This window comes from Microbacterium sp. NPDC003461 (genome assembly GCF_053588335.1).
Genome location: NZ_JBSFPT010000018.1, coordinates 1 through 54,908 on the forward strand (window position 1 = coordinate 1; position 54,908 = coordinate 54,908).

Below are 54,908 nucleotides of genomic sequence, written 5' to 3' on the forward strand. Positions count from 1 at the left end.
GAGAGCGTCTTGCCGAACGCGGTCGTGAACCGGAAGTCGCCGATGGCCTCGGCGATCGCGTCGCGCTGCTCGCGAGAGCGCGAGCACGCGAGGGTACCCGCGAAGCGGGTGCCCGAGCGGCGCAGTCTCAAAAAAGAGAGCTCAATCCTCGATCTTGCGCTTGCGCCAGCGGATGCCGGCGTTGATGAGGCCGTCGAGGTCGCCATCGAAGACGCTGGCGGGGTTGCCCACCTCGTAGCCGGTGCGCAGGTCCTTCACGAGCTGCTGGCCGTAGAGGAAGTACGAGCGCATCTGGTCGCCCCAGCTCGCCGTGATCGTGCCGGCCAGCTCCTTCTTCTTCGCGGCCTCCTCCTCCTTCTGCAGCAGCAGCAGGCGGGTCTGCAGCACGCGCATGGCGGCGGCGCGGTTCTGGATCTGCGACTTCTCGTTCTGCATCGACACGACGATCCCGGTGGGAAGGTGCGTGATGCGCACGGCGGAGTCGGTCGTGTTGACCGACTGGCCGCCGGGTCCGGACGAGCGGAACACGTCGACGCGGATGTCGCCCTCGGGGATGTCGACCTCCTTGGCCTCCTCCATGACGGGGATGACCTCGACGGCGGCGAACGACGTCTGGCGCTTGTCGGCGGATCCGAACGGGCTGATACGGGCGAGACGGTGGGTGCCGGCCTCGACGGAGAGCGTGCCGTAGGCGTAGGGGGCGTCGACCTCGAAGGTGGTCGACTTGATGCCCGCGCCCTCCGCGTAGGAGGTGTCCATGACCTTCACGGGGTAGCCGCGGCGCTCGGCCCAGCGCAGGTACATGCGCATGAGCATCTCGGCGAAGTCGGTGGCGTCGTCGCCGCCGGCGCCGGAGCGGATGGTCACGACAGCCGCGCGGTCGTCGTACTCGCCGTCGAGCAGGGTCTGCACCTCGAGGTCGCCGATGGCCTTCTCGAGCGCGGCGAGCTCGGCGCGCGCCTCCTGGGCGGCGTCGTCGTCCTCCATCTCGTTGGCGAGCTCGACCATCACCTCGAGGTCGTCGAGGCGGCTCTCGAACTTCGAGACCTTCGACAGCTGCGCCTTGGCGTGACTGAGGGCGCTCGTCACCTTCTGCGCGTTGGCCTGGTCGTTCCAGAGTTCCGGATCGGCGGCCTCCTGCTCGAGGCGATCCACGTCCGCGCGCAGCGCGTCGACGTCGACCACCTCTCGGATGTTCGCGAACGTGGTGCGCAGCGCCTGGATGTCGGCGGAGAGATCGAGCTCAATCATGTCCTCACCAGCCTATCGCGCGGCCGCTGTGAGCCCGGCGGCGCGCGTGCGGCCGCGCGCCGGGGCGGGAGTAACGTGGAGCGGGTGACCTCCTCCGCCTTCGACGACGGCGAGAGCGTCCGGCGCACCCTGCTGCGGTTCGCGCCGATGATCTACGGCCCCACCGCCCTGTACTCGGTCGGCCAGGGCGCCATCGTGCCGCTGCTGCCCGTCATCGCCGCGGAGGCCGGCGCGTCCCTCGCGCTGGCGGCGCTCGTCCCCGCGGCGCTCGTGGTGGGTCAGCTGTGCGGCAACATCCCGGCCGGCTGGCTCGTGGATCGGATCGGCGAGCGGCTCACGATGACGGCGGCGGCGATCGGCTCGATCGGCGGGGCGGCCGTCATGCTCTTCGCCGACTCGGTGCCGCTGCTGGCACTCGCGGCGCTGGTCGTCGGCTTCTTCGCCGCCGCGTTCGCCGTGGCCCGGCACACGTTCATGACCACCCGCGTGCCGTACGCGTACCGCGCGCGCTCGCTGTCGCTGCTCGGCGGATCCTTCCGACTCGGCGCGTTCACGGGGCCGTTCGTGGCCGCGGCGCTGCTGGCGGTGTTCGGATCGGAGCGCGCCAGCATCTGGTTCTTCGGCGTCGTGCTCGTCGGCGTCGCCCTGCTCGTGGGCCTCGGGCCCGATCCCGAGTCGCGTCTGACGCGGCCCGCTCCCCCGCGGGCCGACGCAGGGATGGCGGAGGACACGGGCGAGCCCGTGACGGGATCGATCCCCACGTCCGAGCGCGCGGGCGTGTTCCGCACCATGTGGCAGAACCGGGCGGTGCTCTCGCGGCTCGGCGCGGCGGCGGCGTCGCTCGCGGCCGTGCGCGGCGCGCGCCAGACGGTGCTGCCGCTGTGGGGCGTCTCGCTCGGGCTCGACTCGTCGACGATCGCGCTCGTCGTGGGCGTGGCCGGCGCCCTGGACTTCGCGCTGTTCTACGTGAGCGGCCAGGTGATGGACCGCTTCGGCCGGATCTGGGCGGCCGTGCCGTCGACGCTGCTCATGGGCGGCGCGCTCGTGGCGCTCGCCTTCACGCACGACGTGTCGCAGGCCAGCCTGTGGTTCGGCGTGTTCGCCATCGTGATCGGCGTGGGCAACGGGCTCTCGAGCGGCATCCTGCTCACCGTCGGCGCCGACGTGGCACCCAAGGAGGAGCCGGCGTCGTTCCTCGGCTCGTGGCGCACGCTCACCGACGCGGGCGGCGCCGCCACTCCCCTGGTGTTCTCGGGCCTCACGGCGGCGTTCTCGCTCTCGGTCGCGACGGGAGCGGTCGGGCTCATCGGGCTGCTCGGCGCGCTCGCGTTCCTGCGCTGGCTGCCGCGGTACGCCCCGGATCGCTGAGCCAGCGCCGGCCAGCCTCAGGTCAGCGCCGGTCAGTTCAGCGCCGTGCGGCTCGTCGCCGTCGCCTCGAGCGGCACCCCGCCGGGGACGAACGGGGAGGTCAGCGGCGGATGCCACGTGTCGGCGACGGTGACGCGCGCCGAGAGGCCGTCGGGCGTGCCGGCCGAGACGAGCATCGCTCCCCCGCCGGTCAGCTCGATGACGGCCGCGGCCTGCTCGCGCACGTCCTCACCCGTCAGCACCGCCTCCGGCTCGCCCTCGGCCGCGACGATCGCGAAGCCGTCGGCGCCCGCGAGCGCCGCCGCATCGGCGAGGGCGTCGAGGCGCTTCTGCGCCAGGTACAGCGCGGTCGCGTCGACGCACACGACGATCACGGCGAGCCCGAGCAGGGCGTAGCCGAGCGTGAGCAGGAGGGTGCTGCCCTCCTCGTCCCTCGCGAGGCGGCGGCCGCGGAGCAGTGGGGTCAGAGCGCGGATCATCCGGCGCTCCAGAACCGCGAGACCTTCTGCCCGGAGGTGGCCTCGACCGGCACCGTCGCGATGCGATCGAGACCGAGGATCGGCGGGACGAGCGGCAGCGACACCTCGGATCGGACGGTGACGAGCACCGTGGATCCCGCGGCCGGGCAGCCGTCGCTGGCGGGCACGCACTCGATCCGCACGTCCGTGCGTCCGCGGTCCATGCCGTACTCCGCCGAGATCGCCGCGAGCGTGGCGTCCGCGGCGCCCGCCGCGGCACCGTCCCCCTCGGACTGCGCGATGGCCCTGGCCGTGAAGCGCGCCGCGGCCTCCGCGCCGAGCGCGTGGTTCTGCACCGCGCCCGCCGCCACGACGAGGTAGACCAGCGGCACGAGCATGAGCAGGCCGACCGTGATGAACTCGAGCGCCGCCGATCCTCGCTCGTCGCCCGCCAGCCCGCCGCCAGCGCCAGAACTGGCGTCCGCCTCAGTCCAGCGACTCGAGCGGCGCATGCGCGCTCACCTCCAGGGCGCGCGGCAGGCCGAGCAGACCCGCCAGCGGCAGCGTGGCGCGCACCGTGACGACGGCCGATTCCGTGCCTCCGACCACCGCGGTCGTCACTCTCGCCTCGTGGCCGTACGCGTCCCCCACGGCCCGGGCGATCAGCTCGCCGGCGCGGGCGGCGCCCTCGGCCTCAGGCACGTCGGCGAGGGCCGCGTGGTAGGCGCCCTCCACGGCGGCGTCATGCACGACGTTGCGCACGTAGATGGCGAAGCCCAGCTGCAGCACGCCGAGGGTGAGCATCGTGAGCAGCGCGCCGACGAGCACGAACTCGACGACGGCGGACCCCCGCTCGTCGCCGGTCAGCTCGCGCGCGCCGTTCACAGCCCGGAGACGCGCGAGATCGCCTGCTCGAACAGCCCCGACAGGGCCGGACCCGCGAGGGCCCAGATCGCGACGACCAATCCGGCGGTCATCAAGGTGACAAGCACCCAGCCGGGCACGTCCCCCGTCTCGTCCTCGGCGAGCGATCGCCCCGGCGGCGGCATGATGTCGCTCGCCCCGGTCCGGATCCGCTCCTTCCAGACGATCCAATCCATCCGGCCCTCCCACATGACGTCTCTCCTCTCCCCGCGCGTGGCGGGTCTCACAGTCCGATCCGCAGCATGACGATCCCCGGGAACACGGCGAAGATGACCGAGAGCGGCAGAAGCCCGAACACGAGCGGCACGAGCATGCCGATCTCGCGCCGCCCCGCCTGCTCGATGAGCTGGCGCTTGGCCTCCTCGCGTGCGTCCACCGCCTGCGCCTCCAGCGTCTGCGCCAGCGGCGCCCCGCGGTCGATCGCGGCCACGAGGTGGTCGATCGCCCGGCTCACGGCGGGCACGTCCATGCGCCGCGCCGCCGCCGTGAGCGCGTCGGCCAGGCTCGATCCGGTTCCCGCCTCGACGACGACCCGGCGCAGCTCGGCCGTGAGCTCCCCGGCGCCGACCGACGAGACGCGCCGCACGCTGTCGAGGATCCCCTCACCGGCCGCCAGGCACAGGGCGAGGAACTCCAGCACCGTCGGCAGCTCCTCCGCGATGCGGGCGCCCCGCGCCCTGGCCCGGGCGGTGAGCAGCGCGTCGCAGCCCACGGCGCCCGCGACGCCCGCGAGGAGCGGCAGCAGTGCCGCAGCGGCCGAGAACCGCCCGGCCAGGGCGAGCGCGACCGCGAGCACCCCGCCGCCGGCCGCCCCGCCCAGCGCCCACGCGAGCTGCCGGCCGCGAAAGGCGGTCACATCCGGCGCGAGGCCCGCGCGCACAAGCCGCCGGGCCACGCTCTCGCCGCCGCCCAGCGCGCGGGCGACCGCGGTCCGCAGCCGGTCCCACACCGCCGCCGCTCCCCCGGCGAGCGCGGCGCCGGGATCGACGGACCCGTCGTGCAGCGACGTGCCGCCGGGATCGGTCACGTCGCGGATGTACGGGGCGATGCGCCGCGCGAGCGGCACCGCGCCCCACCGCGGCACGAGCGCGAGCAGCGTCCACACCCCGGCGCCGAAGGCCCCGCCGAGGAGCAGGGCGAGGGCCGCGTCCGTCAGCACGGTCACGCGAACCACCTCCTCGGCTCGGGAAGGCGCCCGATCCGCAGCATGAGCCGGTACGCCACCGCCGACACGATCGCACCGGCGAGGATGAGCGCCACGCCCTCGGGGCTCGAGTACGCCGTCGCCCCTTCGGGCCGCATCGCCAGCAGCGCGACGATGACCCACGGCGCCACGACGCCGAGCACGGCCGCGCCCCGCGTCCACGACTGCCGCGATTCGACCTCGCCGCGCAGCGCCGCCTCGGCCCGCACCGATGCCGACAGCGCACGCAGCACGGGGACGAGCTCGGTGCCGCCCACCTGGCGCGCCATCCGCAGGGTCTCGACGATCCGGTCGGCCAGCGGATCCGCCAGGGCCTGCTTCAACCGGTCGGCGCTGGAGTCGAAGTGGCCGGACGCCGCCATGTCGCGGCCGAACGCGGCGAACGCGGCGCGCAGCGGTGACGGCGCGGAGTCGGCCAGCGCCGCGACGGCGTCCGGGAGCGACATGCCTGCGCGCACCGACGCGATGAGCAGGTCGCACACGTCGGGCCACAGTCCGCGGCGCTCGCGCGCGAGCCGGAGGCGACGGGAGCGCAGCCACGCGATGGGCGCGAACGCCCCCGCGGCGAGTGCGGCGGCCGCCAGCGCGGGCACGCCCGTCACGAGCCAGGCCACGGCTCCGGCCAGCAGCCCCGCGCACGCGCACCCGGCCACGAGCACGCGCGGCGGCACGTGGGCGAACCCGCCGGCCTCCAGCAGGCGCGTCGCCATCCCCGCCGTCGGCACCCGCTCGGCGCGCTCGCCCGCGGGCCAGAGCCACGGCGAGACGACGAGCAGGATGCCGGCCGCCAGCACGAGCCCGAGCAGCACGATCATCGCGCCACCGCCGTCTCCGCCGCGGGCCATGCCGGCTCGCGGACGCGCTCGGGCACGCGCCGCGCTCGGTAGACCGGCTCGGTGGCGATCGTCCCGTCCTGGACCTCTCCCGTCACCCGCGCGATCTCACCGATCCGCCGCGATCCGTCGGGCAGCCGCTCGCAGTGGACGACGAGGTCGACGCCGCCGGCGATGGCGGGCAGCAGGAAGTCGCGGTCGATGTTGCGCCCGGCCAGCAGCGGCAGCATCGCGAGCTTCGCGAGGGCCTCGGCGGCCGAGTTCGCGTGGATCGTCGCGGCGCACGGCACGCCGGTGTTCAAGGCGAGCACGAGGTCGAGGGCCTCGGCGTCGCGCACCTCGCCGATCACGAGGCGGTCGGGGCGCATGCGCAGCGCCTCCTTCACGAGCCGCCGCAGCGTGATCTCACCGGTGCCCTCCAGGCTCGGCTGCCGCCCCTGCAGCGCTACGAGGTCGGCGGCTTCCACGCCGAGCTCGAACGTCTCCTCCACCGTCACGATCCGCTGCCCGCGGGCGGCCTCACCCAGCAGGGCCGCGAGCAGCGTCGTCTTGCCCGTGTGCGTGGCGCCCGAGACGAGCACGCTGCGCCCCTCCCGCATGGCCTGCCGCAGCAGCGCGGCGCCGCGCCCGTCGATCGATCCGAGCGCCGCGAGGTCGTCGAGCGTGCGGTGCCCGCCCAGGAAGCGGCGGATGTTCACGGCCCAGTGCCGCCGCGTCACATCCGGGATGACGACGTGCAACCGGGAGCCGTCTGGCAGCGACGCGTCGACGAACGGCTGGCTCAGGTCCACGCGGCGGCCCGCGGCGTGCAGCATGCGCTCGACGAGATCGCGCACCTGTCCATCCGTGAGGCGCAGCGGCACGCGCTCCGCGATCCCCGCCCTGGCGATGAAGATCCGGTCCGGGGCGTTGATCCAGAGCTCCTCCACCCGCGGATCCCGCAGGTACGGATCCAGCGGCCCCCACCCGCTCATCGACGCCAGCACCGCGCGTGTCGCGGCCGCCTCATCGTCGACGGCCGGAAGGCCCCGCGCGATCGCGAGGTCGCTGTGCCGCCGCACCTCGGCGCGCACGGCCCGCTCGGCGGCGACGGCGTCGCGCGACGGATCGATCCCCTCCTCGCGCAGCCGCCGCCGCACGCGATCCATCAGCTCGACGTGCACGGCTTCCACGCCGGCATCCTCGCAAGGACCGGCCAGCGGCGTCGGAAGTTATCCACAACGGCGGGAAGGACCCCGGATCCGCGGGAGAAGCCCCGGAGAGATGTCGCCGCCGCTCAGTAGACTGGGCGGACGGCACGCGGGAGTGGTGAAACCGGTAGACACGCAGGATTTAGGTTCCTGTGCCTTCGGGCGTGTGGGTTCAAGTCCCACCTTCCGCACGGGCGGTCGGGGCAGTCGCCCCGCCGTCGAGATTCCTTCGGACAGGAACGCCTTGCACCCGACAGCACTCATCCCCTGGCTCGACCCCGAGACCATCATCGCCGCGGCGGGACCGTGGGCGCTGCTCGTCGTGTGCCTCATCGTGTTCGCCGAGACGGGCCTGCTGTTCGGGTTCATCCTGCCCGGCGACACCCTGCTCATCATCTCGGGCCTGCTCACGCACACGAATCAGGTGTTCGGCGCGAACATCTGGGTCGTGTCTCTGCTCATCGGCCTGGCCGCGTTCGTCGGCGGCGAGGTCGGGTACGTCATCGGACACAAGGGCGGGCCTGCGCTGTTCGAGCGGCGCGACTCCGGCCTGTTCAGCCGCAAGAACGTGGCCCGCACCAACGCGTTCTTCCAGCGCTTCGGCGGGCTCACGATCATCGTGGCACGCTTCGTTCCGATCGTGCGCACGTTCGCGCCCGTCGCCGCCGGCATCGGGCACATGCCGTGGCGGTTGTACACGCTGTACAACTTCATCGGCGCCGTCATCTGGGGCGTGGGCCTCACGCTGCTCGGCTACGTGATCGCCTACATCCCGTGGGTGCGCGACTTCGTCACCGACTACATCGACCTCATCCTGCTCGCCGCCGTCGCCGGCACGGGCCTGTTCGTGCTGTGGCACTACCTCAAGGAGCGCCGCACCGCCAAGCGCGAGGCCGCGCTGGCCGAGACCGGGCCCGAGCCCGAGCTGCTCACCGACTGATCAGCCGGCCTCGCGCTTCTGGCGCGACTTCTCCACGCTCGCGCGCAGCGCCTCCATGAGGTCGATGACCTCGCCGCCCTCCTCCTCGGACGATTCGCCGAACGTCGCCTCCGTGTCGATCGCGTCGCCCTTCTCGAGCTTGGCGTCGATGAGCGTGCGCAGCTCCTTCTGGTACTCGTCGACGAACTCGTCCGGATCGAAGTCGCCCGAGTAGCTCTCGACGAGGGTGGCCGACATGTCCAGCTCCTTCTTGCTCACCTTGGGCGCGTCCTCGAGCGACGGGAACGACACATCCCGCACCTCGTCGGCCCACAGCAGCGTCTGCACCATCAGCACGTCGCCGCGCACCCGCAGCGCCGCCAGCCGCGTCTTCTGCCGCAGCGAGAACCGCACGATCGCCGTGCGGTCGGTGCGCTGCAGCGTCTCGCGCAGCAGCACGTACGCCTTGGGCGACTTCGAGTCGGGCTCGAGGAAGTACGCCTTGTCGAAGGTGATCGGATCGACCTGCTCGGTCGGCACGAACTCCACCACGTCGATCTCGCGGCTGCGCTCCGAGGGCAGCGACTTGAGGTCCTCGTCCGTGAGCACCACCGTGCGATCGCCGTCGTCGTACGCCCGGTCGATGTCGGCGTAGGCCACAACCTCGCCGCACACCTCGCACTTGCGCTGGTAGCGGATGCGCCCGCCGTCCTTGTTGTGCACCTGGTGCAGGGGCACGTCGTGATCCTCGGTCGCGGCATATACCTTGACCGGCACATTGACGAGCCCGAAGGTGAGCGCGCCCTTCCAGATGGATCGCATGACCCCAGTGAACACCCCGCGCCGCGGGCGCACCAGATCTTGACACCCGCCCGTACGCTGGTCGCATGGCGGCGAGCGACGGTGCGGCGCAGACGGTGCGCGTGGGCTCGCGCCGCGTGCGGCTGACCAACTTCGGCAAGGTCATCTACCCCGAGACGGGCACGACCAAGGGCGACGTCATCGGCTACTACTCGCGCATCGCGCCGCTGCTGCTGCCGCACGTCGCCGGCCGCCCCGTCACGCGCAAGCGGTGGGTGGACGGCGTCGGCACGGCGGACGATCCGCTGCCGTCGTTCTTTGCGAAGGACCTCGAGGCGGGCGCGCCCGACTGGATGCCGCGCCAGGCGATCGCGCACTCCAGCGGCGCGAAGGAGTACCCGCTCGTCGAGGAGACGGCCGCGCTCGTCTACCTCGCGCAGGTGGCGAGCCTCGAGCTGCACGTGCCGCAGTGGCGGTTCGACGACCGCGGCGAGCGCCGGCACCCCGACCGGCTCGTGCTCGACCTCGACCCCGGCCCCGGCGTGGGGCTGGCCGAGTGCGCCGAGGTCGCCCGCCACGCGCGGGCGATCCTGTCGGGCATGGGGCTCGATCCCCTCCCCGTCACGAGCGGCAGCAAGGGCATCCACCTCTACGCCGCCCTGCCGGGCGAGCAGTCCAGCGACGCGATCTCGGCCGTGGCCCGCGAGCTCGCACGGGCGCTGGAGGCGGATCATCCGGATCTCGTCGTCAGCACCATGAGCAAGGCGGCCCGCCCCGGCAAGGTGTTCGTCGACTGGAGTCAGAACAACGGCAAGAAGACGACGATCGCGCCCTACTCGCTGCGCGGCCGGGAGCGGCCCTGGGTGGCCGCGCCGCGCACGTGGGAGGAGCTGGACGACCCCGACCTGCGTCACCTGCTGCTCGACGAGGTGCTCGAGCGCGCGGAGCGGATCGGCGATCCCCTCGCCGCGCTCGCGCCGCGCGACGGGGGGCCGCTCGCCTCGTACATCGCCAAGCGCCGTGCCGAGCACACGCCCGAGCCCGTGCCGGGCTCGCCGCACCCGGACGAGCCCGGTGGCGGCAACCGCTTCGTCATCCAGGAGCACCACGCCGCCCGCCTGCACTGGGACGTGCGCCTGGAGCACGACGGCGTGCTCGTGAACTGGGCCGTGCCCAAGGGCATCCCGGCCACCACGTCGAAGAACAACCTCGCCGTGCAGACCGAGAACCACCCGATCGAGTACCTCGACTTCCACGGCGTGATCCCGAAGGGCCAGTACGGCGCGGGCATCATGACGATCTGGGATGCCGGCACCTACGAGACCCACAAGTGGCGCGACGACGAGATCATCGTCACGCTCACGGGTCGCGAGGGCGGCCCGCTCGGCGGCCCCGTGCGCGTCGCCCTCATCCGCACCGACGGCGAGGGCGAGAAGTCCACGTGGCTCATGCACCGCACCAAGACCGATGCGCAGGGCGCGCCCCAGCCCGACGGCGTCGCGGCCGAGCCGTGGACCGATCCGCCGCTCGACGAGCCGGCCGATCCGCCGCCCGACGACCGCTTCGCGCCCATGCTCGCCGTCTCGGGCACGACCGCCGCCGCGCGCGACCTGATCCGGCGCCGCGAGCCGTGGATCGAGTTCAAGTGGGACGGCGTGCGCGCGGTGGCGCACTGGTCGGGCGGCGTGCTGCGGCTGCGGGCGCGGTCGGGCACCGACATCACGCTGCGGTACCCCGAGCTGTCCAACCCGGGGGCGGCGCACATCGAGGCGGACGAGGCGGTGCTCGACGGCGAGATCGTGGCGCTCGACGCCGCCGGCCGCCCGAGCTTCTCGCGCCTGCAGGAGCGCATGCACCTCACCCGCGCCATGGACATCCAGCGGATCGCGCCGCGCGTGCCCGTGCGGCTGTACCTCTTCGACGCGCTCGAGGCGGACGGCCGCGACCTCGCGGGCCGGCCCCTCGCGGAGCGACGCGAGGCGCTCGAGCGGATCGCGGGCGACGCGGGCGCGGCGATCGACCTGCCGCCGGTGGCCGATGACCTCGACGCGGCGCTGGAGACGGCCAAGCGGCTCGACCTGGAGGGCGTCGTCGTGAAGGACCCGCGCTCCCCCTACCGCCGCGGCGTGCGCAGCGAGGAGTGGCTCAAGCTCAAGCTCACCCGCACCCAGTCGGTCGTGATCGGCGGCATCAATCCTGGGCAGGGGAACCGGGAGGGGACGATCGGATCGCTGCTGCTGGGCATTCCCGACGGCGACCGGCTGCGCTATGTGGGCAAGGTCGGCACGGGCTTCGGCGACCGCGAGCTGCGCCGGCTGCAGGAGCTGCTGCGGCCGGCCGACGAGAGCCCCTTCGCCGAGGTGCCGGGTCCGCAGGCGCGCGCGGCGCGGTGGGTGGAGCCCGCGCACGTGGCCGAGGTGGAGTTCTCGGAGTGGACGCCCGGCGGCAGCCTGCGCCACCCCCGCTGGCGGGGGCTGCGGCCCGACCTCACGCCGGGGGATGTCGTCGTGGAGTGACGGGCCCTACAGGGCGGCGAGGAGGGGGCCGAGCTCGCGGAAGGCGCGGGCGCGGTGCGAGACAGCGTTCTTCTCGTCCGCCGTCCACTGGCCCACCGAGCGCTCCTGGCCGTCCTGTCCGTCCGGGATGAAGATGGGGTCGTAGCCGAAGCCGCCCTCGCCGCGCGGCGCCTCCGCGAGGCGACCGGGCCAGATCCCCTCCACCGTGTGCTCGATCCCGTTCGGCGTGACGAGCGCGATCGTGGAGTTGTAGTGGGCCGTGCGGTGCGGATCGCGGATGTCGGCGAGCTGGTCGAGCAGCAGCGCGAGGTTGGCGCGGTCGTCCTTCGCGTGGCCGGCCCAGTACGCGCTGAACACGCCGGGCGATCCGCCGAGCACGTGCACGCAGATGCCCGAGTCGTCGGCCAGCGCCGGCAGGCCGGTGTGCGCCGAGGCGGTGCGGGCCTTGATGAGGGCGTTCTCGGCGAACGACGTGCCGTCCTCCACGGGCTCGGGCCCGTCGTAGGCGACGACCACGAGGTCGGGGCGGATCGTCGCGACGATCGACTGGAACTCCGCGACCTTGTGCGCGTTGTGCGTGGCGAGGACGACGCGGCTCACGAGCGCTCCTCCGCCAGCACCGCCTTCTGGATCGCGGTGAGGTCGGCGCAGCCCTTCGCCCCGAGCTCGAGCAGCGCGTCGAGCTCCGCCTTGTCGAAGGGCGCGCCCTCGGCCGTGCCCTGCACCTCGATGAACTTCCCCGTGCCCGTCATGACGATGTTCATGTCGGTCTCGGCGCGCGAGTCCTCGACGTACGGCAGGTCGAGCATCGGCCGGCCGCCGACGATCCCGACCGAGATGGCCGCGACCGAGTCGCGCAGCGGCGTGGCCTTCTTGCCGATGAAGCCCTTCTCGCGGCCCCACTCGATCGCGTCGACGAGGGCGACGTATGCGCCCGTGATCGAGGCCGTGCGCGTGCCGCCATCGGCCTGCAGCACGTCGCAGTCGATCACGATCGTGTTCTCGCCCAGCGCCTTCGTGTCGACGACGGCGCGCAGGGCGCGGCCGATCAGGCGCGAGATCTCGTGCGTGCGGCCGCCGATGCGGCCCTTCACGCTCTCGCGGTCGCTGCGGTCGTTCGTGGCGCGCGGCAGCATGGCGTACTCGGCCGTGACCCAGCCGCGGCCCTTGCCGGTGAGCCAGCGCGGCACGCCGTTCGTGAACGAGGCGGTCACGAGCACCTTCGTCTGCCCGAAGGAGATGAGCGCCGACCCCTCGGCCTGCGTGCTCCAGCCGCGCTCGATGGTCACGGGGCGGAGCTGGTCGAGGGCGCGGCCGTCCGCGCGCGGTGAGTCGGTCATGTCTTCCTAACGGATCGGGGGCAGGTCGATGGCGCCGGTGCGCACGAGGCGCACGTCGCGCACCTCGCGGCCCAGCAGGCGGTTGGCGAGCGTCGTGAACGTCTCGGTGTCGGCGCCGGTCGCCTCGTACACGTGGTGCGGGCGGGCCTCGGGCCCCGCGAGCAGATCGCGGCCGACGAGCTCGCGGTAGACGTCCTTCGCCGTCTCGCTGTCGCTGGAGACGAGCGACACCTCGGGACCCATCACGTAGCTGATGGCGCCCTCGAGGAACGGGTAGTGGGTGCAGCCGAGCACGAGCGTGTCCACGCGCGCCTCGCGCAGGGGCCGCAGGTACTCCTCGGCCACGGCGAGCAGCTCGGGGCTGTCGGTGACGCCGGCCTCGACGAACTCGACGAAGCGCGGGCAGGCCGCGGTGAACACCTCCACGCCCGGCGCGATGCCGAGCATGTCCTGGTACGCGCCCGATCCGATCGTGCCCTCCGTGCCGATCACGCCGATCCGGCCGCTGCGGCTCGTCGCGATCGCGGTGCGCACGGCCGGCCCGATCACCTCGATCACGGGCACGTCGTAGCGCTCGCGCGCGTCGCGCAGCATCGCCGCCGACGCCGTGTTGCAGGCGATGACGAGCATCTTGACGCCCTGCTCGACGAGCGTGTCGAGCACCTCGAGCGAATAGCGGCGCACGTCGGCGATCGGCTTGGGCCCGTAGGGCGAGTGCAGCGTGTCGCCGATGTAGAGCAGCGACTCGCGCGGCAGCTGGTCGCCGATCGCCCTGGCGACCGTGAGACCGCCCACCCCGGAGTCGAAGATCCCGATCGGCGCGTCATCCATCGCATCCAGCGTACGCGAGGCCGGGCGCCCGCCCGCCGATAGAGTGACCCTATGAGCGCCTCCACGGCCCTGCTGACCGACCGCTACGAGCTCACGATGATCGATGCGGCCCTGCGCGACGGCACCGCCTCGCGCCGCTGCATGTTCGAGCTGTTCGCCCGGCGCCTCTCCGGCGGCCGCCGCTTCGGCGTCGTCGCCGGCACGGGCCGCCTGCTCGGCCTGCTGCGCGACTTCCGCTTCGGCGACGACGAGCTTCGCTACCTGCGGGACGAGAGGGTCGTCAGCGCCGAGACGCTCGCGTACCTCGAGAGCTACCGGTTCACGGGATCGATCACCGGCTACCGCGAGGGCGAGCTGTACTTCCCCGGATCGCCCATCCTCACGGTGGAGGGCACATTCGCCGACGCGGTGGTCCTCGAGACCCTCGCGCTCAGCGTGCTCAACCACGACTCCGCCGTCGCCACCGCGGCCGCCCGCATGAGCATCGCCGCCGGCGAGCGCCCGCTCGCCGAGATGGGCGCCAGGCGCGCGGCCGAGGAGTCGGCCGTCGCCGCCGCGCGCGCGGCCTACATCGCCGGATTCCGCGCCACGAGCAACCTCGAGGCGGGCCGCCGCTGGGGCATCCCCACCATGGGCACCGCCGCGCACTCGTGGACGCTGCTGCACGACAGCGAGGAGGACGCCTTCCGCGCGCAGATCGCGGCGCTCGGATCGGGCACCGCCCTGCTCGTCGACACCTACGACATCGAGAAGGGCGTCGAGACGGCCGTCCGCATCGCCGGCACCGGGCTCGGCGGGGTGCGCATCGACTCCGGCGACCTGCCGATCGTCGCCGCCGAGGTCCGCGCGCAGCTCGACCGGCTCGGCGCCACCGAGACCCGCATCACGGTCACGAGCGACCTCGACGAGTACGCGATCGCGGCGCTCGCGGCCTCCCCCGTCGACGCGTACGGCGTGGGGACGTCGGTGGTGACGGGATCCGGATACCCCACGGCGGGCATGGTCTACAAGCTCGTGGCGCGCCAGGGCACCGACGGCGGCTGGGTCGCCGTGGCGAAGAAGGCGCAGGACAAGGGATCGCAGGGCGGACTGAAGACCGCTTTCCGGCGCCTGGAGCGCGGCGTCGCGTTCGAGGAGCGCGTGGAGATCGCCGACGGCTTCGAGCAGGCGCCCACGCCCGCCGACTACCCCGACGCGCGCCCGCTGCAGGTGCCGCTCGTCGTCGACGGCGAGATCGACGCGGCGCACGAGGGCCCGGCCGGCGTCGAGGCCGCCCGCGCCCACCACCTGCGGGTGCGCGAGGAGATGCCGATCCGCGCGCTCGCGCTGAGCAAGTCGGACCCCGCCATCCCCACCGTCTTCGTCGACGCGGGCGCGTGATCCGGATCGCCCCGCCCGAGGGCGGAGCGGCTCGCGGTCAGCTGTTCAGCGACTCGTAGATCTCCTTGCACTGCGGGCAGACGGGGAACTTCTCCGGGTCGCGACCCGGCGTCCACTTCTTGCCGCACAGCGCGCGCACGGGCTTGCCGGTGATCGCCGACTCGAGGATCTTGTCCTTCTTGACGTAGTGCGAGAAGCGCTCGTGGTCGCCGGGCTCGACGTGCTCCTCCTCGAGGAGTCGCTCGAGCTCGCGGTCGAGGAGCCCGGTGCCACCCTGCCCGGGGCTGTCCAGAGGTGTGCTCATGCCCCGATTCTAGTTGCCGGGCGTCAGGTCGTCGCGGCGAACTCCATGATCTGGTACGAGCGCCGGCTCCACAGCAGCGAGCCCGCGGCGACGCCGAGCACGAGCACGCCGACGCCCGTGCCGACGCCCGCCCACTGCGCGTTGGCGGCGAGCGCGATGTCGTCGGTCAGCGCGCGCCACGCGAGCCACAGCGTCGGCGCCGAGAGCACGAGCGCGCCGAGCATCACGAGCGCCTGCGCGACCACGCCGCTCGAGCCGGTCCGCTGCGGCTGGCGGAACGGGCTGTCGCCCGGGCGCGGCACGGGGTAGGGCGCGAGCACCGACGAGACGCTCGACAGCCCCAGGCCCGTGAGGAAGAGGCTCGTGGCGACGCCCGCGAGCGCCGGCAGCAGCGCCCACCGCCCGTAGAACGCCGTGGCGAGCGGGATGGCGACGGCCAGCAGCGCGATGCCGGCCATGAGCACGGGAACGAGGCGGCCGACGCGATCGGCGAGCCCGCTGACGCCCGCCGTGATGTGCATCCAGATGGCCGAGGAGTCGTAGGCGACGTCGTTGTGCGACACCCACCCCAGGAACAGCGCCATGATCGGCACGGGGATGAGGGCCGCGTAGTTCGCCGGCACCCCCGCCACCAGCAGGGGCACGATCGGCAGCAGCCCGACGACGGGGATGATCCCGAGGTTGACGAGGTGGCGGCTGTCACCGAACCAGTACATGATGCTGCGCGCCGCGATCGCGCCGCCCGGCGTCGCCGGCATGACGGCGAACCAGCCGAGGCCGCTGCGCTCGCGGTCGTCGAGCGGCGGATCGACGGTGACGAGCATGCGGTGCACCGACCACACCCACACCGCGGCCGCGGCCGCGAGGGTCAGCAGCGCCACGCCCGCGGCCAGCCCCGCCGTCGGCTCCTGCCCGAGCGCCACGGCCCCCGGCAGGCCGGAGGCGGCGCCCACCGGCGTGAGGGCCAGCACCTCGACCACGGCCTGCAGCTGGCTGGGCACGCGCCCGCGCCACTCCAGCGACGCGAAGAAGACGGCGACGGGCAGCACGACCACGATGATGCCGAGCACGAACAGGCTCGACAGCTCGCGCGTGCGGCGGCCGCGCAGCACGAGGGCGCCGAACGCCATGCTCAGCCGCGCGAGCACGATGCACGTCGCCGCGTGCACGAGCGCCGCGAGGATCGCGACGACGGCCGGCACCCCGAGGCGCGTCCAGGTGATCGCGGTGCAGACCTCGACGGCCAGGAGCGCGAGCGTGGGCAGGCTCACGAGCGACGCGAGCGCGAGGGGGCCCGTCAGCTGCCGCGCGTCGAGACCGAGCACGGCGAAGCGACGCGGATCGAGCGGGTCGTCCGCGGCGCTCATGACGGGCGCCAGCGCGAAGCCCACGAGCACACCCGTGCCGGCGAGGGTGAGCACGGCGTCCGCCACGGCGGGGCCGTCCTCGGCGAGGCTCAGGATGCCGGCGCACGCGAGCACGACGGCGGCGAGCAGCACGAGGACGCCCGCGATCCGCGAGGCGACGGCGCCCGGGGCGCGCAGGCCCCCGAGGAGCAGGGCGAGTCTCAGTCGGAGGATGCGTGCAGCCATTCGAGCCCCTCCATGCTCGCGCCACCGGCCGAGAGCTCCACGAAGCGCTGCTCCAGCGAGATCTCGCCCTTGACCTCGTCGACGGTTCCCTCCGCCAGCACATTGCCCGACACCACCACGGCCACGCGGCTGCAGACGCTCTCGACGAGGTCCATGCCGTGGCTCGACAGCACCACCGTGCCGCCGTGCTCCACGTACGCCGAGAGGATCTCGAGGATGCTGGCCGACGAGACGGGGTCCACCGCCTCGAACGGCTCGTCGAGCACGAGCATGCGCGGCGAGTGGATCATGGCGCCCGCCAGCATCAGCTTCTTCGTCATGCCCGCCGAGTAGTCGGCCACGACGCGGCCCAGCGCGTCGGCGAAGTCGAAGGCGCGCGCCAGGTCGGCGGTGCGCTTGGCGACGACCGACGGCTTGAGGCCCCGCAGCACGCCGAAGTAGTACAGCAGCTGGCGCCCGGTGAGCCGGTCGAACGTGCGCACGCGGTCGGGCAGCACGCCGATCAGCGCCTTCGCCTGGCGCGGACGACGCACCATGTCGACGCCGAACACCTCGATGCTGCCCTCGTCCGGCTTGAGCAGCCCGGAGATCATCGACAGGGTGGTCGTCTTGCCCGCGCCGTTCGGCCCGACGATCCCGTAGAACGATCCGGCCGGCACGGTCATGTCGACGCCGTAGACGGCATCGGATCCGCCGTACGCCTTCACGAGCCCTCGCACGCGCAGCGCGTCGGCGGGCGACGTCGGCGCGTCGGCGGGGCCGCCCGTCTCGACGGGCGCCGACGTCGCGGCGGCGACGGCGGCCGGGATCGGCGGCAGCGGCGGCGTGGCCGGCTCGGGGGCGCGCTCCTCCGCCTGAGGCTCGGGCTCGGCCGGCGTCGCCTCGGCGGGCGCGGCCTCGGCCGGCTCCGACTCGGCGGCCTCCGACTCGGATGTCGGCACGGGCTGCGCCTCTGGCGCCGGCTCGGCCGTGGGTTCGGGCCTCGGCTCAGCCGTGGGTTCGGGTTCGGGCGTCGTCGCCGTGGCGGGCTCGGCGTCGGCCGGCGCGGCCGCGGGCACATCAGCCGCCGGCGCGGCGCGCTTGAAGATCGCGGGCGCCTCGTCGGTGCTCGCCACGACGGCGCGCACCTGCGGCCCCGCCGTGGGCACGGGCTGCGTGGCGATGTCCTTGTACTCCGCGTCGCGGGCAGCCGACTTCCTCGCCATCGGCTCGCTCTCCGCCGCGGCAGGCTTCGGCGCCGCGGCGGGCTTCGCGGGGCCGGCGGGCTTCGCCGTACGGGGCTTCGCCGCACCGGCGGGCTTCGCGGAGTCCGTGCCCTTGGCAGCTCCCGCGGTCTTCCGCGCGGCCGTGCTGCCGGCGCGCGCGGAGGTACTCCCGCTCCCCGCGGCCTTCGTGCGGGAGGCGGCGGACCCCGCGGCCCTCGGGGCGCGCGGCTTCCGCGCCGCCGTGCCGGAGCCCGGTGCCGATGCGTCCTTCGCGCCCCCCGCGTCCTTCGCGGCGCCCGCGTCCTCCGCCAGCTCCGCCGTCGATGCCGCGCGACCCTTCGCCGGGGTGCGCGCCTTCGAGGCGGCCGTCGATCCCGTGCGGGCGGACGCGGTTCGGGAAGCGGACGTTGACGAGCGTGCGCCCGTCTTGCGCGCGGTGGTGCCGGTCTTCCGCGCGGCCGGCTTCTTCGCGGCGCCGGCCGCCGTCTCGGACGGCGACTCGCCCGCCTCGGTCGCGCCGGATGCGCGCGCGGACGACGACGCGGCGGGCCGCTTCCGCGGCGCCGCAGGTCGCTTGCGGGCCGCGCTCGGCGCGGTCTCTTCGGCGGCCGGCGCCTCCTGGGGCGCTCCACCGTCCGGCGTCTCTGCTGATTCGTCGCGTGGGGAGGGCGTCACCCTCTCAACGTACCCAGCACCGCCTGAATGCGCGCGGCGGGCGCGCCCGCTGTGCGGAATGGGCGATCGCGCAACGATCCGGTCGCGGACGGCGCGCTATTGTGCCCCTTCCCAGTGATTCTCGCTACCATCTGGTTCATTCGTCACGGTGAACTCATCATGAATACGTCGTGAACGGCGAATGAGAGCATGAGGATATGAGCATTCAGACCGTCATCCTGGCCGCCGGCATGGGCACGCGCCTCGGCCGTGCGCTGCCCAAGTCGCTGACCGAGCTGAGCGACGGTCGTTCCATCATGCAGCAGCAGCACGAGAACATCCGCGCCGCCTTCGGCGACGACGCCCGCATCACCACCGTCGTCGGCTACCGCGCCGAGGACATCGTCGAGCGCTTCCCGCAGGCCAACTACGTCTACAACGAGCGCTACGACCAGACCAACACCTCGAAGAGCCTGCTGCGCGCGCTGCAGGCCACCGGCAAGAGCGGCGTGCTCTGGATGAACGGCGATGTCGTCTTCGATCCGCGCGTGCTCGGCCGCGCCGCCGCCCTCATCGAGGCCGACACGTCGTTCGTCGCGGTGAACACCGCGAAGGTGAGCGACGAGGAGGTCAAGTACACCGTCTCCGCCACGGGCCACATCGACGAGCTCTCGAAGACCGTCGTCGGCGGCATCGGCGAGGCCGTGGGCATCAACTACATCTCGCGCGCCGACAAGCGCTCGCTCATCCGCCACCTGCAGCGCGTCGACGACCAGGACTACTTCGAGCGCGGCATCGAGCTCGCCATCGCCGAGGACGGCATCCGGGTGCTCCCCATGGACATCTCGGACTTCTACGCCGTCGAGGTCGACTTCGCCGAGGACCTGGCGCGAGCCAACCAGTTCGTCTGATCGACGACGTAGGATCTCCCCGTGCCCGACAAGGTCGCGAAGATCCACTCCCTGCCGGACGACGCTCCGTGGCAGGGTGAGACGCCCGCGGCCGATCATCCGGCGCACGTCCGCGCGCTCGACCGGGTCATGTCCATCCACCGCCCGGTGGTGCTCGCGCACCTGCGATCCATCCGCCTGCGCCACCCCGACGCCACGCCCGAGCAGATCGTGCGCGTGCTGGAGCGCCGGTATCTCGCGGCCGTGACGACCGGGGGCGCCGCCGTCGGCGCCACGGCCGTCGTCCCCGGCGTGGGAACGGGCATCACGCTCGCGCTGTCGGGCGCCGAGACGGCCGGGTTCCTCGAGGCCACCACGCTGTTCGCGCAATCGCTCGCCGAGGTGCACGGCATCGCCGTGGAGGATCGCGACCGCGCCCGCGCGCTCGTGATGACGCTGATGATGGGCAAGGAGGGCGTCGACCTGCTGCGCCAGCTGGCGGCGCAGGCCTCGGGCAAGGGCATCGGGCGGGGCGCCTACTGGGGAGACCTCGTCACGAAGTCGCTGCCCAAGACCGTCACGCGGCAGGTCGCCGACCGCCTGAAGACGGCGTTCCTGCGGCACTTCGCGCGCGTGGGCGCGGGCTCGTTCATCGGCAAGGCGCTGCCCTTCGGCGTCGGCGCGGCCGTGGGCGGCGCGGGCAACCACGTGCTGGGCCGCCGGGTCGTGGCGGCCTCGCGCCGCGCGTTCGGCCCCGCACCCGCCACCCTGCCCGACGCCCTCGAGCCGCGTGAGGGCGCCGAGCGGATCGAGCACCGCGTGGGCGGCGCGGTCGGCCGCATCGGATCGGCCGTGGCCGGCGCCGCGGGCACCGCCTCGCGCGGTGTCGCGGTGGCGGGGCGCGGGCTCGGCGCCCTCGGCCGCGGTGCCGGCGGCGTCGCGCGCCGCATCGTGCCGGGCGGCCGAGGCCCGCGCGACGAGGCGGGCGCGGCGGCGGCGGATGCCGCCGACGACGCAGGCCCCGCGGGCGGCGATCCCGGCGCTTCCTCCACAGCACGCTGAGCGGCGCGCCTCGTCCACAGCTCGGCCGCTGAGCCCCTCGTGGGGGTCCCGCGCGTCGGAGGACCTGCCTAGCGTCGCCCTCATGTTCCCGCTCCCCCGGCGCCGCCGGCCTCCCGGCCGAGGCGCGTACCCCGTGCCGTGGCACATCGACCGTGCCGATCCGGCGCACCCGATCGTGCGCCACCGCGGCCGCGATCCCGCCGATGCCGTCCGCGTCTTCCTGTGCGACGAGCACGGGCGCGCGCGCACCGAGCGCTGGGGCCGCGTGCGGCCCGGCGAGGCACTGCAGCTGTGCCTGTGCGATGTGGATCGCGCCAGCGCCGTCACCACCCTCGCGTGGTTCGACGCCGACGCCGAGTACCTGTGGCGCTTCACCGTGTGAACCGTCCGGCGCTCCCCTCGCGTCGGGCCGTCCCTGTGCGACAGGCCGGGGCGCCGACGCTCAGAGCTCCGAGACGAAGCTGCGGCGCCGCCGCGTCGCGCGCTGCGTGTGGCCGTACGGCAGACGCCCCTCCTGCAGCTCCTCCGCCGCGATCCCCTGCACGAGGAGGCCAGGATCGACCTCGAGCGCGACGGCGATCTGCACGAGCGTCATGAGCGTCGGGTTCGCCTGGCCGCGCTCCACGCGCTGCAGGTGGGTGAGGTCGAGGTCCGCGCACTCGGCGAGCGCCTTCGCGCTCAGGCCGGCGCGGTGGCGCAGCTCCGCCACGCGCGCGCCCACCTTCTTCGCCGCGAGGGAGTGCGGTTCGCCCATGCCACCAGCATTCAGACCGCGACGCGCGGCACGGGTGCTCATATGCCCCAGATTATACGCCACCCCTTCGCTCCATCCCTGTATCCGCGGCGATGTCAAGCCCGATGACGCCGCCGGGGAGCACCCGTATCGTTCGGGGCATGAGTATCGGAACCGGAGTAGTGCTGTTCATCCTCGGCGCCATCCTGGCGTTCGGGCTGGAGCTGGACGTGCCGTGGCTGAACGACGACTTCGTCGGGTACCTGCTGATGGGTGCCGGTGTCGTCGTGTTCGTCGTGGGTCTCGTCCTGCTGCTGCGCCGCCGCTCCTCGATCGAGCGGACCCGCACCGTCGGCGACACGGGCGGCGCCTCGCGCGTGACCGAGCGACGCACCGACGCCGACCCGCTGTGAGCGACGGTCCCCGTCGTCCGGGTGGAGCGCCCCCTCCCCGGATGGCGGGGTCCACCTCGCCACGTGCGGAAGGCGCGAGGCACCCGGATCGATTGGCGAACCCACCGGGAAGCTGATAGAGTCGATCCTCGGTTCGGAAAGCCGAAAGGCCCCGGATCCGGAACGCACCTCTAGCTCAATCGGCAGAGCAACTGACTCTTAATCAGTGGGTTCAGGGTTCAAGTCCCTGGGGGTGCACCACACGGAAATCCCCGGTCAGACCCGAAAGGGTCGCCGGGGATTCGCGTTTCCACGGCGGGGTGACGCGATCCGCGCCCCCTCTCTCCGGCAGAGGGCTGCGCAGTGGAGCCGTCTCGCGGCGGAACGTTCCCGGACCGTGATATCGCGCCGGGTAGCCTTGAGCGGTGGACTCCCCCGATCCCGACTCCCCCGCCGCGTTCGATCCGAGCGACGACCTCGCGCTCGCCCTGCGCCTGGCGGACGCCGCCGATGCGCAGACGCTCGCGCGCTTCGACGCGGTCGACCTGGATGTGCGGCGCAAGGCGGATCGCACCCACGTGACCGAGGCCGATCTCGCCGCCGAGCGGGCGATCCGCGAGCTGCTGGCGGCCGAGCGGCCCGGCGACGGCATCTTCGGCGAGGAGTACGGCGAGGGCGACGCCGCCGCTCGCCGCTGGATCGTCGATCCCATCGACGGCACGGCCAACTACCTGCGCGGCGTCCCCGCCTGGGGCACCATGATCGCGCTCGAGGTCGACGGCGCCGTGCGCCTGGGCGTCGTGAGCATGCCCGCCATGGGGCGCCGCTGGTGGGCCGCCGAGGGAGCGGGCGCCTGGACGAGCGCGCCCGACGGCGCCCGCCGCATCGGCGTCTCGCGGGTCGACGCGCTCGAGGACGCCTCCATCAGCTTCCAGAGCCTCGCTCAGTGGCGCGACGCGGGCCGACTCGACGCGCTGCTCGCGCTGCAGTCGCGCGTCTGGCGCGATCGCGCCTACGGCGACGTCTGGTCGTACATGCTGCTGGCCGAGGGCCGGATCGAGTTCGTCGGCGAGTTCGACGTCAAGGAGTACGACATCGCCGCCGCCGCCGCGATCGTGCGCGAGGCGGGCGGCCGGTTCACCTCCTTCGAGGGCGACGAGACGATCGCCTCCGGGTCGGCGCTCGCCAGCAACGGCCTGCTGCACGACGCGATCCTGGGCGTGCTGCGGGGAGCGAGCACATGAGCCGCCGCCGAGCCGCGGCCGCACGCCGCGCCCTGCCCGTGCTCGTCGGCGTCGCGGCCGTCGCGATCGCGCTCGCGGGCTGCGCGCAGGACGCCCCGACCGCCCCCGCGCCGTCGACGCCGCCGCCGGCCACCGAGCAGCCGCAGGGCGCGGATCCGCAGGGCGACGAGCAGGGCGGGCAGCAGACGCCCGAGCCCGCTGCCGATCCGACGTGCGAGACGATCATCCCCGCCGAAGTCGTGGATCAGTTCGAGAGCGTGGGGTGGAGCGCCGAGCCGGAGGAGTTCCGGATCGGCGCGACCGTGGTGCCGGAGGGGATCCAGTGCGTGTGGGGCGACTACAGCGTCGCCACCGATCACGTGCAGATCTTCGGCTGGGCGCCCCTCGACGCCGAGACCGCGGCCACCCTGCAGGCCGAGCTGGAGACGCAGGGCTGGATCCGCGAGGAGCAGGACGGGGCCGTGTTCCTCACCGAGGACCCGGCCTACGCCATCGCCACGGACGACCAGGGCTACGGCATGACCTACGGCTTCGGCGACGGCTGGGTCACGCTCGCCGACACCAAGCAGAGCCTCGTGCTCGTCTCGTGGCCGCCCGCCTGACCGCCAGGCGGCTGCCCAGGCACCCCCATCACGTCATGGGGACGGCGTAAGATGCAGCCCGATCGCACCGACGTCGTCCCGAAAGGCGCACCGTGGCCGGGCTCATCCACATCCTCGTCCGTCAGGGGGCGCTGCCCCGCGAGCGCGCGCTGGAGCTCGCCGGCTCCGATCAGGAGGAGATGGCGCGCCTGCGCGCGCTGATCGAGACGGGCGAGCTCTCCGAGGAGGCCTTCGCCCAGGCCCGAGCGACGCAGTTCGGCGCCCCGTTCGTGCGGCTGGACGACGAGGCCACCCAGCCCGATCTGCTGCAGCGACTCTCGGCGTCGTTCGCGCACTCCAACGAGGTCGCGCCGCTCGCGGTGCGCGACGACGCGGGCGGCGAGCAGCGCCTCGTGCTCGCGATGGCCGACCCCGAGAACGTCATCGCCCTCGACGATGTGCGGGTGGCCTTCCGCATCCCCGTGGCGATCGTCGTGGCCACCGCGACCGACATCCACGCCTACATCGACAGGCACCGTCGCGCGGACGAGGAGCTCACCCAGCTGTCCACGAGCCTCGAGACGAGCGCGGAGGAGCCCGTCGACGACGGCTCGTTCGCCGTGTCGGGCGGGGTGGGCGAGGACGAGGACGCGCCCGTCGTGCGCTTCGTCAACCTCGTGCTCAGCCAGGCCATCCGCGACCGCGCGAGCGACATCCACATCGAGCCGGGCGCCGACCGCGTGCGGGTGCGCTGCCGCATCGACGGCGTGCTGCACGAGATGCCGAGCGCCCCGAAGGCGATCCAGAACGGCGTGATCTCGCGGCTGAAGGTCATGAGCGACATCGACATCTCGGAGCGGCGGATCCCCCAGGACGGCCGCATCTCGGTCACGCACGAGGGGCGGAAGGTCGACCTGCGCGTGGCGACCCTGCCCACGGTCTGGGGCGAGAAGATCGTCATGCGCATCCTCGATCAGGCCGGCGGCGTCGTCTCGCTCGAGAACCTCAACCTCTCGCCGCGCAACCTCGAGGTCTACCGCGCGTCGTACACGAAGCCCTACGGCATGATCCTCGTCACCGGGCCCACCGGATCGGGCAAGTCCACGACGCTGTACTCCACGGTGACGGAGCTCGCGCGGCCGGAGGTGAACGTCATCACGATCGAGGACCCCGTCGAGTACCGGATGTCGGGCATCAACCAGGTGCAGATCAACAACCAGGCGGGTCTGACCTTCGCGAACGCGCTTCGCGCCATCCTGCGCTCCGACCCCGACGTGATGCTCGTCGGCGAGATCCGCGACGCCGAGACGGCCAACATCGCGATCGAGTCGGCCCTCACCGGTCACCTCGTGCTCTCCACCCTGCACACCAACGACGCGCCGAGCGCCGTGACCCGCCTCATCGAGATGGGCGTGGAGCCGTTCCTCGTCGGCTCCGCCCTCGACGTCGTCGTCGCCCAGCGCCTCATCCGCAAGCTCTGCGAGCGTTGCAAGGAGCCCGTGGAGCTCGGCACGGCGGAGCTCGCCGCCAGCGGGTTCGCCCGGCCGGACGGCGACGACCGCCCGCTGTTCCGCCCCGTCGGCTGCCCGCACTGCGCCGACACGGGCTACCGCGGCCGCACGGCCGTGCACGAGGTGATGGCCGTGAGCGAGGAGATCGAGCGCCTCGCCGTGCAGCGGGCCTCGGGGACGGAGATCTCCCAGCTCGCCCGGAAGCAGGGCATGCGCACGCTGCGCGAGGACGGCTGGGAGAAGGCGCTCTCGGGCATCACGTCGGTGGAGGAGATCCTTCGAGTCGTCGCCTGAGCGGGCCGGTCCTTGCACCCGGTATACCGATTCATCCGGGTTTGTCGATATGTCCCCGGAGATTTCTCCCCGGGGACTGCTACCCATTCTGCTCGGGTAGCGGCAAGATTATGTGAGTGCATGAAGCTGCCGCCCCGACGGCGCTCGGCCCCGGACCCGAATCCGATGGTGCCGCGCGCGCCTTCACGATCCACGACGCCCTGAGGCGCCTGGTCGCCGACGGCGGGTCCGACCTGCACATCACGGTCGGGATCCCGCCGATGATGCGCCTGCACGGCGAGCTGCGCCCCATCCCCGGCGCGCCCGTGTGGATGCCGGAGGACACGCATCGCGAGATCCTCGGCCTGCTCACCCGCGATCAGCTCAACGCGTTCGAGAAGGAGCAGGAGCTCGACTTCGCGTACGCGGCGGGCGCCCGGTTCCGCGTGAACGTGTTCGTGCAGCGGGGATCGGTCGGCGCGGTGTTCCGCATGGTCCCTGTGAACATCAAGCCGCTCTCGGAGCTCGGCATGCCGCACACGCTCGCGCGCTTCGCCGAGCTGCCCCGCGGCCTCGTGCTCGTGACGGGCCCGACGGGCTCGGGCAAGTCGACCACCCTCGCGGCGATGATCGACCACATCAACCGCACCCGGTCCGAGCACATCATGACGATCGAGGACCCGATCGAGTTCCTGCACCGTCACAACCGCTCGATCGTGAACCAGCGCGAGGTGGGCAGCGACACGCTGAGCTTCCATCGCGCGCTGCGCCAGGTGCTGCGTCAGGATCCCGACGTCATCCTCATCGGCGAGCTGCGCGACCTCGACACGATCCAGGTCGCGCTCACGGCAGCCGAGACGGGGCACCTCGTCTTCGGCACGCTGCACACCCAGAGCGCGCCGCAGACGATCGACCGCATCATCGACGTCTTCCCGCCGCACCAGCAGTCGCAGGTGCGCACGCAGCTCGCCTCCACGCTGCGCGGCGTCGTCGCCCAGACCCTCATCCCCGACGCGTCGGGAACCGGCCGCGTCGCGGCCACCGAAGTGCTCGTGATGACGCCGGCCGTGGCGAACCTCATCCGCGAGGGCGAGATCCACCAGATCCCCGGTGTGCTCCAGTCCGGATCGGCGCACGGCATGCACACGCTCGACCAGAGCCTGGCCCAGCTCATCGACGCCGGGCGGATCACGTACGAGGCCGGTCTCGAGCGCGCCCAGGACCGCGACGGCTTCCACCAGCTCGCGCGGCGCTCGAACGTGGGTGTCGCCGGCGAGCCCGACTACGGCGACGAGTTCTCGCGCCGCGCCCTGAGGCGGCAGGCATGAGCACGGCGCAGATCAGCCAGGCCTTCGACTACGTCGCCACCGACGAGGCCGGCAAGCGCCGCCGGGGCACGATCGACGCGCCGAGCAAGGCCGCCGCGCTCGCGCGCGTGCGTGCCCAGGGTCTGACCCCCGTCTCGGTGACGGAGTCGAGCTTCCTCACCCGCGACATCGGCTTCTCGGGCTTCGAGCGGCGCATCCCGCTGCGGCAGGTGACGCTCGTGATCCGCCAGCTGGCGACGATGATCGACGCGGGCCTCACGCTCGTGCGCGGCCTGAACATCATCACGGCGCAGGTCGACGACGAGAAGCTGCGCGAGGTGCTGAAGGGCGTGCTCAAGGAGATCGAGCGGGGCAACGCGCTCTCCGACGCCTTCGCCAAGCGCCCTGACGTGTTCCCGCCGCTGCTCGTGCACCTCGTGCGCGCGGGCGAGGCCGGCGGCTTCCTCTCGCAGTCGCTGGAGTCGGCCGCGGAGGGCTTCGAGGCCGACCTGAAGATCCGCGACACCATGAAGTCGGCGATGACCTACCCGGTGATCGTGCTGTGCGTGGCGGTGCTCGCCGTGTTCGCGATGCTGACGTTCATCGTGCCGGTCTTCGAGGGCATGTACTCGGACCTGGGCGGCGAGCTGCCGATCCCCACGCAGGTGATGGTCGCGCTCTCCGACAACATGGTGTGGATCCTGCCCGTCGTGCTCGTGGCGACGCTGGCGGTGTGGCTGTGGTTCCGCCGCTACGGCGCGCAGGCCGAGGTGCGCATCGCGATCGACCGCGCCCGCTCGCGCATCCCCGTGCTCGGATCGTTCTTCCGCAAGGCCGCGATCGCGCGCTTCACGCGCACGCTGGCGACGACGATCGGCGCGGGCGTGCCGATCCTGCAGGCCCTGTCGATCGTGAAGCAGTCGGCCGACAGCGCGCTCGTCGAGGAGGCCGTCGGCCGCATCGCCGACGGCGTGCGCAAGGGCCGCTCGCTCGCGACGCTCATGGCCGGCGAGGAGGTGTTCCCGCCGCTCGTGACGCAGATGGTCGCGGTGGGCGAGGACACCGGCGCGCTCGACGCCATGCTGCAGCGCGTGGCCGAGTTCACCGACCGCGAGGTGCAGCTCACCGCCGAGCGGCTCACGGCCATGATCGAGCCGATCATGGTCGTCGTCGTCGGCGTGATCGTCGGCGGCATGATCCTCGCCATGTACCTGCCCATGTTCGGCATCTTCAGCCAGATGGGCGGCATGTAGTACCAGACCCCCACCCGTCCACCCCCGAGAGAAGACCGTCCGGACGCGGAGAGCTCCCCCCGGATCCGCCTCGGACACCCCCGGTCGCCCACGGCCGGAAACACCCCACCACCCCGATAAAGGAGCGAAACATGAAGAACATCCTCTCGGCGCTGATGCGCCGCCGCAGCGAGCTGCTCAAGAAGGACGAGAAGGGCTTCACCCTCGTCGAGCTGCTCGTCGTCGTCCTCATCATCGGCATCCTCGCCGCCGTCGCCATCCCGCTCGTGATGGGCTCGGTCGCGAACGCGGAGAAGGCCGCCGTGCAGTCGGCCGCCACGCAGGCGAAGTCGATCTTCGCGTCCGAGCTGTTCGACGACCCGAGCAACATCGCCGGCGCGATCTCCAAGGCCGCGCAGGAGATGACGACGGCGAAGGCCGACGGCAAGGGCGGCATCACTGTCACCGGTCCCGCCACCACGCCGACGGACCCGGACGCCGTCGAGTTCACCGCGACCGACGGCAAGTGGTCCTACACGACCGGCCAGGCCGGCGAACCGACGCCCAAGCCGTAGTCGCCACGGTGCCGGCGCTCGGATCATCCCGGGCGCCGGCACCACCCCTCCCCGCTCCATCCCTTCACACGGAATCAGGTGTCCCGAGTGCTCAAGGACGAACGCGGCTTCGGCGCTGCCGAGGCCCTCGTCGCGATGACGGTTCTCGCCGTCGTCGCGATGCTGTTCGCGCCCGCGCTCTACGTCAGCCTCAGGGCCGCCACCTCGTACAACGCCGTCACGACCGCCACCCAGGCCGTGTCCGAGCAGCTCTCCCCCGTCTCCGCGCGCGAGCTCGCGTGCAGCGAGATCCGCGCCTGGCTCGCCGAGACGCCGCCGCCCGTCGAGGACTCCCGCGGCACGGTCATCACGCTCACGCGCGCCGTGCAGGGCGCGGATCCCACGAACGATCCGGCCGCCATCGCGTGCGAGCCGGCATCCACCCTCACCGTGCGCGTCGAGGCCACCGCGCCCCGGCCCGACGGCTCCCCGCGCGTGCTCGCGTCGGCCACCGCCATCGTCCGCACGGGGGCGGCGCCGTGACCCGCCCCCTCCCCCGCGACGAGCGCGGCTTCACCCTCGTGGAGCTGCTCGTCTTCTGCGTCGTGCTGGGGATGGTGCTGATCGCGGGCGTCTCGCTGCTCCTCAGCGCTTACCGCGGCTCCGCCCTCGTTACCGGCACCTCCGAGTCCGTCATGGAGGGCCAGAACGCCGCCCGCACCATCTCGGGCAGCGTGCGCGACGCGACCCACATCACCGTCTCCGACACCGGCGACTTCCTCGCGACGGCCGCCGGCCCCGAGGGCGACCGCGAGTGCCGCGCCTGGTTCGTGTGGGACGATCCGGCCGACGAGCCCGACGCCGGCGCCACGCTGTACGCCCGCCTGTCGCCGAGCCCCATCGACGAACCCGCCGCCGAGAACCCCGACCTGGGCGACTGGTTCGCCCTCGCCACCCACGTGCGGCCGGACGGCGACCTCGGCGTCTTCAGCCTCGTCGACCGCGACGCGCCACCGGAGGTCCGCGACCTCGTGCCCGATTTCGCGAGCAAGCCGGGCGAGCAGGGCGTGCTCGTGCGCTTCGGCGTCGGCGCCGCCCGCAACGCGGCGTTCAGCACGTCCGATCCCACCGTCATCCACACCTACGCCACGCCGCGTCTCGCGAAGAAGGGCGACAACCCATGCGCCTGACACCCACCCGCCTGATGCGCCGCCTGCGCCGCGACGCCCGCGGCTCCGCGCTCATCCCCGCCATCGGCATCGCGATGGTCACGCTCGTGATCGCCGCCACCCTCACGGCCGCCACGATGACGTCGCTGAGCCGCACCGACGACACGCGCGACGTCGTCACCGCCGGCTTCGCCGCCGAGGCCGGCGTCGCCGTGGCGCAGCACGCCCTCGCCGCGGGCTGCACGACGGCGACGGACGCCAACGACACCGAGCCGTTCTACCGCGCCGTGATCCTGCGCACGACCGCGAGCGGCGAGCAGGCCGGCTGCCCCGCGGCGGGAGAGCCCTACCGCATCGTGTCCACCGGCTACGCCGACGCCCGCGACTTCGAGGCGCGCACCGGGGGCCGCACGGTCGAGGCGCGCTACGCGGTGGAGGTGACGGGCCCGACGCTCGTGCCGAGCGGCCCGGCCATCTACGCCTACAGCGGGTCAGCCTTCGGCGGATCCGGCAAGCTCGTGGCGCTCGGCGGCACCGAGAGCCACCTTCCCGAGGTGCACGTGCACGAGGGCGATGTGACGTGCGACGGCGGGTCCCAGGGCGACGTCAGCTGGGTCGTCAACGGAAATCTCACCGTCGCCGGCGGGTGCGGGATGACCGGCCGGGCCTTCGTCTCGGGATCCGTGTCGGTCAGCGGCGGCGGGGCCGTCATCGGCGCCGACCTCGTGGCCCGCGACGTGACGATCACCGGCAGCGGCCGCGTGGGCGGGAGCATCTGGGTCAGCGACTTCGCTCACCTCGAGAACGGCAGCGTCGGCGGCAACGTCGTCGCGAACGACGTCACGATGAAGGACATCACCATCAGCGGGAGCGTTTGGGCCCGCGGCGACCTCACGACAGGGTGGACGGGACGCATTCACACGAACGCCATCGTGGGTGACGATCTGAACTTCCTCGGCGTCGGCATCGGGAAGGACAACGGGGCGGACGGCAACGTCTGGGTGAGCGGGACGGCGAATCTGGACTCGAGTGCGAAGAGCCGCAAGAGCTTCATCAAGGGCGAGCTGCGCGCCGCCGAGATCAAGGGCGATGCCAAGAACTATCCAGCGCGTTACACCGTCGGACCTCCGAGCGATGTGCCGCCCGAGCCCACGCACGGCCCCGTGCCCGAGGTCGCCGACTGGATCGACTTCCCCTACGACCCGGAGCTCTGGTCCGGATTCACCGAGGTCGAGGTTGCAGCGCCCTGCGGCGCCCCCGAACTTCGCGCCGCCATCGCCGCCGGTGGCGGCCTGCCCACGCTCCTCGACGCCCGCAACTGCCCCTCGGGGGTGAACCTGGGCGGCGGCACGGACAACGTGATCTCCCTCCCCGCCGACCTCGCGATCTACGCGAAGAACTTCAGGCTGGACGGCAGCGCCGGTTTCACCGCTTCGGGCGACCGCCGGGTGTGGCTGATCAACGCCGATGAGACGGCCGACGGCCGCCCCACGTGCGGCGGGGAGACGATCGCGGCGGGTGGCTCCTTCACGTTCACCAACGTGACCACGATGATGTACTCCCCCTGTGATGTCAGCGTCGCGTCGGGGCTGAGCATCACCGGCCAGATCTTCGCCGCCGGCGTCTCGGTCGCCGGTGATGCCACCCTCACGTACGTCCCGTCCGGCCTGCCGGGCGTCGACCTGGGCGACGGCACGAGCACGGGCCCCACGGTGACGCCGCCGGAGCTCACCTCGTACCGGGACACGTCCGAGTCGGCCGAGAGGTGGTTCTGATGCTCCCGGTCGTCTCCGCGGGCGTGGGGGCGTTCGGCCTCGCGATCGGGTCGTTCCTCAACGTCGTCGCGCACCGCGTGCCGGCGGGGCGCTCCATCGTCTCGCCCCCGAGCGCGTGCCCGCAGTGCGGGCACCGCATCCGCGCGCGCGACAACGTGCCCGTGCTCTCGTGGCTCGTGCTGCGCGGCCGCTGCCGCGACTGCGGCGCGCCGATCTCGCCGCGCTACCCCGTGGTCGAGGCCGTCACCGGCGCGCTCTTCGCCGCCGTGGCGCTCCGCTTCACCCCGGAGATCCTCGCCGCCGGCTCGGCGGCCGAGGCGGCCTCCGCGGCCCTCGTGCTCGTCGCCTTCCTCGCGCTCGCCGCCTTCGGCGTGGCCCTGGCGGCCATCGACCTCGACACCGCGCGCCTGCCGAACGCCCTCGTGCTGCCCCTCGCCGCGACGGGCGCCGTGCTGCTGACCGCGGCCGCGGCGCTGAGCGGGGACGGGGCGGCACTGGGGCGCGCCGGGCTCGGCGCCGCCGCGCTCTTCGTCGCGTACGGCGCCGTGTGGCTCATCCGGCCCGACGCGATGGGCGGCGGCGACGTCAAGCTCGCGCTGGGACTCGGTCTCTTCCTCGGCTGGTCGGGATGGGGCGCGCTCGCCGTCGGCACGATCTCGGCGTTCGCCCTCGGCGCCGTCGTGGGGCTGTCTCTGATGGCCGCCGGGCGCGTGGATCGCGGCGGCGGCATCCCCTTCGGCCCGTGGATGATCGCCGGCGCGTGGATCGGCGTCTTCGCCGGGCGGCCCGTGGCGGACTGGTACGTCGGGCTCTTCGGACTGGCATGAACGGAAAGGAACGACCGTGGCGAAAGTGATCGGCGTCGACTTCGACAGCGAATCGGTGCGCGCCGCCGAGGTGTCGGGCGTGGGCAAGGGCAGCCCGCGCGTCGAGCGCTACGGCGAGGTGCCGCTGCCCACCGGCGCGGTGGTGAACGGCGAGGTGATCGAGCCGAACACCGTCGCGGATGCGCTGCGCACCCTGTGGGCGACGCAGCGGTTCTCCACCCGCGCGGTCGCGCTCGGAGTCGGCAGCCAGCGCGTCATCGCCCGCCCCCTCACCGTCGACGACGGCACACGCGAGATGGTGCGGGCCGGGCTGCCGATCCACGCCGAGGCGATGCTGCCCTTCCCCGCCGACGAGGCGCTCATGGACTTCTACCCCATCGAGCGGCCCGAGGGGCAGCCGGGCAAGGTGCGCGGGCTGCTCGTCGCGGCGGCCCGCGACGCGATCGACGACAACGTGCGCACGCTGCGGCGCGCGCGCCTGCTGCCCGACTCCGTCGACCTCGTCGCGTTCGCCCTGGCCCGCACGCACCTGCGCGATGCGGAGGGCACGGTCGCGCTCGTCGAGATCGGCGCGTCGGCGACGAACGTGCTCATCGCCGTCGACTCGATCCCGCAGTTCCTGCGCATCATCCCGAGCGGGATCGACGAGATGCTGCGCAACCTGTCGACGATCACCGGCCTGCCCGAGGAGGAGCTGGCCGGCCCCGTGCGATCCGGATCGTTCGCCGACGCGCAGGCGCTCGCCGACGCGACGGCGTCGCTCATCAACAGCATCGCCAACACCCTCGACTACTACGCCAACAGCATGGGCGATGCGGGCGCGGAGCAGATCCTGCTCGCGGGGCGCGGTGGCCGCATGCCGCACACCCTCGAGCAGCTGCAGGCGCGCACGCGCCGCCCCGTGACGCTCGCCGACCCGCTCGCGGGCGTGCGGCTGGGCAAGAACGTGGATCCGCATGCCATCGCCAACGGCTCACCCGGCGTGGCGATCGGCCTGGCCCTGGGAGGTGCCGCATGAGCGTGGACGAGCTGGCGGACGCGCGGGGAGCGTCCGGAGACGATGCGGATCGCGCCGGCACGGGCGCTGCCCCGCTCCGGCGACGGCGCACCTCCTCCGACACGGCCCTGCTGCCGGACCTCACGCTCGAGGAGCCCGACGCGACCCCCACGACGGCGCTCGGGAAGGCGGGCGCGAAGCCGACGGCGAAGGCCCCGAAGTCGAAGCCGAAGGCGCCGAAGTCGAAGGCGAAGGCGAAGCCGGCGCGCACGACGCCGGCCACCAAGCCGCGGCGCGGGCAGCTCGTCATCGGCGCCGTCCCGCGCGCCGACCTGCTGCCGCCCGAGCTGCGTCGTCAGCGTGAGGGTCGCCGCGCGCGCGACGGCGCGCTCGTGGTCGTGCTCGGCGCAGCGCTGCTGCTGGCTCTGGGCGTGGGAGGGGCGACCGCGTGGGCGGGCATCCAGACGACCGCCAGGGACCGCTCCCAGGCGCTCACGACCGACCTGACCGAGCAGCAGCTGCAGTTCGGCGACGCGAACACGTTGCTCGCCGATATCCACAAGACCGAGGACGCCCTCGAGGAGGCGGCCGCGACCGACGTCCTCTGGGCGCAGCTGCTGACCGATCTGCAGGCGGCGCTTCCGTCCGACGCGGGCATCTCCTCGCTGACGATCGACGCGCCCACTCCGGGTGAGGACCTCCCCGAGCCGACGGGAGTGCTGCAGGCCGGCGCGCGCGCGGCCACCGTCCAGGTCGTCGCGCACACGTCGTCGGCCCCCGACATCGCCGAGTGGCTGCGCCGCATCGCGCAGATCGAGGGCGTCGTGTACACCGCGCCGCGCACGAGCGAGCCCCTCGACGGGGGCGGCTACCGCGTCGAGCTGACGTTCGACCTCGGGCCGGAGCGCCTGCGCGCCGCGGGCGACGACGTGGTCGGCGCCGACGACCCCGCCGAGACCGCCGAACCGGCCGGATCGACCGAGGGCGGCGACACCGACAGCGGGGCCGACACCACCGAGGAGGACACGGAATGATGGACCGGGTGCGGGTGACCTACCTGCTCGGCGCGATCCTCGCGATCGCGATCCTCGTGGTGGGCTTCGTCGTCGGCATCAAGCCGATGCTCGACCAGGCCGATGCGGCCGCCGCCGAGCAGGCGCGCATCGCCGAGACGAACAAGGCCCTCGCGCTGCGCCTGGCGGAGCTGCGGCGCACGCAGAGCGCGCTCGAGGAGCATCAGGCGGATCTCGACGAGCTCCGCCGAGAGCTGCCGTCGTCGAGCGAGTACGACGTGTACATCGAGCAGCTCGACGCCACGGCGATGACGTCCGGGGCCGGCGTGGCGCTGAACCGGCTCACCTTCGGGGATGCGGCCCTCGCGGGCGGCGAGGGCGACGAGGCATCGGCGGGTGCCGACGCCGCGGATTCGGCCGAGGACGCCGCGGCCGCGGCCGTCGGCGCGCAGGCGGGCGTGCTGCTCTCGGTGCCCGTCTCGATCGATGTCGCGGGCAGCGGGCCGGACGTGCGCACGTTCATCGACCGGCTGCAGCACGGCGACCGGTACACGCTCGTGACCGATGTGACGATGTCGGCCGCGGGCGACCGGGGCGACATCATGACCGCCGAGACCACCGCCACGATCGAGGGGCTCATCTGGATCCTGCCGCAGTGATCGCGACGTGACCTCGCCGGCCCCCTCCGCATGCCATCCTGAAGGCGATGCCTGACGCGATCGTGGTGGGGGCCGGCCCGAACGGGCTCGCGGCCGCGGTGACGCTCGCGCGCGCGGGCCTCGCGGTCGAGGTGCACGAGCGCGCCGACGCGGTGGGCGGCGCGGCCCGCACCCGCGAGGCCGACGGCTACCGGCACGACATGGGCGCCGCCGTGCACCCGATGGCGCTGGGCTCGCCGTTCTTCCGGGCGTTCGGGCTGGCCGAGCGCGTCGCGTTCGCGGTGCCGGACGTCTCGTACGCACACCCGCTGCCGGGTGGACGCACGGGAGCGGCCTTCCGCTCGCTCGATGCGACCGTCGACGCCCTCGGGAACGACGGCCGCGCGTGGCGTCGCACGCTCGGCCCGCTCGTGGACCGGATCGACGAGGTCTCGGAGGCCAGCGGCGGCGTGCTGCTGCCCCGCTTCGGCGCCCTGCGCGGTTTCGCCGCGCTCGGCGTGGCCGCCGCGCCCCACCTGCTCGGTCTGACGGGCACCCTCTTCCGCGGCGCGACCGCGCCCGCCCTGCTCGCCGGGGTCTTCGCGCACGGCGTCACGCCGATCCCCCGACTGGCGTCGGTCGGCGCCGGCCTCACGCTCGCCGCGCACGCGCATGCGCGGGGGTGGCCGATCCCGCACGGCGGCTCGCAGGCGATCGCCGACGCCCTCGCCGCGGATCTGCTCGCGCACGGCGGCGTCATCCGCACGGGCTCGCCGGTCGACGATCTGCGCGACCTTCCGCCCGCCCGCGCGATCCTGCTCGACCTCGTGCCGCGCGACGTGCTGCGCGTCGCCGCGCCCCGGCTGCCCGCTCGCTATGGGCGCGCACTGCGCCGCTGGCGGCACGGCGCCGCCGCCTACAAGGTGGACTTCGCGCTGTCCGCCCCGATCCCGTGGCGCGACGACGCCGTGCGGCGGGCCGGCACCGTGCATCTGGGCGGGACGCTCCGCGAGATCGCGCGCGCCGAGGCCGCCGTGGCGGCCGGCCGCCTGCCCGAGCGGCCCTTCGTGCTGCTCTCCCAGCCCTCGCTGTTCGATGCAGGGCGCGCGCCCGCCGGCCACCACACGGCGTGGGCCTATGCCCACGTGCCGCATGGCTGGGACGGCGACGGGGCCGCCCTCATCGACCGCGCGATCGAGGAGCACGCGCCCGGCTTCCGCGACGTCGTCCTCGCGCGCACCGCCACCGGCCCCGGCGCCCTGGAGGCACTCGATCCGAACCTCGTCGGCGGCGACATCGGCGGCGGCGCCATGACGACGCTGCAGACGCTCGCGCGCCCCGTGGCCGGCTACGCCCCCTGGCGCACGCCCGTGCCGGGCCTGTACCTGTGCTCGTCGTCGACCGCCCCGGGCGGAGGGGTGCACGGCATGAGCGGCTGGAACGCCGCCCGCCTGGCCCTGCGCGACGTGTTCGACCTCCCCGCGCCCGATCTGGGCCCGCGACCGCAGGAAGGGTGAGACCGATGGAACTCGACGCTCCCCGCAAGCCCGGAGTGGCACGGATCGTGCTCGGCATCCTCGCGATCTGCCCCCTGTCCCCCGCGGTCGGCATCATGCCGTTCGTGATCTTCGTGTTCGGCGGTGGCGGCTGGGACGCGTTCGTGGCGCAGAACGGCGCCGCGCTGGTCGTCTTCCCGATCATCGGGGTGGCCGTGCTCGTCGCCGGCATCGTGATGATCGTGACCGGCGTGCGCAATCGCCGCGCCTGGGACCGTGCGCACCGGCCGGCCTGGCGGGCCTGAAACGACGAAGAGACCGCCCCGGAGGGCGGTCTCTTCGATGACACAGGTGCGATGCGGTCTGTGGAGCTGGGGGGAATCGAACCCCCGTCCAGCGCTGAGTCTCTGGGGCTTCTCCGGGCGCAGTCTGTGGAGGCGTTCTGCTCGGCTCCGACCTTCAGCACAGACACATAGGTCGACGAGCCCAGTCGAGGAAGAGTCCCGCGTGACGTCCCGACACCGTCACGCAGCAAGATCCCTAGATGACGCCAGAATCCGTGTCGGGATCACCCACGGTCTGACGGACTATCGGGCTCGCTTAGGCAGCGAGGGCGAAGTCAGTGCGCTTAGCGTTGGCACTTATTGTTTTTGCAGGGGGCGTTTACGAGATAACCCTGCATCCTCGGCCCGCTTCTCGCAGATTCACAAGCACTGTCGAAACCGATCAGCCCCGTGGATCCTTCTCGCGAAGGGAACCGCATATCGCACGCTGTGGAGTTGTCACCGCACCGAGGTGCGCTGCCGGCGCCTCTCGGCGCGTGTGCCCCGGCGAGCCGGGTCTCGGATACATCCGAGCATCACAGACTACAACGCATCGCGCCACCGCGCCATTCCGACGTATTCCGGATCGGGTCCCTGGACACCGGAGGGCGATCGCACGCCGGTGCGCGGGATCGCCGGGGCCCTGCGATACCCTCGGCCCAGCGGCACGCGACGAAGGGAGCCCGACGTGGGCGATGTCATCATCTCGGTGCGGGGCACGGCCCAGCGCCGGGTCACGCCGGAGCTCGCGGTGGTGAGCGTGCAGGTGCGCGCCGACGGGGCGGACCGCGCGACGGTCACCCGTCGGGTGGCGCAGTCCTCCGACGTCGTGCGCACTCGCCTGACCTCGCTGGAGGAGGGCGAGCGGCTCGTCCGCTGGTCGAGCGAGCGCGCGTACTTCTGGTCGAACCGACCGTGGAACAAGGACGGCAGGCAGCTTCCCCCCGTCCACCACGGCACGGTGGCGTTCCGCGCGACGTTCGACGACTTCGCCGAGCTCTCGGGCTGGATCGGCGAGCTCGCCGAGATGGACGAGATCCAGGTCGACGGGGTCAGCTGGCGGCTCGCCGACGACACGCGCTCGCGCGTCGAGCGGGAGACGGCGGCCGAGGCCGTGGGCGTCGCCCTCGAGCGGGCGAGGGCGTATGCCGACGCCCTCGGGTACGGCGAGGTGACCCCGGTCGAGATCGCCGACAACGACATGCTCTCGCGCGACGCGCCGCAGCCCTTCGCGAGCGCGATGATGGCGCGCGGCGCCGCGGCCGCTGCTCCCCCGCCGGTCGAGCTGGAGCCCGAGGACATCGTCGTCTCGGCCACCGTCGAGGGTCGATTCTCGGCGCGGTCATGAGCGGGATCGGCGGCGCCTCGCCGATCGCCGATCGGCTGGCGCGGATGATCCGCATCCCCACCGTCAGCGCGGATCACGCCGACCGCGGACGCTCCCGCTTCGAGGAGTTCGCGTCGCTGCTGGAGGAGCTCTACCCGCTCGCGCACACGCGCCTCGAGCGCGAGCGGATCGGCGAGCTCGGGCTGCTGTACCGGTGGCGCGGCGCGAGCGATCGCGATCCGCTCGTGCTCATGGCGCACGTCGACGTCGTTCCCGCCCGAGAGGGCGAGGGATGGAGCGTGCCGCCGTTCGAGGGCCGCGTCGCCGACGGACGGGTGTGGGGCCGCGGCGCGCTGGACGACAAGGGCCCGCTGCTCGTCGTCCTCGAGGCGGTCGAGCACCTGCTGGCGGCGGGCTTCTCCCCCGCCCGCGACGTCTATCTGTCGTTCGGCGGCGACGAGGAGGTCTTCGGCGGCGCGGCCGAGGAGATCGCGCGCACGCTGGCCGAGCGCGGCGTCGCCCCGTGGCTCGTGCTCGACGAGGGCGGCGCCGTCGTCGACGCGCCGCTGCCCTTCGTGCCGGGGCGAGCGGCCATGATCGGCCTCGGCGAGAAGGGCATCGTGACGCTGCGCCTGCGGGTGCGGGGCGACGGCGGGCACGCGTCGGCCCCGCGCGGCGACACCGCGATCTCGCGCCTGGCGCGCGCGGTCGAGCGCCTCGACGCGGCGACCTTCCCGCCCCGCGCGCCGGCGACCGTCGCGCGCATGCTCGGCGTGCTCGGCGCCCGCGCGACCGGTCCTGCCGGGCTCGGCGTGCGCCTGCTGGCCCGGTTCCCGCGCCTGGCCGGCCCGGTCCTCGCCCGCATGGGCGCCGAGCCGGCGGCGCTCGTGCGCACGACGATCGCCGCGACCAGGCAGTCCGGCGGCAGCGCCGACAACGTGCTGCCCGCCGAGGCGACCGCCACGTTCAACCTGCGCCTCGTTCCCGGCGACACGGTCGGCTCCGTCATCGGGCGCGTGCGCCGTCGGATCCGCGATCCCCGCGTGACGGTCGAGCTGGTGGACGGCAGCGACCCGTCGCCCGAGTCCCCCGCCGACGGTCCCGCCTTCGACGCGCTGCGCGCCGCCGCCGAAGCGGCGTTCCCCGACGCTCTCGTCGTGCCGTACCTCATGATGCAGGCCAGCGACGCCCGTCACTTCCACCGGCGCTGGCCGGCGGTGTACCGCTTCGCGCCGCTGGAGATGTCGGCGACCCAGCGGGCCTCGATCCACGGCCCCGACGAGCACGTCGAGATCGCCTCGCTCGAGCGCGGCCGCGACTTCCACGTCGCCCTCATCCGGGGGCTGTCGTGAGCGCCGCCCGCACGCGGCTGGGACCGCTCGTCGGCATCGTCGGCTTCCTCGCGTTCGTGGAGTTCACGAGCGGCATCATCCAGGGCTACTACACGCCCATGCTCACGGACATCGCGCGGCACCTGGGCGTGCACGACGCCGACGTGAACTGGCTCGAGGGCTCGCAGCTCATGCTCTCGGCGCTCGTGGTGCCCGCGTTCGCGAAGCTCGGCGACATGATCGGGCACAAGCGCATGCTGCTCATCTCGACGGCGCTGACCGCCGCCGCCTCGCTCGCGCTGCCGTTCACCGACGCGTTCGGCGTGTTCCTCGTCGCGTGGGCCCTGCAGGGCTTCTACGTGGTGTGGCTGCCGCTCGAGGTGGCGCTCATCTGGTCGCGGGCGCGAGCGGTCGTGGCGCGCACGGGCGAGGGATCCGCGTCCGTGCTCACGGCGCGGGCGGCCGGCATCCTCGTGGCCGCGCTCGAGGGCGGCGCCATCGTCGGCGCGCTCGCGGGCGGCGCGCTCGTCGACGCGATCCCGCTGTGGATCGTGCTGCTCGTCCCCGCCGTCGCCGTCGTGGCGTGCTTCTTCGTCATCCTCTTCGGCGTCACGGAATCGCCGTACCCGGCCGGCGGGCGCTTCGACACCACCGGCCTCGTGCTCGTCTCGCTCGCCCTCCTCGCGATCACGGGCGGGCTGAGTCTGCTGCGGCTGGGCGGCGTGGGCGACGCCCTCGCCTGGGGCGTGCTGGCCGTCGGCGCCCTGCTGCTCGTGCCGTTCGCGCGGTGGGAGCTGCGCCAGGACGACCCGCTGATCGACGTGCGCATGTTCCGCGACCCCGCCCTGTGGCCGGTCTTCCTCACCGCCGGCCTGTTCGGCGTGAGCGTGCTCGGCGCCCAGGCGCCCCTGTCGACCTTCGCGCGGACCGATCCGGAGGTCTACGGCTACGGGCTCGGCACCGCCGGATTCACGACCTCGCTGCTGATCGGGTTCTACCTGATCGCCATGATCATGGGCGCGCTGACCTACCCGCTGGTCGCGCGCCTCATCACGCCGCGCACCGCCCTCGTGCTGGCGGCACTGTGCGTGGGCGTCGGCTTCCTGCTGTTCCTGCCCTCCCACGCCACGTACCTGCAGGTCACGGCCAACATGCTCCTGGTGGGCCTCGGCTCGGGCGCCCTCGTCGCGGCACTGCCCGCCGCGGCGGCGGCCGCCGCACCGCACACGCAGACCGGCGTCGCGACGGGACTGACCAATTCCGTCAAGACCGTCGGCGGCGCCGTGGCCTCGTGCGTCTTCGGCATCGCGCTGCTGAACGGAGCCACCGGCGCCGCCGGGGGCACGGCCGGTTCGTTCGCCGGCTATGTGACCGTGTGGCTCGTGTGCGGCGTGACCGCCCTCGCGGCGGCCGGCGCGCTGCTCCTCGTGCCCCGGCAGGCGTTCACCGACGCGCGGGCCGACGTCCCCGTCGCCTGAGCACCGACACCGGGTCGGAACGCCGAGGGCCCGGATCCGTGTGGATCCGGGCCCTCGTGCGAGGCTGCGTTGCGCGTCAGCGGGCGAAGTTGCCGCGGTAGTACTCGTACACCCAGCCGACGATCGAGACGGCCAGCAGCGCGACCGCGAACGGCAGCAGGAAGATGCCGACCGCGAGCGACAGCGCGCCGAGCGCCGCGGCGCCCGCGAGCATGATGGGCCACCACGACCACGGGCTGAACTCGCCCAGCTCGGTCTCGCCGTCGTCGATGTCGGCGTCGAGGCGGTCCTCCGGCAGCTCCACGCCCTTCTGGCCGCGGTGCACGAGCTGCACGTAGAAGGCGACGAGCGCCGACATGAACGCCGAGAACAGCAGCGCCGTGCCGCCCGTCCAGTCCACCGCCTGGTACCAGGGCAGGCCGCGCGGGTTGTCGAGCAGGTCCCAGATCGCGTAGACCGAGAACGCGAGGGCGAAGAAGGCTGTCAGCAGCCACCAGATGACGACGTTGGAGCGCATGGCCTTACTTCACCTCTCCGTCGGACAGATCCACCGTGGGCGCGTCGGGCGCGTCCTTCGCCGGGCCCACGCCCACCGGGACGGGCGCCTCGCCGTGGTTCAGGTCGAACGCGGGGCGCTCGCTGCGGATGCGCGGGATCGACGTGAAGTTGTGGCGCGGCGGCGGGCAGCTGGTGGCCCATTCGAGCGATCCGCCGTAGCCCCACGGGTCGTTGACCGTGACCTTCGGCGCCTTGCGGGCGGTGATCCACACGTTCAGGAAGAACGGGATGAGCGAGGCGCCCAGGATGACCGCACCGATGGTGGACAGCTGGTTCTGCCAGGTCCAGCCGTCGGCCTCCGAGTAGTCGGCGTAGCGGCGCACCATGCCGTCCACGCCCAGCCAGTGCTGGATGAGGAAGGTCATGTGGAAGCCGATGAACAGCATCCAGAAGTGCACGTAGCCGAGCCGCTCGTTCAGCATGCGACCCGTCCACTTCGGCCACCAGAAGTAGAACCCGGCGAACATCGCGAACACGACCGTGCCGAACACCACGTAGTGGAAGTGCGCCACCACGAAGTACGAGTCGGACAGCTGGAAGTCCAGCGGCGGCGAGGCGAGGATGACGCCGGTCAGACCGCCGAAGACGAACGACACGAGGAAGCCGAGCGCGAACACCATGGGCGTCTCGAACGTGATCGAGCCGCGCCACATCGTGCCGATCCAGTTGAAGATCTTCACGCCCGTCGGCACCGCGATGAGCATCGTCATGAGCGCGAAGAACGGCAGCAGCACCGCGCCCGTGACGTACATGTGGTGCGCCCAGACCGACACCGACAGCGCGGCGATCGCGATGGTCGCGTACACGAGCGTCTTGTAGCCGAAGATCGGTTTGCGGCTGAAGACCGGGAAGATCTCCGACACGATGCCGAAGAACGGCAGCGCGATGATGTACACCTCGGGGTGGCCGAAGAACCAGAACAGGTGCTGCCACAGCAGCACGCCGCCGTTGGCCGGGTCGTAGATGTGCGCGCCGAGGACGCGGTCGGCGGCGGCCGCGAGGATCGCGGCGGCGAGCACGGGGAACGCGATGAGGATGAGCAGGCTCGTGATGAGCGTGTTCCACGTGAAGATCGGCATGCGCCACATCGTCATGCCGGGCGCACGCATCGTGATGATCGTCGTGATGAAATTCACCGCGCCGAAGATGGTTCCGAAGCCCGAGATGCCGAGGCCCAGCATCCACATGTTGCCGCCGAACCCTGGTGTGAACGACGCATTGGCGAGCGGCTGATACGCGAACCAGCCGAACGACGCGGCGCCCTGCGGGGTGAGGAAGCCGGCCACGGCGATGAGCGAGCCGAACGCGAACAGCCAGAAGGCGAAGGCGTTCAGGCGCGGGAACGCCACGTCGGGCGCGCCGATCTGCAGCGGCAGGATGACGTTGGCGAAGCCCGCGAACAGCGGCGTCGCGAACATCAGCAGCATCACGGTGCCGTGCATCGTGAACAGCTGGTTGTACTGCTCCTTGGTCGGGATGATCTGCATGCCCGGCGCGAACAGCTCGGCGCGGATCAGCAGTGCCATGACGCCGCCGAGGCAGAAGAACAGCATCGACGCGATGAGGTACATGTACCCGATCGTCTTGTGGTCGGTGGAGGTGATCCACTTGACCACGATGTTGCCCTTCTGCTCGACGCGGGATCCGCTGAGCAGGGCGGCCTGTCGGGCCGGCAGGACGGGAGTCTGCTCCTGAAGGGTGCTCGTCGCCATGGTGCTCAGTGGCTCTCTTCCTCGTCGTCGCTCTGCGCGCCGGTGCCCGGCGCGTTGCCCAGGCGGTCGTACGCCTCGTTGATGTCGCCGGTCTGGCCCTTGGCCTCGAGCTCGTCGAGGTACGCCTCGTACTCGGCCTCGCTCACGACCTCGACGTTGAACAGCATCATCGAGTGGTACTCGCCGCACAGCTCGGCGCACTTGCCGGCGTACGTGCCCTCGCGGGTGGGAATGAAGGACCACGAGTTGTCGTGGCCGATGTACATGTCCTTCTTGTACAGGAAGTCGATGATCCAGAACGAGTGGATGACATCACGCGACTCGAGGTCGATCGTCACCTTCTTGTCGACCGGCAGCACGAGCGTCGGCAGCTGCTCCTGATCGATGTTGCCGTTCGCGTCGGGCTGCGCCTGGATGCCCATCGTCCACACGGCGTCGGAGTTGTCCTCCTCGTCGCCGTCGTACTGGAAGTCCCACGCCCACTGCTTGGCGATCGCGGTGATCTCCACGTCGACCTCGTCCTCGGCCCAGGGCGTCTCGACCTTGGTCTGCTCGCGCGCCGTGAAGGCGAACAGGCCGAGCACCAGGATGAGCGGCACCGTCGTGAAGAAGATCTCGATCGGCATGTTGTACCGCAGCTGCACCGGCAGGCCCGTCTGGCCCTTGCGTCGGCGGTAGACGATCATCGCCCAGAGCATGAGGCCCCAGGTGATGAGGCCCACGACGAGCGCGGCGATCCACGACCCGACCCAGAGCGAGGCGATTCCCTCGGTCTGGTTGGTGGTGGCAGGCCCGTCCTCCACGAAGCCGGGGAGGTAGCCGTGCAGCTCCGTGGGCGAGCACGCGGCGAGCGTGGCGACGGTGGCTGCGGCGACGGGGATCGCTGCCCAGCGGATGCGGCGTTTCGAGGGCACGAATTCACCTTTCGAACGTGGATGGGGCACCTGCCAGTCTAGGGCAAGCGCACACGGGATTCCGGCCACACTCCCAGCGGGGCGCCCTCGCGCGTGGCGTGCTGCGGGTACGCCGAACGGCCCCGCAGCGGTGGTGGCGGGGCCGTTCGCAGGGCGGATCAGTGGAAGCTGTCGCCGCAGGCGCAGGAGCCCGAGGCGTTGGGGTTGTCGATCGTGAACCCCTGCTCCGAGATCGTGTCCTTGAAGTCGATCTTCGCGCCGTCGAGGTACGGCACCGACATGTTGTCGACGATCACCTCGACGCCGTCGAAGTCGACGGTCTCGTCGCCCTCGAGGTAGCGCTCGTCGAAGTAGAGCTGGTAGATGAGGCCGGAGCAGCCGCCGGGCTGCACGGCGACGCGCAGGCGCAGGTCGTCGCGGCCCTCCTGCTCGAGCAGGCTCTTCACCTTGGCGGCGGCCGCCTCGGTGAGGCCCACGCCGTGGGCGGGGGCGGCGGTGTCGGCGGTCAGGGTCGTGTCGGTCATGACGCTCTCCTCCTATCGGGCCCCGCCGACGGACGGCACGGGGCGAGCTTGTTCGATTCTAACCGCGGCGGCGGCGGATGGCGCCGCGCGGCCGCCGTCTTGCTCGGCGGCTCAGGCCTCGCGGGCGTTCATGCGCCCGAGCAGCAGCGTCTCGCTGATCACGGCGTGTCGGAACGTGTCGAGGTGCAGCGACTCGTTCGGGCTGTGCGCGCGCGAGTGCGGGTCCTCCACGCCCGTCACGAGGATCTGCGCGCCCGGGTAGCGCTGCACGAGATCGGCGATGAACGGGATCGATCCGCCCACGCCGTAGTCCACGGGATCCTTGCCGTAGCCGTCGCGCATCGCGTCGCGCGCCGCCTGCACGGCCCATCCGCTCGTGTCGACGAGGAAGCCGTCGCCGCAGTCGACCTCGCCGAAGGTGAGCTGCGCGCCGAAGGCGTTGTGCGCCTCGAGGTGCGCCTTGATGGCCTCGTAGGCGGCCCGCGCGTCCTGTCCCGGCGCCACGCGGGCGCTCACGACCACGGTCACCTCGGGCGAGAGCGTGTTCGACGCGGCGGCGACGCTCGTGTGGTCGATGCCGGTGACCGTGATCGACGGCTTGTTCCAGATGCGCGACAGGATCGTGCCGTCGCCGATCGGGCGCACGCCCTCGAGCAGCCCCGTCTCCTCGCGCAACGTGTCCTCGCCGTACTCGGGTGTCTCGGCATCGCGCGCCGTGAGGCCCTCGACCGCCACCGCGCCGTTCTCGTCCCACAGGGAGGAGAGCATCTTGATGGTCGCGAGCATCGCGTCGGGCACCGCTCCCCCGAACATGCCCGAGTGCGAGGCGTGATCGAGCGTGCGCACCGTGAGGTGGAACTTCGCGTTGCCGCGCAGCGACACCGTGACGGCCGGCGTCTCGGAGTCCCAGTTGCCGGAGTCGGCGACGACGATGACGTCCGAGCGCATCGCCTCGGCGTTGTCCTCGAGGAACTGCGTGAACGAGCGCGAGCCGAACTCCTCCTCGCCCTCGATGTAGAGGACGATCCCGAGGTCGAGGTCGTCGCCGTAGGTCTCGCGCAGGGCGCGCAGCGAGGCGATGTGCGCCATCACCCCGGCCTTGTCGTCGGCGGCGCCGCGCCCGTAGAGGCGGCCGTCGCGCACGGTCGGCTCGAACGGCGGCGTCTCCCAGAGCGCGTCGTCTCCCGGGGGCTGCACGTCGTGGTGGGCGTAGAGCATGACGGTCGGGCGGCCGTTGCGGGCCGCGCGCGTGGCGAGCACACCGGGCTGGCCCACCTCGTCCGTGCCGGGGATGGCCGCGCGGTGGATGCGCACCTCGTCGAAGACGCCGGTCTCGCGCGCGAGCCGGGCGATCTCGTCGGCGCTGCGCACGAGCTGATCCTGATCGAAGGCGGGCCACGCGATGCCGGGGATGCGCACGAGGCGCCCGAGGTCGGCGAGCGCCGCGGGGATCCCTCCTTCCGCCGATTCGACGAGCTGCTGGTCCGGGGTGGGCGTGGAGGTCATGCGGGTATCCTAGATCGGCATGCCGTGCCCCTCCGCGCGCGGCCCCCGAACGATCCGAGGTGCTCCCCGTGGCCAACACCCCCGCGTCCGCCGGCGACGACGCGTCGATGACGACCGTCGGCAAGGGCCGTCCCACCCCGTCCCGCGCCGAGCGCGAGGCCGCCAACCGCCGCCCGCTCGTCGCCAACACGAAGGAGGCGCGCAAGCGCGCCCGCGCCGAGCTGCGCGAGCGCCAGGACCGCGCCCGCGTCGGCATGGCCAACGGCGAGGAGCGCTACCTGCAGCCTCGCGACAAGGGCCCGCAGCGCCGCTGGGTGCGCGACTACACCGACGCCGGCTGGCACCTCGGCGAGCTGCTCATGCCGGCCCTCATCGTCGTGCTGATCGTCACGATGTTCCTGCCGATCCAGTTCCAGTACTACGGCATGATCGGCCTCTGGGTGTTCGTGCTCTTCACGGTCGGCGACATGGTGATCCTCTCGAACACCGTCAAGAAGAAGGCCGCCGAGAAGTTCGGCAAGGACCGGCGCGAGAAGGGCCTCGGCTGGTACGCCGCGATGCGCTCCGTGCAGATGCGCTGGATGCGCCTGCCGAAGCCGCAGGTGAAGCGCGGCGAGTACCCGGCCTGAGTCATCCGTGTCACGTGTCTCGCACGCTGCGGGCACGCCTGACGGCGCGCCCTGGCGGGCTCGGGAGGGCGCTCCGCGCCATCCGGCGTTGACGGCGGGCGCACTCGCGCCCGCACGCTCCGGGGCCGCTTCGCGGCGCCGTCGCAGGGCTCGGTGCATGTCCGCAAGTCTGTGCTGAGTCCGGGCGGACGCACGCGCGGACTTGGCACAGACTTGCGGACTTAAGGGCGGGCGAGGGCGCGGTTGATCTCGCGGGCCCAGAGCGGGCCGCGGTAGAGGAACGCCGTGTAGCCCTGCGTGAGGGTCGCGCCGGCGGCCAGGCGCTCGCGCACGTCCTCGGCGGTCTCGATGCCGCCGACCGAGACGACGCAGAACGCCGGATCGGGTGCCGCGGCCCGGATGAGGCGCAGCACCTCGAGCGCGCGCGCCTTGAGGGGCGCACCCGAGAGCCCGCCGGCACCGGCGGCCTCGACGATGCCCGCGTCGGTGAGCAGTCCCTCGCGCGCGATCGTCGTGTTCGTCGCGATGATGCCCGCCAGGCCCAGATCCACCGCGAGTCGGGTCACGGCCGTGACCTCGTCGTCCGGGAGGTCGGGCGCGATCTTGACGAGCAGCGGGGTCCGGCCCGCGGCCGCCTTGACGGCCTCGAGCAGGGGGCGCAGCGTCTCGACGGCCTGGAGCCCGCGCAGGCCCGGGGTGTTGGGCGAGGAGACGTTCACCGCGAGGTAGTCGGCGAGCGGCGCGAGCATTGTCGCGCTGGCGACGTAGTCCGCCGTGGCGTGCTCGACGTCGACGACGCGGCTCTTGCCGATGTTGGCCCCGACGACCGCTCCCCCGCGGCGCAGTCGCGCCAGGCGCCGGGCGGCGGCCCGGGCGCCCCGGTTGTTGAAGCCCATGCGGTTCACGACCGCGCGGTCGGGAACGAGGCGGAACAGGCGCGGGCGGGGGTTGCCGTCCTGAGGGATCGCGGTGACCGTGCCGATCTCGACGTGTCCGAAGCCGAGGGCATCGAGGCCGCGCACGCCGACCGCGTTCTTGTCGAACCCGGCGGCGACGCCGAACGGCGACGGGAACCGCACGCCGAGCGCGTCGACGGCCAGGGACGGATCGGGCCGGGTGAAGGCGCGCACGATCGGCGCGATCGGGCGGGAGCCGAGCACGCGGATCACGGCCATGGCCAGGTGGTGGGCCGTCTCGGGATCGAGGCGCGACAGGAACGCGCGGAACAGCAGCGGGTACACGCGTCAGGCCCCCGCGCCCTGGTCGGCCCCGCCCGCGGTGTGCGCGCCGACTCCGGCGTGATCGGCGCGCAGGTCGGCGATGGCCGCCTCGAAGTCCTCGAGCGATTCGAACGCCTGGTAGACGCTCGCGTACCGCAGGTAGGCGACCTCGTCGAGCTCGCGGAGCGGGCCGAGCGTGGCCAGGCCGATCTCGTTCGCGTCGATCTGGCTCAGGCCCGTCTGCCGCACGGCCTCCTCCACCTTCTGGGCGAGCACGGCCAGATCGGCGTCCGTCACGGGACGCCCCTGGCACGCCTTGCGCACGCCCGCCATCACCTTGTCGCGGCTGAACGGCTCGACCGCGCCGGAGCGCTTGATGACGTTGAGCGACGCGGTCTCGATCGTCGAGAAGCGCTTGCCGCACTGCGGGCACTGGCGCCGACGGCGGATGGAGAGGCCGTCGTCGCTCGTGCGGGAGTCGATGACGCGGGAGTCGGCGTGGCGGCAGAAGGGACAGTGCATAGCCGGGCCAGCTTACGCGGCGGAGCCTGCGACGTCGCCGGACGCGAAGCGCGCCACGACGGCGTCGCCGTGGCCGGGAAGCGCCTCGGACGCCGCGAGCGCGACGATGCGGTCGCGCACCTCGGCGAGGGCATCGCGGTCGTACTCGATGACCTGCTGCGGACGCAGGAACGTCTGCGCGCCCAGGCCCGCCGCGTAGCGGGCCTGGCCGCCCGTCGGCAGCACGTGATTCGATCCCGCGAGGTAGTCGCCGAGGCTCACCGGCGCATAGGGGCCGAGGAACAGCGCGCCCGCGCTCGTGTAGCGCGACGCCGCCTCGGCGGCGTCGGCGAGGTGCAGCTCGAGGTGCTCCGGCGCGTACGCGTTGCTGAACGCCTCGGCCGCGGCCGCATCGTCGACGAGCACGATGGCCGACTGCTCCCCCGCCAGCGCGGCGGCGACCCGCTCGCGGTGCCGGGTGGCCGCGGCGACCTGCTCCACCGCCGCATCGACGGCGCGCGCGAGGTCCGCGGACGCGGTCACGAGCACCGCCGAGGCCTGCTCGTCGTGCTCGGCCTGGCTCACGAGGTCGTACGCGATCAGGCGCGCGTCGGCCGTGTCGTCGGCGACGATGAGGATCTCGGTGGCACCGGCCTCGGAGTCGACTCCCACGACGCCGGCGACGGCACGCTTGGCCGCCGCGACGAAGTTGTTGCCGGGACCGGTGACGGTGTCGACGGGCTCGAGGCCGAGCGTCGCGACGCCGTGCGCGAGCGCGCCGATCGCCCCGGCGCCGCCCATCGCGTAGACCTCGGTGACGCCGAGCAGGCCGGCCGCGGCGAGGATCGTCGGGTGCACGCGACCCTCGGCGTCGGCCTGCGGCGGCGAGGCGAGCGCGATGCTGCGCACGCCCGCGACCTGCGCGGGCACGACGTTCATGACCACGCTGGACGGGTACACGGCCTTGCCGCCCGGCACGTACACGCCGACGCGCCCGACGGGCTGCCAGCGCTGCGTGACGCGCGCGCCGGGCGCGAGCTCGGTGACGCGCGTGGGCGGGATCTGCGCGGCCGAGGCCTCGCGCACGCGGCGGATCGACTCCTCCAGCGCGGCGTGGACCTCGGGGTCGAGCCCGGCGACGGCGTCGGCGACGTGCTCGGCCGGCACCCGCACCGCGTGGCCCGTCACGCCGTCGAAGCGCTCGGCCTGCTCGCGCAGCGATTGCTCGCCCCGCGCGCGGACGTCCTCGACGATCTCGGCGGCCGCCTGCAGCGCCGCCGCCCGCGCCGCGGTGGCGCGCGGGACGGCGGCGAGCAGATCGGCCGTGTTCAGGCGACGGCCGCGCAGATCGATCGTGCGCATCAGGTGGTGCTCCTCGCGGGTCAGCCGCGCGTGACGCCGCTGGTGTCGAGCAGGTAGCCGACGCGTCCGTCGTCGTGGCGCACCACGAAGACGTCGCCGCGCTCCTCGAGCACGAGCGCCCACGCCGTCGGGCCGATGCGGAACAGCGGCGTGCCGTTCTCGTCCACGACGTCGCGCTCCACCGGCGCGAGCGCCCAGAACGGCTGGTTGTTCGTGACGGGCAGCGATGCGGGACTGCCCTGCGCCTGCCCATCGGCCGGCGCCTGCTCGCCCGCCTCCGGGGCCGGCGCGGGCTCCTCGGTGGCGGCCACGGAGGCCACGGCCTGCGCCGTCTCATCGAAAGCGCTCTCGCCGTTGCCTCGGATCACGGTCTCGGCGTCCAGCGGGTCCACCGGCTCGCTCGCGGGCTCGCCGCTCGTGCGGCGGTACGACGGCGCCTCGTCCTCGGCCGGCGCGAGCCCGAGGCTCGCCTCGATGTCGGATCCAGCGTGAGCGCGCGCGGAACGAGCGGCATCGGCGTCGGCCGGCGCCTCCGTCACCTCGTCGATCTCGGGCTGCGAGACCGTCGGGGCGACGTACGGGTTGCCGCCGTGCGGCGCGGCCGGCGCGGGCTGACCCTGCTCGTGCGCCTGCGGCGGCGTGCCCTGCTGCGGCGGGTACGGCTGCTGGCCGTAGGGCTGGGGCGCGCCGTAGGGCTGCTGGCCGTACTGCTGCTCCTGGCCGGACTGCTCCTGCCCGGGCTGTCCCTGGCCGGGCTGCCCGTACGGCTGCTGGCCGAACTGCTGACCGTGGGCCTGCGGGCCCTGCTGCTCCTGGCCGGGCTGGCCATAGGGCTGGGGAGCGCCGTACGGCTGCTGACCGAACTGCTGGTCCTGGCCCGGCTGGCCATAGGGCTGCGGGGCATACGGCTGACCCTGGGGCGGGTACTGGCCGTGGGGCTGCTGGCCATAGGGGTAGGCGCCGGGCTGCTGCTGCCCGTACGGGTAGCCGCCCTGCTGCTGCCCGGGGGCGCCGTAGCCGGGCCACGCGCCCTGCTGCCCCTGCTCCGGCTTGGGCGCGCGCGGCTTCTGCACGACGGGGCGCGCGGGACGCGCGGCGCGCGCGGCGGGCACCTCCTCGCGACCGTCGAAGTCGGCGCGGAACGGCGGCACGAGCGGGGCGAGCACGGTGAAGAACACGCCGACGAGCGCGACGAACGCCGAGACCCAGGCGGCCCAGCCGGCCGACAGCACGGCCTCGCCCGGCCCGAAGAACGACATCAGCTCTCCGAGCTGGGCGCCGAGCACGCTGATGAACAGCAGCGAGTGCCACGCGACGATCGCGTACGAGACGAACGCGACGGAGGCGAACTGGTCCACCGAGAGCGATCCGAGGCGGAGCTTCACGCCGGGCGCGAGGCGGCGCACGACCAGCAGCGCGGTCGCGGCGATCAGCGCCAGCAGCGCCGCGATCTGCACGAGCCCCTGGCCCCACATGGGCGCGTAGTCGCCGTCGATGACGCTGAAGAACGACAGGATCAGCAGGACGAGACCCGTCCCGATGACGATCCATTCGCGCAGCGTGAACTTCCACAGGCCGGGCACGCCGCCTGCGGCGACCTCACTGTTCTCGGACACGGGTCTCCCTCTGATCGTCGAGCGTTCCGTCTTCGATCCTAACCGCCACCGCCGACGCGTCGACGGGGAGGACTACCCGAGGCACTGCGGCCCGAGCAGCGACTTGAGGTCGCCGAACAGGTCGGCCGTGATCCGCACCGGCAGCGGCACCTCGAACACCTTGGCCGAGCTGCCGCGGTGCATCTTCAGCCGCACCTCCGTGTCGCCGGCGTGGCGCTGCAGCACCTCGGAGAGCTCGAGGACGAGCCGCTCCGTGGCGCGCTGCTCCGGCAGCAGCAGCGTCAGCGGCCCGGACGCCTCGAGTCCGCCGACGTCGGGGACGAAGGCCGACTGCGCGTGCAGGTTGAGGCCGTCGTCACGCCGCGACACGCGGCCGCGCACGACGAGGAGCGAGTCCTGCTGCAGGATCGGCTGGAACTCGGTGTAGGTCTTGCCCATGAACATCACGGTGACCTCGCCCTCGAAGTCCTCGACCGTGATCATGCCGTAGGGGTTGCCGCTCGACTTGGCCACGCGATGCTGCGCGCTCGTCACGAGACCCGCCACCGTCACCTGGTCGCCGTCCTGCAGATCCTCCGAGGCGATGAGGTCGTGGATCGTGATGCTGCGGTGCTTCGCGAGCGGCACCTCGAGCCCGGCGAGGGGGTGATCCGAGACGTAGAGGCCGAGCATCTCGCGCTCGAACGCCAGCTTGTCCTTCTTCGTGAACTCCGGGCGCTCCGGCACCTTCTGCGCCGTCTCGGGCTCGTCCCACAGGCTGTCGAAGTCGAAGCCGATCGCCCCCTGCGCCTCGTTCCGCTTGCGATCGACCGAGGCCTCGACCGCCTGCTCGTGGACCTCCAGCAGGGCGCGCCGCGTCGAGCCCATCGAGTCGAAGGCGCCCGCCTTGATGAGCGACTCGACCGTGCGCTTGTTGGCCACGTGCATCGGCACGCGGCTCAGGAAGTCGTGGAAGCTCGTGTACGGCCCGTCCTTGCGTGCCGCGACGATGCCGTCGACCACGTTCGATCCGACGTTGCGGATGGCGCCGAGGCCGAAGCGGATGTCGTCGCCGACGGCCGAGAAGAAGCCGATCGACTCCGACACATCCGGCTGCAGCACCCGGATGCCCATGCGGCGGCACTCGTTGAGGTACATCGCGAGCTTGTCGCGCGAGTCGCCGACGCTCGTGAGCACCGCGGCCATGTACTCGGCCGGATAGTGGGCCTTGAGGTACGCGGTCCAGTACGACACCACGCCGTATGCGGCGGAGTGCGCTTTGTTGAACGCGTAGTCCGAGAACGGCAGCAGGATGTCCCACAGCGCCTTGATGGCGCCCTCGGAGTAGCCGCGCTCCTTCATGCCGCCCGAGAAGCCCGCGTACTGCTTGTCGAGCTCCGACTTCTTCTTCTTGCCCATCGCGCGGCGCAGGATGTCGGCCTGTCCGAGGCTGAACCCCGCCACCTTCTGCGCGATGGCCATGACCTGCTCCTGATAGATGATCAGGCCGTAGGTCGTGTCGAGGATGTCGCGCAGCGGCTCCTCGAGCTCGGGATGGATCGGGGTGATCTCCTGGAGCCCGTTCTTGCGCAGCGCGTAGTTCGTGTGCGAGTTGGCACCCATGGGGCCCGGCCGATACAGGGCGATGACGGCCGAGATGTCCTCGAAGTTGTCCGGCTTCATGAGGCGCAGCAGCGAGCGCATCGGCCCGCCGTCGAGCTGGAACACGCCGAGGGTGTCGCCGCGCGACAGCAGCGCGTAGGCCTCGCGGTCGTCGAGCGAGAGGTGCTCGAGGTCGACCTCCTCGCCGCGGTTGGCCCGGATGTTGTCGAGCGCGTCGGAGAGGATCGTGAGGTTGCGCAGCCCCAGGAAGTCCATCTTGATGAGGCCGAGGGCCTCGCACGCGGGGTAGTCGAACTGCGTGACGATCTGGCCGTCCTGCTCCCGCTTCATGATCGGGATGATGTCGATGAGCGGCTCGCTCGACATGATCACGCCCGCCGCGTGCACGCCCCACTGCCGCTTCAGTCCCTCGAGGCCGACCGCGCGGTCGTAGACCGTCTTGGCCTCGGGGTCGCTCTCGATGAGCGCGCGGAACTCGCTGGCCTCCTTGTAGCGGGGGTGCTCGGGGTTGAACATGCCGTCGAGCGGCATGTCCTTGCCCATGACGGCGGGGGGCATCGCCTTCGTCAGCCGCTCCCCCATGCTGAACGGGAAGCCGAGCACGCGGCCGGCGTCCTTGAGCGCCTGCTTCGACTTGATGGTGCCGTACGTCACGATCTGCGCCACGCGCTCGTCGCCGTACTTCTCGGTGACGTAGTCGATCACCTCGCCGCGGCGGCGGTCGTCGAAGTCGACGTCGAAGTCGGGCATCGAGACACGGTCCGGGTTGAGGAAGCGCTCGAAGATGAGACCGTGCTCGAGCGGGTCGAGGTCGGTGATGCGCATGGCGTACGCGACCATCGATCCGGCACCGGAGCCGCGGCCCGGGCCGACGCGGATGCCGTTGTCCTTGGCCCAGTTGATGAAGTCGGCCACGACGAGGAAGTAGCCGGGGAAGCCCATCTGCAGGATGATCCCGGTCTCGTAGTCCGCCTGCTGCCGCACGCGGTCGGGCACGCCGTTCGGGTAGCGGTAGTGGAGGCCCTTCTCGACCTCCTTGATGAGCCAGCTCTCCTCGGTCTCCCCGTCGGGCACGGGGAACTTCGGCATGTAGTTGGCGCTCGTGTCGAACTCGACGTCGCACCGCTCGGCGATGAGCAGCGTGTTGTCGCACGCCTCCGGGTGATCGCGGAACAGCTGACGCATCTCGGCGGCCGTCTTGACGTAGTAGCCGTCGCCGTCGAACTTGAACCGGTTCGGGTCGTCGAGCGTCGATCCGGACTGGACGCACAGCAGCGCCGCGTGGGCGTCGGCCTCGTGCTGGTGCGTGTAGTGCGAGTCGTTGGTGGCCACGAGCGGGATGCCCAGGTCCTTCGCGAGGCGCAGCAGATCGGTCATCACGCGGCGCTCGATGTCGAGGCCGTGATCCATGATCTCGGCGAAGTAGTTCTCCTTGCCGAAGATGTCCTGGAACTCGGCGGCCGCCTGGCGCGCGGCGTCGTACTGGCCGAGACGCAACTTGGTCTGCACCTCGCCAGAGGGGCAGCCGGTCGTCGCGATCAGGCCCTTGCCGTAGGTCTGCAGCAGCTCGCGGTCCATGCGCGGCTTGAAGTAGTACCCCTCGATGCTCGACAGCGAGCTCAGCCGGAACAGGTTGTGCATGCCGGGGGTGTTCTCGGCCCACATCGTCATGTGGGTGTACGCGCCGCTGCCCGAGACGTCGTCACTCTTCTGGTCGGGGCTTCCCCACGCCACGCGCGTCTTGTCGGTGCGGTGCGTGCCGGGGGTGACGTACGCCTCGAGGCCGATGATGGGCTTCACGCCCGCGGACTGCGCGGCCCGGTAGAACTCGAACGCCGCGA

At 72.5% G+C, this 54,908-nt stretch carries 54 protein-coding genes, 2 tRNA genes and 1 other RNA gene (1 of these 57 running past the window's edge); 30 read left to right on the forward strand and 27 right to left on the reverse strand.

Annotated elements, in window-relative coordinates:
- Positions 1-141: 141 nt before the first annotated feature.
- A complete protein-coding gene (gene prfB / locus ACWDR7_RS08535) occupies positions 142-1,251 on the reverse strand; it encodes a peptide chain release factor 2 (RefSeq protein ID WP_449854495.1) in 1,110 nt (369 codons plus the stop codon).
- Positions 1,252-1,398: 147 nt separating this feature from the next.
- Between prfB and ACWDR7_RS08540 the strand changes: the two genes are divergently transcribed.
- Positions 1,399-2,619, forward strand: coding sequence for an MFS transporter (locus tag ACWDR7_RS08540; RefSeq protein ID WP_449854552.1), 1,221 nt, complete (start codon positions 1,399-1,401; stop codon positions 2,617-2,619).
- A gap of 32 nt (positions 2,620-2,651) precedes the next feature.
- Here the strand turns inward: ACWDR7_RS08540 and ACWDR7_RS08545 are convergent, their stop codons facing one another.
- From ACWDR7_RS08545 to ACWDR7_RS08575, 7 genes are read right to left on the reverse strand one after another with little or no spacing between them, the layout of a single operon-like run.
- Positions 2,652-3,098 (reverse strand): pilus assembly protein TadG-related protein, encoded by a 447-nt coding sequence (locus tag ACWDR7_RS08545; protein WP_449854496.1) that lies wholly within the window; start codon positions 3,096-3,098, stop codon positions 2,652-2,654.
- Positions 3,095-3,589, reverse strand: a complete 495-nt coding sequence (locus tag ACWDR7_RS08550) for a TadE family protein (RefSeq protein ID WP_449854497.1) — start codon at positions 3,587-3,589, stop codon at positions 3,095-3,097. Before ACWDR7_RS08550 ends, ACWDR7_RS08545 begins: the two co-directional genes overlap by 4 nt.
- Positions 3,564-3,962: a TadE/TadG family type IV pilus assembly protein gene (locus ACWDR7_RS08555; RefSeq protein ID WP_449854498.1), complete on the reverse strand. Its 399-nt coding sequence runs from the start codon at positions 3,960-3,962 to the stop codon at positions 3,564-3,566. The genes ACWDR7_RS08550 and ACWDR7_RS08555 overlap by 26 nt, the downstream gene beginning before the upstream one ends.
- The gene (locus tag ACWDR7_RS08560) at positions 3,959-4,177 is read right to left on the reverse strand and encodes a hypothetical protein (protein ID WP_449854556.1); all 219 of its coding nucleotides are present in this window, start codon (positions 4,175-4,177) and stop codon (positions 3,959-3,961) included. The genes ACWDR7_RS08555 and ACWDR7_RS08560 overlap by 4 nt, the downstream gene beginning before the upstream one ends.
- Positions 4,178-4,224: 47 nt before the next feature.
- Positions 4,225-5,166: a type II secretion system F family protein gene (locus ACWDR7_RS08565; RefSeq protein ID WP_449854499.1), complete on the reverse strand. Its 942-nt coding sequence runs from the start codon at positions 5,164-5,166 to the stop codon at positions 4,225-4,227.
- On the reverse strand, positions 5,163-6,020 hold the full coding sequence (locus ACWDR7_RS08570) for a type II secretion system F family protein (RefSeq protein WP_449854500.1): 858 nt from the start codon (positions 6,018-6,020) through the stop codon (positions 5,163-5,165). Before ACWDR7_RS08570 ends, ACWDR7_RS08565 begins: the two co-directional genes overlap by 4 nt.
- Positions 6,017-7,186 (reverse strand): CpaF family protein, encoded by a 1,170-nt coding sequence (locus ACWDR7_RS08575; RefSeq protein WP_449854553.1) that lies wholly within the window; start codon positions 7,184-7,186, stop codon positions 6,017-6,019. Before ACWDR7_RS08575 ends, ACWDR7_RS08570 begins: the two co-directional genes overlap by 4 nt.
- 151 nt (positions 7,187-7,337) lie before the next feature.
- On the opposite strand from ACWDR7_RS08575, the gene ACWDR7_RS08580 reads away from it, so the two are divergent.
- Together ACWDR7_RS08580 and ACWDR7_RS08585 are read left to right on the forward strand one after the other, a co-directional pair.
- Positions 7,338-7,419, forward strand: a tRNA-Leu gene (locus ACWDR7_RS08580).
- A 53-nt stretch (positions 7,420-7,472) separates the two neighbouring features.
- The gene (locus tag ACWDR7_RS08585) at positions 7,473-8,168 is read left to right on the forward strand and encodes a DedA family protein (RefSeq protein WP_449854501.1); all 696 of its coding nucleotides are present in this window, start codon (positions 7,473-7,475) and stop codon (positions 8,166-8,168) included.
- Here ACWDR7_RS08585 and ku read toward each other — a convergent pair whose 3' ends face one another.
- Positions 8,169-8,969: a non-homologous end joining protein Ku gene (gene ku, locus ACWDR7_RS08590; protein WP_449854502.1), complete on the reverse strand. Its 801-nt coding sequence runs from the start codon at positions 8,967-8,969 to the stop codon at positions 8,169-8,171.
- Positions 8,970-9,034: 65 nt separating this feature from the next.
- Here ku and ACWDR7_RS08595 point away from each other — a divergent pair, with 65 nt between their 5' ends.
- Complete coding sequence (locus tag ACWDR7_RS08595; protein ID WP_449854503.1) at positions 9,035-11,464, forward strand: ATP-dependent DNA ligase; 2,430 nt, start codon at positions 9,035-9,037, stop codon at positions 11,462-11,464.
- 6 nt (positions 11,465-11,470) lie between these two features.
- Here ACWDR7_RS08595 and rdgB read toward each other — a convergent pair whose 3' ends face one another.
- From rdgB to murI, 3 genes are read right to left on the reverse strand one after another with little or no spacing between them, the layout of a single operon-like run.
- Positions 11,471-12,064 carry an RdgB/HAM1 family non-canonical purine NTP pyrophosphatase gene (gene rdgB, locus ACWDR7_RS08600; RefSeq protein ID WP_449854504.1) on the reverse strand — a complete coding sequence of 198 codons (594 nt, stop codon included), beginning with the start codon at positions 12,062-12,064 and terminating at the stop codon, positions 11,471-11,473.
- Positions 12,061-12,804, reverse strand: coding sequence for a ribonuclease PH (rph, locus tag ACWDR7_RS08605; protein WP_449854505.1), 744 nt, complete (start codon positions 12,802-12,804; stop codon positions 12,061-12,063). The genes rdgB and rph overlap by 4 nt, the downstream gene beginning before the upstream one ends.
- Before the next feature lie 6 nt (positions 12,805-12,810).
- The gene (murI, locus tag ACWDR7_RS08610; RefSeq protein ID WP_449854506.1) at positions 12,811-13,635 is read right to left on the reverse strand and encodes a glutamate racemase; all 825 of its coding nucleotides are present in this window, start codon (positions 13,633-13,635) and stop codon (positions 12,811-12,813) included.
- A 51-nt stretch (positions 13,636-13,686) separates the two neighbouring features.
- Between murI and ACWDR7_RS08615 the strand changes: the two genes are divergently transcribed.
- Positions 13,687-15,015, forward strand: coding sequence for a nicotinate phosphoribosyltransferase (locus tag ACWDR7_RS08615; RefSeq protein ID WP_449854507.1), 1,329 nt, complete (start codon positions 13,687-13,689; stop codon positions 15,013-15,015).
- A gap of 37 nt (positions 15,016-15,052) precedes the next feature.
- On the opposite strand, the gene ACWDR7_RS08620 is transcribed toward ACWDR7_RS08615, so the two are convergent.
- The 3 genes from ACWDR7_RS08620 to ACWDR7_RS08630 are packed head-to-tail and all read right to left on the reverse strand — an operon-like array spanning position 15,053 to position 18,116.
- On the reverse strand, positions 15,053-15,319 hold the full coding sequence (locus ACWDR7_RS08620) for a DUF3039 domain-containing protein (RefSeq protein ID WP_449854508.1): 267 nt from the start codon (positions 15,317-15,319) through the stop codon (positions 15,053-15,055).
- A 23-nt stretch (positions 15,320-15,342) separates the two neighbouring features.
- Entirely contained in the window at positions 15,343-16,911 is a 1,569-nt protein-coding gene (locus ACWDR7_RS08625) for a hypothetical protein (protein WP_449854509.1), read from the reverse strand.
- Entirely contained in the window at positions 16,887-18,116 is a 1,230-nt protein-coding gene (locus ACWDR7_RS08630; protein ID WP_449854510.1) for an ATP-binding cassette domain-containing protein, read from the reverse strand. The genes ACWDR7_RS08625 and ACWDR7_RS08630 overlap by 25 nt, the downstream gene beginning before the upstream one ends.
- Between ACWDR7_RS08630 and ACWDR7_RS08635 the strand changes: the two genes are divergently transcribed.
- The 4 genes from ACWDR7_RS08635 to ACWDR7_RS08650 all read left to right on the forward strand — a co-directional run bounded on the left by ACWDR7_RS08635 (position 18,073) and on the right by ACWDR7_RS08650 (position 21,104).
- On the forward strand, positions 18,073-18,909 hold the full coding sequence (locus ACWDR7_RS08635; RefSeq protein ID WP_449854511.1) for a hypothetical protein: 837 nt from the start codon (positions 18,073-18,075) through the stop codon (positions 18,907-18,909). The genes ACWDR7_RS08630 and ACWDR7_RS08635 overlap by 44 nt on opposite strands.
- A 79-nt stretch (positions 18,910-18,988) precedes the next feature.
- On the forward strand, positions 18,989-19,681 hold the full coding sequence (locus ACWDR7_RS08640) for a phosphocholine cytidylyltransferase family protein (RefSeq protein ID WP_449854512.1): 693 nt from the start codon (positions 18,989-18,991) through the stop codon (positions 19,679-19,681).
- Between the two features lie 21 nt (positions 19,682-19,702).
- Positions 19,703-20,722 carry a hypothetical protein gene (locus ACWDR7_RS08645; RefSeq protein WP_449854513.1) on the forward strand — a complete coding sequence of 340 codons (1,020 nt, stop codon included), beginning with the start codon at positions 19,703-19,705 and terminating at the stop codon, positions 20,720-20,722.
- Between the two features lie 82 nt (positions 20,723-20,804).
- A complete protein-coding gene (locus ACWDR7_RS08650; RefSeq protein WP_449854514.1) occupies positions 20,805-21,104 on the forward strand; it encodes a hypothetical protein in 300 nt (99 codons plus the stop codon).
- Positions 21,105-21,164: 60 nt separating this feature from the next.
- On the opposite strand, the gene ACWDR7_RS08655 is transcribed toward ACWDR7_RS08650, so the two are convergent.
- Positions 21,165-21,476 carry a helix-turn-helix domain-containing protein gene (locus ACWDR7_RS08655; RefSeq protein WP_449854515.1) on the reverse strand — a complete coding sequence of 104 codons (312 nt, stop codon included), beginning with the start codon at positions 21,474-21,476 and terminating at the stop codon, positions 21,165-21,167.
- A 140-nt stretch (positions 21,477-21,616) separates the two neighbouring features.
- Here ACWDR7_RS08655 and ACWDR7_RS08660 point away from each other — a divergent pair, with 140 nt between their 5' ends.
- From ACWDR7_RS08660 to ACWDR7_RS08740, 17 genes are all read left to right on the forward strand, one after another.
- Positions 21,617-21,868, forward strand: coding sequence for a DUF6458 family protein (locus ACWDR7_RS08660; protein WP_449854516.1), 252 nt, complete (start codon positions 21,617-21,619; stop codon positions 21,866-21,868).
- A 164-nt stretch (positions 21,869-22,032) separates the two neighbouring features.
- Positions 22,033-22,108: transfer RNA gene (locus tag ACWDR7_RS08665), tRNA-Lys, on the forward strand.
- Positions 22,109-22,272: 164 nt separating this feature from the next.
- On the forward strand, positions 22,273-23,091 hold the full coding sequence (locus tag ACWDR7_RS08670; protein WP_449854517.1) for an inositol monophosphatase family protein: 819 nt from the start codon (positions 22,273-22,275) through the stop codon (positions 23,089-23,091).
- Positions 23,088-23,693: a hypothetical protein gene (locus ACWDR7_RS08675; RefSeq protein WP_449854518.1), complete on the forward strand. Its 606-nt coding sequence runs from the start codon at positions 23,088-23,090 to the stop codon at positions 23,691-23,693. Before ACWDR7_RS08670 ends, ACWDR7_RS08675 begins: the two co-directional genes overlap by 4 nt.
- 92 nt (positions 23,694-23,785) lie before the next feature.
- On the forward strand, positions 23,786-25,477 hold the full coding sequence (locus ACWDR7_RS08680) for a GspE/PulE family protein (protein ID WP_449854519.1): 1,692 nt from the start codon (positions 23,786-23,788) through the stop codon (positions 25,475-25,477).
- A 116-nt stretch (positions 25,478-25,593) separates the two neighbouring features.
- A complete protein-coding gene (locus ACWDR7_RS08685; RefSeq protein WP_449854520.1) occupies positions 25,594-26,784 on the forward strand; it encodes a type IV pilus twitching motility protein PilT in 1,191 nt (396 codons plus the stop codon).
- Complete coding sequence (locus ACWDR7_RS08690) at positions 26,781-28,016, forward strand: type II secretion system F family protein (RefSeq protein ID WP_449854521.1); 1,236 nt, start codon at positions 26,781-26,783, stop codon at positions 28,014-28,016. The genes ACWDR7_RS08685 and ACWDR7_RS08690 overlap by 4 nt, the downstream gene beginning before the upstream one ends.
- A gap of 131 nt (positions 28,017-28,147) precedes the next feature.
- On the forward strand, positions 28,148-28,570 hold the full coding sequence (locus ACWDR7_RS08695; RefSeq protein WP_449854522.1) for a prepilin-type N-terminal cleavage/methylation domain-containing protein: 423 nt from the start codon (positions 28,148-28,150) through the stop codon (positions 28,568-28,570).
- A 78-nt stretch (positions 28,571-28,648) separates the two neighbouring features.
- Positions 28,649-29,092 carry a type IV pilus modification PilV family protein gene (locus ACWDR7_RS08700; RefSeq protein WP_449854523.1) on the forward strand — a complete coding sequence of 148 codons (444 nt, stop codon included), beginning with the start codon at positions 28,649-28,651 and terminating at the stop codon, positions 29,090-29,092.
- Positions 29,089-29,739: a PilW family protein gene (locus tag ACWDR7_RS08705; protein WP_449854524.1), complete on the forward strand. Its 651-nt coding sequence runs from the start codon at positions 29,089-29,091 to the stop codon at positions 29,737-29,739. Before ACWDR7_RS08700 ends, ACWDR7_RS08705 begins: the two co-directional genes overlap by 4 nt.
- Positions 29,730-31,493, forward strand: a complete 1,764-nt coding sequence (locus tag ACWDR7_RS08710) for a hypothetical protein (RefSeq protein ID WP_449854525.1) — start codon at positions 29,730-29,732, stop codon at positions 31,491-31,493. Before ACWDR7_RS08705 ends, ACWDR7_RS08710 begins: the two co-directional genes overlap by 10 nt.
- Entirely contained in the window at positions 31,493-32,320 is an 828-nt protein-coding gene (locus ACWDR7_RS08715; protein ID WP_449854526.1) for a prepilin peptidase, read from the forward strand. Before ACWDR7_RS08710 ends, ACWDR7_RS08715 begins: the two co-directional genes overlap by 1 nt.
- Before the next feature lie 16 nt (positions 32,321-32,336).
- The gene (gene pilM, locus ACWDR7_RS08720) at positions 32,337-33,338 is read left to right on the forward strand and encodes a type IV pilus biogenesis protein PilM (protein ID WP_449854527.1); all 1,002 of its coding nucleotides are present in this window, start codon (positions 32,337-32,339) and stop codon (positions 33,336-33,338) included.
- The gene (locus ACWDR7_RS08725; protein WP_449854528.1) at positions 33,335-34,351 is read left to right on the forward strand and encodes a hypothetical protein; all 1,017 of its coding nucleotides are present in this window, start codon (positions 33,335-33,337) and stop codon (positions 34,349-34,351) included. The genes pilM and ACWDR7_RS08725 overlap by 4 nt, the downstream gene beginning before the upstream one ends.
- A complete protein-coding gene (locus ACWDR7_RS08730; protein WP_449854529.1) occupies positions 34,348-34,989 on the forward strand; it encodes a hypothetical protein in 642 nt (213 codons plus the stop codon). The genes ACWDR7_RS08725 and ACWDR7_RS08730 overlap by 4 nt, the downstream gene beginning before the upstream one ends.
- A 47-nt stretch (positions 34,990-35,036) precedes the next feature.
- Positions 35,037-36,485, forward strand: a complete 1,449-nt coding sequence (locus ACWDR7_RS08735; protein WP_449854530.1) for a phytoene desaturase family protein — start codon at positions 35,037-35,039, stop codon at positions 36,483-36,485.
- 5 nt (positions 36,486-36,490) lie between these two features.
- The gene (locus tag ACWDR7_RS08740) at positions 36,491-36,769 is read left to right on the forward strand and encodes a hypothetical protein (RefSeq protein ID WP_449854531.1); all 279 of its coding nucleotides are present in this window, start codon (positions 36,491-36,493) and stop codon (positions 36,767-36,769) included.
- A 58-nt stretch (positions 36,770-36,827) separates the two neighbouring features.
- On the opposite strand, the gene ssrA is transcribed toward ACWDR7_RS08740, so the two are convergent.
- Positions 36,828-37,198, reverse strand: a transfer-messenger RNA (tmRNA) gene (gene ssrA / locus ACWDR7_RS08745).
- A 277-nt stretch (positions 37,199-37,475) separates the two neighbouring features.
- Here ssrA and ACWDR7_RS08750 point away from each other — a divergent pair.
- Genes ACWDR7_RS08750 through ACWDR7_RS08760 form a run of 3 tightly spaced genes read left to right on the forward strand, consistent with a single transcriptional unit; the run spans position 37,476 to position 40,923 of the window.
- Positions 37,476-38,135, forward strand: coding sequence for an SIMPL domain-containing protein (locus ACWDR7_RS08750; protein ID WP_449854532.1), 660 nt, complete (start codon positions 37,476-37,478; stop codon positions 38,133-38,135).
- Positions 38,132-39,466 carry a M20/M25/M40 family metallo-hydrolase gene (locus ACWDR7_RS08755; RefSeq protein ID WP_449854533.1) on the forward strand — a complete coding sequence of 445 codons (1,335 nt, stop codon included), beginning with the start codon at positions 38,132-38,134 and terminating at the stop codon, positions 39,464-39,466. Before ACWDR7_RS08750 ends, ACWDR7_RS08755 begins: the two co-directional genes overlap by 4 nt.
- Entirely contained in the window at positions 39,463-40,923 is a 1,461-nt protein-coding gene (locus ACWDR7_RS08760; protein WP_449854534.1) for an MFS transporter, read from the forward strand. The genes ACWDR7_RS08755 and ACWDR7_RS08760 overlap by 4 nt, the downstream gene beginning before the upstream one ends.
- Before the next feature lie 76 nt (positions 40,924-40,999).
- On the opposite strand, the gene ctaF is transcribed toward ACWDR7_RS08760, so the two are convergent.
- The 5 genes from ctaF to ACWDR7_RS08785 form a co-directional block, all read right to left on the reverse strand.
- Positions 41,000-41,440: an aa3-type cytochrome oxidase subunit IV gene (ctaF, locus tag ACWDR7_RS08765; protein ID WP_449854535.1), complete on the reverse strand. Its 441-nt coding sequence runs from the start codon at positions 41,438-41,440 to the stop codon at positions 41,000-41,002.
- 4 nt (positions 41,441-41,444) lie between these two features.
- Complete coding sequence (gene ctaD, locus ACWDR7_RS08770) at positions 41,445-43,193, reverse strand: aa3-type cytochrome oxidase subunit I (RefSeq protein ID WP_449854536.1); 1,749 nt, start codon at positions 43,191-43,193, stop codon at positions 41,445-41,447.
- A gap of 5 nt (positions 43,194-43,198) precedes the next feature.
- A complete protein-coding gene (ctaC, locus tag ACWDR7_RS08775; RefSeq protein ID WP_449854537.1) occupies positions 43,199-44,107 on the reverse strand; it encodes an aa3-type cytochrome oxidase subunit II in 909 nt (302 codons plus the stop codon).
- Between the two features lie 158 nt (positions 44,108-44,265).
- A complete protein-coding gene (erpA, locus tag ACWDR7_RS08780; protein ID WP_449854538.1) occupies positions 44,266-44,631 on the reverse strand; it encodes an iron-sulfur cluster insertion protein ErpA in 366 nt (121 codons plus the stop codon).
- 111 nt (positions 44,632-44,742) lie between these two features.
- Entirely contained in the window at positions 44,743-46,137 is a 1,395-nt protein-coding gene (locus ACWDR7_RS08785) for a M20/M25/M40 family metallo-hydrolase (protein WP_449854539.1), read from the reverse strand.
- Between the two features lie 68 nt (positions 46,138-46,205).
- Here ACWDR7_RS08785 and ACWDR7_RS08790 point away from each other — a divergent pair, with 68 nt between their 5' ends.
- Positions 46,206-46,766, forward strand: coding sequence for a DUF3043 domain-containing protein (locus tag ACWDR7_RS08790; protein WP_449854540.1), 561 nt, complete (start codon positions 46,206-46,208; stop codon positions 46,764-46,766).
- Positions 46,767-46,987: 221 nt separating this feature from the next.
- Here the strand turns inward: ACWDR7_RS08790 and ACWDR7_RS08795 are convergent, their stop codons facing one another.
- The 5 genes from ACWDR7_RS08795 to dnaE form a co-directional block, all read right to left on the reverse strand.
- Positions 46,988-48,007: a quinone-dependent dihydroorotate dehydrogenase gene (locus ACWDR7_RS08795; protein WP_449854541.1), complete on the reverse strand. Its 1,020-nt coding sequence runs from the start codon at positions 48,005-48,007 to the stop codon at positions 46,988-46,990.
- 3 nt (positions 48,008-48,010) lie between these two features.
- The gene (gene nrdR / locus ACWDR7_RS08800) at positions 48,011-48,508 is read right to left on the reverse strand and encodes a transcriptional regulator NrdR (protein WP_449854542.1); all 498 of its coding nucleotides are present in this window, start codon (positions 48,506-48,508) and stop codon (positions 48,011-48,013) included.
- Between the two features lie 12 nt (positions 48,509-48,520).
- Positions 48,521-49,849 carry a histidinol dehydrogenase gene (gene hisD, locus ACWDR7_RS08805; protein WP_449854543.1) on the reverse strand — a complete coding sequence of 443 codons (1,329 nt, stop codon included), beginning with the start codon at positions 49,847-49,849 and terminating at the stop codon, positions 48,521-48,523.
- A gap of 20 nt (positions 49,850-49,869) precedes the next feature.
- Positions 49,870-51,465, reverse strand: a complete 1,596-nt coding sequence (locus ACWDR7_RS08810; RefSeq protein ID WP_449854544.1) for a hypothetical protein — start codon at positions 51,463-51,465, stop codon at positions 49,870-49,872.
- Between the two features lie 72 nt (positions 51,466-51,537).
- A protein-coding gene (gene dnaE / locus ACWDR7_RS08815; protein WP_449854545.1) for a DNA polymerase III subunit alpha crosses the window boundary here: on the reverse strand, positions 51,538-54,908 show its 3' portion. The gene runs 142 nt beyond the window's last position; only the last 3,371 of its 3,513 coding nucleotides appear in the window; the start codon falls outside the window, past its right edge; its stop codon occupies positions 51,538-51,540.

What these genes read in the sequence shown, in the direction of transcription:
- prfB (WP_449854495.1), bottom strand. Translation starts at nt 1,251, where the DNA reads ATGATTGAGCTCGATCTCTCCGCCGACATCCAGGCGCTGCGCACCACG.
- ACWDR7_RS08540 (WP_449854552.1), top strand. Translation starts at nt 1,399, where the DNA reads ATGATCTACGGCCCCACCGCCCTGTACTCGGTCGGCCAGGGCGCCATC.
- ACWDR7_RS08545 (WP_449854496.1), bottom strand. Translation starts at nt 3,098, where the DNA reads ATGATCCGCGCTCTGACCCCACTGCTCCGCGGCCGCCGCCTCGCGAGG.
- ACWDR7_RS08550 (WP_449854497.1), bottom strand. Translation starts at nt 3,589, where the DNA reads ATGCGCCGCTCGAGTCGCTGGACTGAGGCGGACGCCAGTTCTGGCGCT.
- ACWDR7_RS08560 (WP_449854556.1), bottom strand. Translation starts at nt 4,177, where the DNA reads ATGGATTGGATCGTCTGGAAGGAGCGGATCCGGACCGGGGCGAGCGAC.
- ACWDR7_RS08570 (WP_449854500.1), bottom strand. Translation starts at nt 6,020, where the DNA reads ATGATCGTGCTGCTCGGGCTCGTGCTGGCGGCCGGCATCCTGCTCGTC.
- ACWDR7_RS08575 (WP_449854553.1), bottom strand. Translation starts at nt 7,186, where the DNA reads ATGGATCGCGTGCGGCGGCGGCTGCGCGAGGAGGGGATCGATCCGTCG.
- ku (WP_449854502.1), bottom strand. Translation starts at nt 8,969, where the DNA reads ATGCGATCCATCTGGAAGGGCGCGCTCACCTTCGGGCTCGTCAATGTG.
- ACWDR7_RS08595 (WP_449854503.1), top strand. Translation starts at nt 9,035, where the DNA reads ATGGCGGCGAGCGACGGTGCGGCGCAGACGGTGCGCGTGGGCTCGCGC.
- rph (WP_449854505.1), bottom strand. Translation starts at nt 12,804, where the DNA reads ATGACCGACTCACCGCGCGCGGACGGCCGCGCCCTCGACCAGCTCCGC.
- murI (WP_449854506.1), bottom strand. Translation starts at nt 13,635, where the DNA reads ATGGATGACGCGCCGATCGGGATCTTCGACTCCGGGGTGGGCGGTCTC.
- ACWDR7_RS08615 (WP_449854507.1), top strand. Translation starts at nt 13,687, where the DNA reads ATGAGCGCCTCCACGGCCCTGCTGACCGACCGCTACGAGCTCACGATG.
- ACWDR7_RS08620 (WP_449854508.1), bottom strand. Translation starts at nt 15,319, where the DNA reads ATGAGCACACCTCTGGACAGCCCCGGGCAGGGTGGCACCGGGCTCCTC.
- ACWDR7_RS08625 (WP_449854509.1), bottom strand. Translation starts at nt 16,911, where the DNA reads ATGGCTGCACGCATCCTCCGACTGAGACTCGCCCTGCTCCTCGGGGGC.
- ACWDR7_RS08635 (WP_449854511.1), top strand. Translation starts at nt 18,073, where the DNA reads ATGTCCTTGTACTCCGCGTCGCGGGCAGCCGACTTCCTCGCCATCGGC.
- ACWDR7_RS08630 (WP_449854510.1), bottom strand. Translation starts at nt 18,116, where the DNA reads ATGGCGAGGAAGTCGGCTGCCCGCGACGCGGAGTACAAGGACATCGCC.
- ACWDR7_RS08640 (WP_449854512.1), top strand. Translation starts at nt 18,989, where the DNA reads ATGAGCATTCAGACCGTCATCCTGGCCGCCGGCATGGGCACGCGCCTC.
- ACWDR7_RS08650 (WP_449854514.1), top strand. Translation starts at nt 20,805, where the DNA reads ATGTTCCCGCTCCCCCGGCGCCGCCGGCCTCCCGGCCGAGGCGCGTAC.
- ACWDR7_RS08655 (WP_449854515.1), bottom strand. Translation starts at nt 21,476, where the DNA reads ATGGGCGAACCGCACTCCCTCGCGGCGAAGAAGGTGGGCGCGCGCGTG.
- ACWDR7_RS08660 (WP_449854516.1), top strand. Translation starts at nt 21,617, where the DNA reads ATGAGTATCGGAACCGGAGTAGTGCTGTTCATCCTCGGCGCCATCCTG.
- ACWDR7_RS08675 (WP_449854518.1), top strand. Translation starts at nt 23,088, where the DNA reads ATGAGCCGCCGCCGAGCCGCGGCCGCACGCCGCGCCCTGCCCGTGCTC.
- ACWDR7_RS08690 (WP_449854521.1), top strand. Translation starts at nt 26,781, where the DNA reads ATGAGCACGGCGCAGATCAGCCAGGCCTTCGACTACGTCGCCACCGAC.
- ACWDR7_RS08695 (WP_449854522.1), top strand. Translation starts at nt 28,148, where the DNA reads ATGAAGAACATCCTCTCGGCGCTGATGCGCCGCCGCAGCGAGCTGCTC.
- ACWDR7_RS08710 (WP_449854525.1), top strand. Translation starts at nt 29,730, where the DNA reads ATGCGCCTGACACCCACCCGCCTGATGCGCCGCCTGCGCCGCGACGCC.
- ACWDR7_RS08715 (WP_449854526.1), top strand. Translation starts at nt 31,493, where the DNA reads ATGCTCCCGGTCGTCTCCGCGGGCGTGGGGGCGTTCGGCCTCGCGATC.
- ACWDR7_RS08725 (WP_449854528.1), top strand. Translation starts at nt 33,335, where the DNA reads ATGAGCGTGGACGAGCTGGCGGACGCGCGGGGAGCGTCCGGAGACGAT.
- ACWDR7_RS08730 (WP_449854529.1), top strand. Translation starts at nt 34,348, where the DNA reads ATGATGGACCGGGTGCGGGTGACCTACCTGCTCGGCGCGATCCTCGCG.
- ACWDR7_RS08735 (WP_449854530.1), top strand. Translation starts at nt 35,037, where the DNA reads ATGCCTGACGCGATCGTGGTGGGGGCCGGCCCGAACGGGCTCGCGGCC.
- ACWDR7_RS08740 (WP_449854531.1), top strand. Translation starts at nt 36,491, where the DNA reads ATGGAACTCGACGCTCCCCGCAAGCCCGGAGTGGCACGGATCGTGCTC.
- ACWDR7_RS08755 (WP_449854533.1), top strand. Translation starts at nt 38,132, where the DNA reads ATGAGCGGGATCGGCGGCGCCTCGCCGATCGCCGATCGGCTGGCGCGG.
- ctaF (WP_449854535.1), bottom strand. Translation starts at nt 41,440, where the DNA reads ATGCGCTCCAACGTCGTCATCTGGTGGCTGCTGACAGCCTTCTTCGCC.
- ctaD (WP_449854536.1), bottom strand. Translation starts at nt 43,193, where the DNA reads ATGGCGACGAGCACCCTTCAGGAGCAGACTCCCGTCCTGCCGGCCCGA.
- erpA (WP_449854538.1), bottom strand. Translation starts at nt 44,631, where the DNA reads ATGACCGACACGACCCTGACCGCCGACACCGCCGCCCCCGCCCACGGC.
- ACWDR7_RS08785 (WP_449854539.1), bottom strand. Translation starts at nt 46,137, where the DNA reads ATGACCTCCACGCCCACCCCGGACCAGCAGCTCGTCGAATCGGCGGAA.
- nrdR (WP_449854542.1), bottom strand. Translation starts at nt 48,508, where the DNA reads ATGCACTGTCCCTTCTGCCGCCACGCCGACTCCCGCGTCATCGACTCC.
- hisD (WP_449854543.1), bottom strand. Translation starts at nt 49,849, where the DNA reads ATGCGCACGATCGATCTGCGCGGCCGTCGCCTGAACACGGCCGATCTG.